The sequence below is a fragment of the Pseudomonas sp. FSL W7-0098 genome (assembly GCF_005930585.1).
Lineage (GTDB): Bacteria > Pseudomonadota > Gammaproteobacteria > Pseudomonadales > Pseudomonadaceae > Aquipseudomonas > Aquipseudomonas bubulae.
Map to the genome: position 1 here is coordinate 574,626 of NZ_RXHW01000001.1, position 57,671 is coordinate 632,296.

A 57,671-nucleotide genomic window follows, 5' to 3' on the forward strand; every position below is an offset into this window, starting at 1 on the left:
CCATTGTCATCGCCCAGGCCACCCCCCCGAAAACCTGTGCGGCCACTATCAGCGCCTTTACCACCGGCCTGGAGGTCGGATCGGCTTACTATGACGGCCTGCTTGACGGTAATGGGCATGCGGTAAACGGGGCAGACAATCTTGGCTATATCGCCAGTATCACGGTGATCGGTGCCAATGGTGTTGCCATCGCCGGTCTGACCGGGGTCACGACCAACACCACGCTAGGCAGCATCAGTGTGACCTTCAACACCAGCAATGGCGGCCTTGACCGCACCGCAACGATTGTCGGCTTCGAAGCCAACTTCTCCCTGCAATACACCGTTGATGGCACCCACAATCGCGTGGTAATTGAAAACAGCGGCACCGGCAACTCCACGTTCGATATCGGCGGTTTCCATCTGCCCAATGTGGTGGCCGTGCCTCAGGAAGTCGGCAGCCTGTTTAACTTTGAAGACGACGGCCCTGCCGCCGCGGGGCTGCCGGTAACGGCACTGGTGGATGAAGACAGTCTGATTGGCGGCATCGATGGCGGTGTCGGCGACGCGGGCCTGCTGGTTCCGGCATCGGCCTCAGGCACTGTGGCCACTGTATTCACATCCGGTACTGATGCGCCGGCAAGCTACTCCTTGTCCAACGACACTTCCGCCGTGCAAGTAGTTGACAGCGCCGCGACTGCGGTGGCGCTGGCCTCCAAGGGCGAGGCGGTTAAATATGACGTGATCGGCAACACCCTGTGGGGCTATGTCGGTGCCGCTGCTGAATACGTCGCCGCCACTGACCGCGCGGTGTTCAAGCTGGAGCTGACCAATACCTCTGACGGCAGCTATACCTTCACCCTTCTCGATCAACTCGACCACCCGGATACCGTGGGTGGCGACAACAGCGAAAACGAACTGCTGCTGCAGTTGGGTTCGGTGTTCAAGGTCACCGACAAGGATGGTGACTCGGTCACCGCTACGGCGCAGAAACTGGTAATCACCGTGGATGACGACACCCCGATCGCCACACTGAACCCACTCACGGGGACGGTGGACGAAGACGGTGTGCTCGAAGGTGCGGCTAACGCTGGTCCCGGTGATGGTATCGCAGGCGGCACAGGTGATGTGGCCGGGGAGATCGTGCTTGCCAGCGGCAATGTCAGTACCCTGTTTGCCTCCGGTGCGGACGAGCCACTGAGCTATTCGCTGACCACCAATGGCCTGTCAGCCCTGGGGCTGAAAAGCGCCGGAGTGACCGTCACCTATGCGGTCGCCTTTGATGCCATCAGCAGCACCTGGCTGCTCACTGCATCAGCCGGAGCAGGCAATACGGTGTTCACTTTCAGTCTGCACACAAGCACTGGCGCCTATGCCTTTACCCTGGTGGATCAACTCGATCATGCCGCCGGCCTGAACGAGAACGATCTGACCATCGCCCTTGGCACCGCCATCAACGCTACCGACTTTGATGGCGACACGGTAACGGCAGCCGCCAACGGCCTGGTGATCACGGTGAACGATGATACCCCTGTCGCCACAGTCAATCAGCTCACCGGCAGCGTGGACGAGGACGGTGTGGTGGAAGGCACGGCTAACGCCGGCCCCGGCGATGGTATCGCCGGTGGTACCGGGGATGTGGCCGGGGAAATCGTATTGGCCAGCGGCAACGTCAGCACCCTGTTCCAGTCCGGCGCGGACGAAGCGCTGAGCTACTCGCTGACCACCAATGGCATGGCGGCCCTGGGTCTGCAAAGCAGCGGCGTGGCTGTCAGCTATGCGGTCGCCTTTGACGCAGGCAGCAACACCTGGCAGCTCACGGCCTCGGCCGGAGCAGGCAATACGGTGTTCACGTTCAGCCTGCACGCCGCAACCGGCGCCTATGCCTTTACCCTGGTGGATCAACTCGATCATGCCGCCGGCCTGAACGAAAACGATCTGAGCATTGCCCTCGGCACTGCCGTCAATGCCACTGATTTTGACGGCGACAGCGTGACCGCAGCGGCCAATGGCCTGGTGATTACGGTGAACGACGATTCACCGATCGCTTCCATCAATCAGCTCACCGGTACGGTGGACGAAGACGGTGTGGTGGAAGGCACGGCTAACGCCGGCCCCGGCGATGGCATCGCCGGTGGTAGCGGGGATGTGGCCGGGGAAACCGTATTGGCCAGCGGCAATGTCAGTACCCTGTTCCAGTCGGGTGCAGACGAAGCCCTGAGCTATTCGCTGACCACCACCGGCATGGCAGCACTGGGCCTGATGAGCGGCGGCGTGGCCGTCACTTACGCGGTCGCCTTTGACCCAGGCAGCAACACCTGGCTGCTGACGGCCTCGGCCGGAGCTGGCAATACGGTGTTCACCTTCAGCCTACACGCTGCAACCGGCGCTTATGCCTTTACTCTGGTGGATCAACTCGACCATGCCGCCGGCCTGAACGAGAATGATCTGACCATCGCCCTCGGCACGACCCTCAACGCCACCGACTTTGACGGCGACAGCGTGACGGCAGCGGCCGATGGCCTGGTGATCACGGTGGATGACGACACGCCACTCGCATCGATCAATCTGCTCACCGCCACGGTGGACGAAGACGGTGTACTTGAAGGCGCGGCCGACTCTGGCCCCGGTGATGGTATCCCGGGCGGTACCGGGGACGTCGCCGGGGAAATCGTATTGGCCAGCGGCAATGTCAGCGCCCTGTTCCAGTCCGGCGCAGACGAGCCGCTGAGTTACTCCCTGACCACCAATGGCCTGTCAACCCTGGGCCTGAAAAGCGGCGGGGTCACGGTGACCTATGCCACTGCCTATGACGCGGGCAGTAACACCTGGTTGCTGACCGCTTCTGCCGGGGCCGGCAATTCGGTGTTCACCTTCAGCGTGCAAGCGGCGACAGGGGCCTATGCCTTTATGCTGCTCGATCAACTCGACCATGCCGCCGGCCTGAACGAGAACGATCTGAACATCGCTCTGGGCACTGCAATCAACGCCACGGACTATGACGGCGACAGCATCACGGCCGCCGCCAACGGCCTGCTGATTACCGTGGATGACGACTCGCCCGTGGTCACCGCCAAGTCCAATGTGGTCTATGCCAACGCCAGCAACCCGACTCCAGGCGGCACTGGCGTATTTGCCTATGACATCGGCGCGGATGAGCGCCTGGGAACGGTCTACAGCTCTGCAAACAGCGACCTGTCCGTGAGCATGGGAGACAGCACGGTGGGCACCACCGCCATCAGCAACAAAGTGGTGACATGGGCCTCGGAGTCAGACACCAGTGCGGTGTTCAACCTCTCCTTCACCTATGTTTCCAACAACCCGACGCTGGGCGCGCTGACCAACGCAACCGGCACCATGACCTTTGACAAGGTGGCAGACACCTACACCCTGAGCCTGACGGACGATATCGACAGCTTCAGCATCCTGAAAACCTCCGCAGCACAAGGCTTCACCGGCTACAACATTGGCGGCACAACGCCGATCAACCAGCAACCGCCGGTGTCGGTGGCCAAGCTGGCCGACGACTTCTTTGTGCAGTTCAGCGGTTTCGCCGAACAGGGTTCAGGCACCGGTGCCAATAACATCATGGCCGGTGGCAACAGCGCCTTCGTCCCCGGTGAGCTGTTCTCTGCCGCAACCTCCTGGGTCAGTGTTTCCGGGACCGCCGCCGGCGTGGCCGGTGACACCATCCAGCAAGGCGAGGTAATGGACCTGGACTTCTTCACCGCCAGCCCGTTCGGTGATACAGCCGCAGCGCCCACAGCCACCAGCAAAGGGATCTACGTCAAGTTCGACGGCATCGGCAGCGAGGACCTGGTACTGGTGCTCAAGCTTATCGATCCTGACGACAACAGCCAGATCACCCGGGCGATCATTGTCGACAGCGAAGACATCATCATAAAAAACGCCTCGACTTCCCCCAATAACTTCCATCCGATTGCCAACCCCGCAGCCTACGGGATCACCCTGGATCAGAACGACGGTGCGGTGATTATCGAGAGCAACGACTACAACTTCGGCAGCGAGAACTACCTGATCCAGGGCCTGCAGGTGCTGGATTCCACCGAGGGTGTCAGCGGTAGCGGCTACAACCTCAATGGCAATGTGGGCGTCAGCGGGGTCAGTACCGGCAGCACCTTGACCTTCAGCAACGAGTCCGGCGAGGGCAGTAAAAGCAACCCTGTAGAAGCCGGTGAAGCGGGAACCTGGGATGGCGATGTGATCAAGATCACTGACCTGGGTTTTGTCACCTCGACCACCCCGGATGCCCATCTGGCCTTCAACGTCGTGGTGACGGATGCGGATGCCGATTCAACCGCAGCCCAGACCCTGAATGTGACCATCGAAGGGGACAAAACCTTCACCGGTGGTGTGGGGGCCGACACCTTCAACTTCAGCGGCCTGGATACCGATAGCTCACTGACTGCGGCAACGACAGTGATCTCCTCCGGCTTCACTTCCGGGGTGGACACGCTGAACTTCCCGACCGCAGGCACAGGGGCGAACTATATGGAAGTGGCGGCCCCCGCGGCCAACGTGGCAGCCTTTATTACCGCCGCCGATACGGCGCTCAATGGCACCACCAACTACTACTTTGGCGTCGTTGGAGGCGACGGCTATCTGGCATACGACGGTGATGGCACGGGGATCACCGGTATTATCAAGTTGGTGGGTGTGACGGATATAGCCCCGACTGACATTGTGTAAATGTCGCAGCAGGTAAAAAGGCCTGGCTCCCACAAGGAGCCAGGCCTTTTTTGTCGGGCCTTTATTTGCTGTCAAACAACCCGTGCTTGATTGCGTACATCAGCAAGTCCGTACGGTTGATCAGGTCAAGCTTCTGGTAAATGTTGCTCAGATGGTTATGCACGGTGTGCTCGCTGATGCCCAGGCTTCCGGCGATGCTCATGTACTTGGCCGAGGGCTCACCCACGATGGCGCGAATCAGCTCTCTTTCGCGCAAGGTCAGACGCGATTGTTTCTCCAGTTCCAGATTGTGTTTCAAGGCCGTATGCCCGCTCGCAGCATAGTCACACAGGCCGCCGGTCCAGGCCCTGTTGAGCCCGGTGTCTCGATGGTGGACCTTGATGATGGCAAGGATGATCGACTCGGTCGGGTCTTCCGCCAGTACGATGCCACGAGCACCCGCTTCCATTGCCTGGGTTGCGGGTATGACCTCGTACAGCCCTTTGAGCACCAGCACTTTAATCCCGGTACTGCGGGTGAGTTGGGTGATGACCGCCAGCGGGTTCAGCGCGTCCGGAAAGAAGCTAAAAAATATGACATGGGGTCGTAACTGATCGGCAAGGTCAAGCGCATGGGTATAGGTGGTGGCCTGGCCACTCACTTCCATTTGAGGCTTCCTGGCATTGATCAAGTCGTGAAGACCTCTGAGAACAAGCGGGCGACAGTCGATCAGCATCACACGTATGGGTTTTCTGAGGGGGGGCATTACCTTCCTGACTCCCTTGAACCATCAATCACCTCTACCCGCTGCCCGTTCGAGTAGAAGCAAAAACAATCAGGAGTACTTATCAATAGCTTGCGCCTGTTGATGTTCTTCCTCGGGCTGTCTGGTAAGTCTAGGATAGACCTGCGTGCTGCCCCGCCTGCCAGAACGGCAATCGGGCAATGAGTTTTTTTATCAGACACCTCGTGTTTATTCCCGCATGCGGCCAGCAGACCACGCAAATCAAGGCCTTAGGCGTGCTGCCGGGGGGACGTGGCATGTATGACAGGCATCATGCGTGTCAAAAAAACAGACAGATGGTGTAACGCCAGGTTAACAGATAAGCACAAGGTCAATTAAATGGCGTTATCGCGGATCCGCAATGTCCGCCGCCGGACTGCCAGGATTCAGCCACAGATTCACGCTTGCGACACTTTCACCAGGTGGCTTGCCCGCCCAGCGATTGAGCGTAATGACATTGGTGACGAAGTCGTACTGGGTCTTGAGCAAATCCCGATGAGCCCGGTATTCGTTACGCACACTGGTCAGCACATCGACGGCATTCACCATCCCGTAACCGAACGCTTTTTCTGCAGCGGCTCTGGACAGCTGTGCCGAAGCCAGGGCATGGCGACTGGCACTGATCTTCTCTGCGCTGGTATCGGCCGTCAGGTAGGCGCTGGTGATTTCCTTGACCACCCGCCGCTGTACCGACTCCAGCTGTTGCTCGGCCGCGATCTGATCCTGATACAGCCCGCGCACCCGTGCCGAGGTCGAGCCGCCGCTGTATATCGGTACCTGCAGGCCGATCCCGGCCACATAACTGTCGGTGCGCGGCACCAGGGCATTGTTATAGCCTTCGTTGGACTGCTGCGCGCTGAGGGTCAGGCTCAGAGTCGGATAGTGCCCGCCCTTGCCGCTACGCAAGGCCGCGCCAGCCACCTCTACCCCGCTTTCATTGGCCTTGAGTGCCGGGTTTTGCGCAACCCCTTCGCGCACCCAGCTTTCCAGGCTCTGCGTCGAAACCCGTAACTGCACATCGTCGCGCACGCGACTGAGCTTCTCCTTGACCGGCCGTCCGACGATCTCGGCCAGCGCCGCGCGACTGACGCTGACCTGGTTACGGGCATCCAGGACCTGCGCCGCCAGGCCGTCGACACGGGCCTTGAGGTCCAGCTGATCGGTAATCAAGGCCAGCTGTTTGGCGTACAGCGCGTTGACCCGGTCCAGGCTTTTTTGCGTGGTACGCAGCTCGGCCTGAATCAGTTCGAATTCATCTTCGGCGGCCAATACCGTGAAGTACCGCCGGGCCAGCTCCACCGTGGCCTCGGACTGAGCCTCCAGGGCTTCGGAATCGGACTGTTTGGCCATGCTTTTGAACTTCTGGTAATTCTCCCAGGTGGACTTGTTGTACAGATACTGACGCAATACCAGACTGTAGACTTCACTGTCGAAACTCTGCTGCACCAGTTCGTTTTCCTGGTGAATCCGGTTGACCCCGGCGTTGAGCGATACCTGCGGCAACAGGGTGCCCATGGCTTCACGCTGGTACTCCTGCCCTGCTTGCGCCCGCGCACGGGAGGCCAATATTCGCGGATCCTGCAAACGGGCCTCGCGATACAACTGCATCAGGTCAGTGGTGAATGTCGATGCGCTGACCCCTTGCGCCGCCGGCACTGCGCCTTGCGCAAGGGCAACCCCCGCGGCAAGCCCGAACAAACCACCCAGCACGCGTGCAGTCACTTGCATGATCACTCCTCAATCATCGATTGTGAGAGGGCATTGCGCGCCGGTTGCATCAGGTAGTGCAGCAGAGTGCGCTGCCCGGTGATGATCAACACGTCCGCCGGCATGCCCGGCAGCAACTTGCGTTCCCCCAGGGTGTGCTCACCGGCTTTGGTGACCTTGACCCGGGCGAGGTAATAACCGGCCCCGGTTTTTTCATTGATCAGCCGGTCTGCCGAAACACTGCTGACCTCGCCTTCGATCACCGGTGTGGTGGCGCTGTTGAACGCGCCAAAACGAATATCGGCACGCCTGCCGATGGCAACACGATCAATGTCCACCGGCGCCACCTGGGCCTCTATAACCAGCCCCGACACTGACGGCACGATGTCCAGCAACGGGGTCGCCGGGCGCACCACGCCGCCAATCGTATGCACGGTCATGCCGATCACCATGCCCGCTTCAGGGGCGCGAATCACGCTATGGCCCAGGCGGTCTTCCAGGGCGCTGGCGCGCTCCTGCAGGTCGTAAATTTTGCTCTGGACCTCTGCCAGTTGCTTGACCACTTCGGCATTGAAGTCCTTGTCGATCTGCAGGATCTGCAGCCGGGTTTCATTGATCTGCAAGCGGCTGGTGGTGATTGCGGAACGGTGCTCGACCACTTCCGACCTGAGCAGTTGGCGCTTGCGTTCCTGCTCGAGCAGACGCTGTTTGTCGACAAAGCCCTGGGCCAGCAGGTCAGTCAATTCGACAATTTCACCACTGTAGGACCTGTCCAGATGCCCCTTGGCGCCAATAATCGCCTGGGTGCCATTGATCTGTTCATTCAACTGGTCAATGCGCTCTTGCAGCACGGCAATCTGCCCCAGGCGCGAGCCTCGCTGGGCGTTGAATACCCGGATTTCGCCCTGGCGCGCTTCGCCGCCCCGCTGGATGTCGGCTGTGGCCAGCGGTGCAAAAGCAATCTCGGGCAGATTGTCGCGCTCTGCCACAAGCCGGGCTTCCATGGCTTTGGCGGCAATCAGTTGCCCACGGGTCATCTGGTATTCGAAGCGCAGCGGCGTATCGTCGAGAATGATCAGCGGGTCATCCTGTTTGACGGTATCACCGTCATGTACCAGCACCTCTTTGACGATGCCGCCTTCAAGGTGCTGTACCGTTTTGCGATACGCCTGCACGGTCACCACACCCGGTGCATAGGCCGCGCCATCAAGCGGCGCGAACGCAGCCCAGGTGCCGAACACGCCGAAAGTCAGCACCACAATGACAAAACCCAGGCGTCGGATTTTTCGATCGCTAGTGGTCAGTTCGGCAAAGTTGTCAGTTGATGGAATTGGGATCATGGGGTTCATCGGAACCGTCCTTGCCGTTAGCCACCGCAGCCATGGCGGTTTCAGCCTGCATGGTCTGTTTTGGCGCCTGCTGTGCGTTGAGCTCCGTCAGCACGAGCTCACGCGGCCCGAACAGACTGAGGCCGCCGTTGCTCATCACCATGAGCCGGTCAAGCTGGGACACAATATTGGTGCGATGGGTAATCACAAACAGGGTGGCACCTGACAGCCTGATCCTGTGAAGGGCAGCTATCAGGGCTCGGTCACCGACTTCGTCGAGATTGGAATTGGGCTCATCGAGGATGATCAGCCGCGGGCTGCCGTATAGGGCGCGAGCCAGCCCTATGCGCTGGCGCTGCCCGCCGGAAAGTACCACGCCGTCACCACCAATCACGGTGTCGTAACCATCGGGCAACAACAGGATCATGTCGTGAACACCGGCCGTGGTGGCCGCAAGAATGACTTTCTCGGAATCGACCCGGGTAAAACGGGCAATGTTGTCGCTGACGCTGCCTTCGAACAGCTCGATGTCCTGGGGCAAGTAGCCGATATGGGGCCCCAGTTCATGTTTATCCCAGGCGCTGATATCCGCGCCATCCAGGCGCACCACACCTTGCAGCGGTGCCCAGATGCCCAGCAGCGCCCTGGCGAGGGTAGACTTGCCCGCCGCACTGGGGCCGATAATGCCGACCACGCAACCGGCCGGCACACTGAAACTGATGTTCTTGATGATGGCAATATTCGAGCCGGGAGCCGCAACGGTCAGGTTCTCAACCTGCACGTCGCCCTTGGGCGCCGGTAATGACATGCGCTCGGGCTGAGCCTGTTGGCTGGCCAGGATCGCGTTAAGCCGGGCGTACTGCGAGCGCGCCGCAATAAAGCCTTTCCAGCTGCCGATAATCAGATCAATGGGTGCCAGTGCCCGGCCCAGCAGCACCGACCCGGCAAACACCAGCCCTGCCCCCACCTGATGATCAACGGCCAGATAGGCCCCCAGTCCGAGAATCAGCGATTGCACCAGAATCCGGAACGACCTGGACAGGGTGCTGATCATGGCCCCTTTATCGCTGGCCCGGGATTGCAGCAACAGCACATTTTTTTGCCGGGTCCACCAACGGTCCATCAAGGTTTCAAGCATGCCCATGGATTCGATGACTTCGGCATTGCGCAGGTTTTTCGTGGTGTAGAGCGAAGCGCCAATATGCTCCTTGTTGGCCTGGGCCAGCGTCGGCCCGGTCAATCTTTCATTAACAAACGCAAGCAACAGCAACAACAGCGCACTGCCCGTCGCCACCCAGCCAAACCAGGGGTGAAACATAAACATCACGGCGATATAGATGGGTAGCCAGGGGGCATCAAAAAAGGCAAACAAGCCGTTACCGGAGAGAAACTGACGCAAGCCGGTCAAGTCATTCAGCGGTTGGGCCGAGGCGTCCATCCCGCCGCTTTCCAGGGCCCGCTTGAAACTGGCCTTGTAGACCTGGCGGCTGAGCAGCATGTCCAGGCGGTTGCTGACCCGGACCATGATCCGTGATCGGGTCCACTCAAGGCAGCCGAGGGTGATCACCAGACCGGTCATGATCAGCGTCAACATGCTGAGGGTGGTCAGGCTACCGCTGGTGATCACGCGCCCATAGACCTGCAACATATAGAACGTGGGAACCAGCATTAACGCATTGATAAAGAAGCTGAAAAAACCAACGGAGAGAAAGCTTTCCCGGCAGGCTTTCAACGCAGTGTGCAGGCTGTTTTCAGATGGGCTACGCATTGAAAATTCCAGCTTTGAAAGCCTTCATTAGTAAAGCGTAGATCATGCCCGGGCGGTGTGCTTAGCGTGGAGCGGCACGAAAACTTCACTGACAGACAAAGACTGACAGACCAACGCACAGGCAATCCCCCACGGGGCAAAAACTCACTGCCGGGCCACTGGGGCAAACATTCAGTTACGAACGGTCGTCTTGAATTTATTCATATCCGGAGTAGGCTGGATTTATACCTGTATCGGAGGCAGTCATGCATCTAGTCGCCCAAAATCCTGAGCCCGACATCACCAGCGGCGATGCAGGTCGTGTTGCCCTGACCTTTTTCTTCAGCCTGATGGAGCACTGGGGTTGCACCAAGGATCAACAGTGCACCCTGCTCGGCGCCATTGGTAATACCACCTACTTCAAATACAAAAAACTGCCAAACGTGCGCTTGCCCCACGACACTCTGGAACGCATTTCGTACTTGATGGGCGTACACAAAGCTCTGCGCATCCTGTTCAGCAACAAGCCTGAGCGGGCCTACGAATGGGTACACAAACCCAACACCGCAGCGCCCTTTAATGGCCAGAGCGCCCTGGGCTACATGCTCGCCGGTCAGGTGGTCGATCTGGCAGACGTGCGTCGTTATCTGGATGGAGTACGCGGCTGATGCCAGATGCAGTGCTGCCTGAATGGACCAAGGCTTACCGCATCATCAATAGCGCCTTCCCGCCCATCTCGGTATTTGAAGACACCCTGGATCCAGCAGATCTTGAAATCGCCTTCGCCCTCGAAAGCCTGACCAATGACCGCCTGCGTGACCAGGCAGGCGTGCTGCAACGGGTAACGCCAGAAGACCGTCTGTGCGGCGAAGGCTCGACGCCGATAATGGCCGCCTTTACCCATATTGGCCGGGCCAGTCGTTTTACCGATGGCACTTATGGTGTGTACTACTGTGCCAACAGCCTCGAGGCCGCCATTGCTGAGACCTGCTTTCATCAGGAACAATTCTGGCGGGCCACCCGGGAAGCCAGTATTGAAATCACCCTGCGCACCTATATCAATCGCGTGGTAAAGCCGATGATCGATATACGTGGCGTTGCCCGACTGCACGATCCTTCACCTGCCCGATATGGCCTGCCCCAGGCCTTCGCCCGGCCATTGCGGGCAGATGGCGCCTGGGGCCTGCTGTACAACAGCGTGCGCCTGACCGGCCTCGAATGCGTGGCTGCGTTTCGCCCTCCAGCACTTTCACTACCGGTTCAGGGCCAGCATTTGAGATATGTATGGGATGACAAGGCGCAGGCGATTACCTGGGTCCTGCAGCTCAGCGAAGTGCCAAGATAAGGCCAGGGATTCCGGCGAACGGGTCACCTGATCGATTTCTTCAGCCCAGCCTTTGAAGTCCCTGAACTTCAGGCTGTGAACCGCAGGGAAAACCGTGCTTTGCACAAGCCCATGCTCGGCGTGACCAGCGCGTGGCAGGTTTTGCCAGCAACCTTCAGAGGGTGTATTGCTTGAACAGTTCCTCTTTGATGATCAACAGCGCATCTTCGTAGTAGCGCTCGCCGCGAGCCTCACTGAGCAATACCGAGCGCACACTGCCCTCGCCTTCGGCGGGCGTGTGTTCGCAGGTCAGGTAGAACTCGGCGGTTTCAGGTTTGAATTCCAGGTAGTAGAACAATTCGCGACCTTCGCGGTGCCAGTAGCCGATTTCTCTGCGCATAGGGGTTCCTTGGTTAGCCAGATGAAAAGCCCCTCACCCTAACGCGCTGCGGCAGGGAGAGGGGACTTGATTGGGAGACGCTAAAGTTTGTTTGCTGGTTGCGGCCTGTTCCCTCTCCCTCCTGCAGAGGGCTGCAAACCCGCAATCCTTTCCAGCGCCACTTTCAAAGCCTGGACACTGGCAGCCGCCGTCAGGCTGATGCGCACCGCATGGCCAGCGCTGGACTTCACCGCAAATACATCCGCCGGCACCACCTCAACGCCAACGGCGCGACACGCCTCGGCGCCGTCTTCCACAGTCACCCAGATATGCGGTGATGGCGTGTCTGTCTGATACATCGCAGCCCCCAAAAACTTTTTTGCCAGACGCCAGCGCCGGCTCACTTCCAGGGTTTGCCACTCCAGCCGCGCTTGTGCTGTGCCATCACTGATCCATTGGCAGGCGATGGCCTGGCACAGCGGCGATACCCCCCAGTGCGCCGACTGCGCATAGGGATCAATACGCGCCAGCAGCTGTGGGTTAGCCACAATCCAGCCCAGGCGCACTCCCGCCGCAACGGTCTTGGACAAACTGGTGACCAGCACTGCGAGCTCGGGCAAAAAGCGGTACAACGGCGGGCTATCGGTCAGCGCACCATAGACATCGTCTTCAATCACCTGCACACCATGGCGTCGGGCAATATCGGCAATCGCCAGCCTGCGCTCAACGCTCATCACCGCCGAAGTCGGGTTTTGCAGGGTCGGGGTCAGTATGGCAACCCGCGCACCCGTGGCGCGGATCATCCGGTCAAAGTCCTGCGCCAGGATCCCTTCCCGATCCATCGCGACGCCATGCATGGGCAAACGCAACTGTGCGCAGGCAGCCTTGATTCCCGGCGCAGTAAAGGCTTCAACCAGTACCGCATCGCCTGCCTGGCATAACGACAGCAGCACCGTAAACAGCCCTTGCTGGGCGCCGGTGCAGAGCATGATGTTGTCCACGCTCAAGTCCAGCCCGCGGCCCTTGAGCCAGGCCGCGCCCTGTGCCCGTGCCTGCAACAGATCCGCAGCGCTCAAATAACCCTGCAAGCGGATCGCCTGGTTACTGTCGAGCAACCAGGACAAGGCCAACCCATCCTCTTCGCCAAGATGGTCAATGGCGGGCAGGTTGGTTCGCAGGTCGATACGGGGTGTCTGCTCATCGGCGTGTTGCAGCCTGAACAGCGTCGCCTCCTGGCTGCTGGCCAGCACATAGGTACCACGCCCTACCTCACCCGAAACCAGATGCCGCCTGGCCGCCTCGCGATAAGCCTGCATCGTGGTACTGGGGTTCCAGCCCAGCGCCCAGGCCAGACGCCGCTGGGGTGGCAAACGTGCACCGGGTTGCAGTTCGCCGCAGGCGATGGCCCGGGTGATTGCATCGACCAGCGCAAGATAGCGCGGCTGGTCTGTGTCATTGAGGGTTGGCATCCACATTTATTGTTGGCCATGCAATATAAGGGTCGGCCCATACAATGCGACGTGCCTAGAATCGAGTCAAATCCCTCGATGACGGTGTGCCATGTTTGATTTGAATGCCCTTCGCCTTGCAGCCCATACCGTGCACCAGACCCTGGCGCCCACACCGCAACTGGCCTGGCCTTTGCTGACCGAACGCATGGGTTGCACGGTATGGGTCAAGCATGAAAACCACACGCCCACCGGTGCCTTCAAAGTGCGCGGCGGCCTGTTATATGTGCAGGGGTTGCTGGCCCGCGAACCGGGCACCAAAGGCCTGGTCACAGCCACACGCGGCAATCACGGCCAGAGCCTCGCACTGGCAGCGCGCAGCGTAGGCCTTCCAATCCGGATCGTGGTGCCGGAAGGCAACTCGGTGGAAAAGAATGCCGCCATGCGTGCCCTCGGCGCTACCGTGATTGAATGCGGCAAGGATTTTGACGAGGCCCGCACCCATGCGGCGGTGCTGGCACACACTTATAAATTGCACCTGGTCCCCGCCTTCCATCCCGACCTGATTCGCGGCGTGGCCACTTATGCGCTGGAGTTGCTAGAAGCAGTGGAAGAACTGGACACAGTGTATGTCCCCATCGGCATGGGCTCGGGCATTTGCGGGCTGATCCAGGCCCGCGACTTGCTGGGCCTGAAGACCGAGATTGTCGGTGTGGTGTCTGCGCACGCCGATGCTTATGCGCAAAGTGTCGAGCAGGGCCGTGTGGTCTGCACCGAGTCGGCCCACACGTTTGCTGACGGGCTGGCTTGTCGCCAACCGCTGCCCGAGGCGCTGGAAATTATTGCCAAGGGCGCGGCGCGGGTGATTCGGGTGTCCGACCAGCAGATCGCCCATGCGATTCGGGTCTACCATGAAACCACCCATAACACCGCTGAAGGCGCAGGCGCCGCCGCGCTGGCCGGCCTGATCAGCGAGCGCTCAAGGCAAAAAGGGCGCCGGGTTGCACTGATCCTGAGCGGCGCCAACATTGACCGCCTGCTGTATGCCGCCATTCTGGCCAACAGCGCTGACGCATGACCTAAAGGAGTGTGTATGCAGTACCTGATTCGCCGCGCCACACCGGGCGATGCCCAGGCCATCAGCAAGGTGGTGATTGCCGCCTTGCGCGAATCCAATGCCCGGGACTATTCCCCCGAGGTGATCACCCGGATCGGGCAGAACTTCTGCCCGGCCTCGATTCTGAAGTTGATGCAGCAGCGCCAGATGTACGTGGCCGTACACGAACACCATGTAGTGGGAACTGCCAGCCTGGATCACGCGGTGGTGCGCAGTGTGTTCGTCAATCCGGGCCATCAGGACCGAGGCATAGGCCAGCAATTGATGGCACGCATCAAGGAGGCGGCCATTGTTGCGCAGATTCAAGAGCTGCGGGTACCCTCCTCGCTTACGGCCGAGTCCTTCTACGCGCAACTGGGCTTTGCGAAAGTACGCGACGAGTTCCATGGGGACGAGCGCACCGTGATCATGGCCCTGCGTCTGGACGACTAAATCCCGGGGCAGCTATGCTGAGCCTGATGACTTCTTCTGCGTCGCTGCGCTCACCCTGCCCACCCGGCGCCTGCATCTGCGAGCGGGAGCAACTGTTGGCGACACCTGGCACCGACCTGCGCATCCTCAACCTCACGCGTCAGGCCGAGAAAGTGCTGATCGAGCGGCTGGAAAACCTGAAAAGCTTCGACGATCTTGAACATATGCAGCGCCGCATGCACGAGCAACTGGGCATTGAAGTACTGATCGACCCCGGCGTCACAGAAGTGCGTACCATGCGAGGCATTGCGATACACCTCGCCGAGCAACCGGGCCTGTGCCGAAAAACCCGACAGGCAATCCCGGCCGCCATCCGCCGGGCGCTGGAGAAACGACCTGAAATTGCCTGGAAACTGCTGGATGGTCACGGCTTGTTTAGCGACCCCTAAATCGGCTCTGAACAAGGGCTTTAACCCCGGAAAAGGTCATATTTTGCGGCATATGAACAAATTCGCTTGCCATAACCCGAATCTCTGCCCTATAAGCGCGTCTTTTAAATTAACTGAGTCATACCAATGAGTGCCGGATTCACCGAGGACGACATGCGCAGAGCGCTCGGCCTTGATCTGCCTGCTGCCCCGGTTCAACCTGAAGTTGAACCGGCTCCTGCCAAAACCATCCCTGCTCCGAAAAAAGCTGCGGCACCTGCCAAAGCGCCATCACCTGTGCCGAAAAAGCGCAGCGGGCCTGTCCTGCGCGTCACCATGCGGGTGACCAAGGTATTTGACGGCGATGAAAGCCTGTTTGTCCATGACTCCAAGGATTTGAGCCGATTCAACGCCGAGCAAGAGGCGAAAAAAGCCCTGGCCAAGGCTGGCTTTAAATACTTTGAACTCGAGTCTATTGTTTCGGTGGACTGAGTCTGCCGCAGACCACCCGTTTTGCCGCCACACCAAGGAGCCCGAACATGCAATCGCAACCCCTGAACGCCAGCGACTTTGACGTGATCGAAAACACGCTGCTCAAATACGGCGACGATCACTCCGTGCTCAACCCTTCGGAGCTCGACGGTTATTTCACCGCACTGGTTTCAAGCCCGACTCAGGTCGATATCGCCGACTGGTTCCCGGCAATCTGGGGCGGTCAGAACCCGGCCTGGGAAAAGCCTGAGGAAGCCAAACAGTTCATCGAACTGAGCGTTCGCCATATCAATACCCTGGCCCGGCAACTGGCTGAGGACAGCAGCGCATTTGTTCCGCGTTTCGAGCAGACCGAACATCTGGGCCAGGATGTAACCCTGGCGGAAGAATGGTGTTTTGGTTACACACGTGCGGTGGCCATCAGCAACTGGCCAGCACTTCCGGCGCCGCAAGCACGCTTGCTCCAGGCCATCGCCGACTGCGCCGAGCAGGACAACTTCGAACTGCCCGACGACCTCGACGTTGCCGCCCACCAGCAAAGCGTTGCCGCCATTGCCCCTGCGGCCCGGGCGCTGCATGACTTCTGGTTGAGCCAGCGCTGAGCTCGGCGAAGCTGATTTTGATTTTGTAGCAGCTGCCGAAGGCTGCGTCCGGCGGCGAAGCCGTCGTAAAATCAGCCACCGCGATTATCCAGATAAACCTTGCACTGCGCATTTACGATCGCTTCGCAATCGGACGCAGCCTTCGGCAGCTGCTACGAATTGTGCTGCGGCACACTATAGAAACCATCCCCATGACCACCCTCAGCCATTTCGATTCCCCGGTCAGCGAACCGATCAACAGCCAGATCCTGCAGCTCGTGGTCGATCACCTGAGCGATATCAGTGCGATGGAAATCGCCCCGAGCAATCTGCTGTACAGCATTTATCAGTACGCCATCGGCTTTGAAGTGCATCTGTACCTGCAGGCACTCGACGGCACCAAAGGCATTGCGGTCGAGCTGATTGTCGCCACCGATGCCCAGGACCCGGAAAAAGTAACGGGCTTCGCCTTGTACCTGCCTTTCAAGGACGACCCCCAGGCCTGCGGCATTGCCTATATGGCCGAGCTGGCCAGCCACCGCCATCTGGGGGTGAGCCGTTCGATGCTCGAGGAAGTCGTGCGCCGCTACCCTCACACCGAGCTGACTTGCAGTGTGACCAAGGTTGCGGAATTCGAGGCAATGGGGCTGCAAGTCATCGGTACCCGCGGCCCGCAAGTGCTGATGAACACCCGTGACCATAGCAGCGACGGCCTGATGGCCGTGCTCGACGTCGCCGCGATCTACCAGTCCACCGAAGTGCGCCAGATCCATACCTACCTGCTGCAACGCAACGGCAAAAAGGCCATGCTCGACGCCGAGAAGAAACGTGATCGCCAGATCGATCAACTGACCGCCCGGGCCAAAGCCTTTGTGGCCCTGGCAAAAGACTAAAGGGGCGAAATAACGCATCATGGTTGCACTCCGTTAAGAGGGAACCCGTATGCGCGCTCACTTCACCCTGCCCCGTCTCGGCGCCTTGACACTGAGTCTGGTGTTCAGCGCTGGCGCCGTGGCCAGCGAAGAATCGCAACTGATCGACTCGATCAATGCTTACCGCAGCCAGATTCAATTGTGCGCAGGGCAGGCCTCGCAAGAGTTGCCGCCACTGTCGGCCGACACCCGCCTGGTGCTGCCGGCCAGCAGTTTTGGCGATTTGCAGCAAGCCCTGGCACAGGCGGCATACCCGATGGTCAACGTACAGGCGATCAACCTGTCAGGCCCCCGTGACGCCCAGGCCGCCATGAAAGCCGTGCAGGAAAGCTTTTGCCGCGTGGTGCTGGACCCGCAATTTGTCGATATCGGCGTCAGCCACGACCAGCGTGACTGGCGCATCGTTCTGGCCCGTCCGCTGCTGGCGGCACGCCTGGGAGACTGGCAGGCCGAAGGCCAGAAAGTCCTCGAGATGCTCAACAGCGCCCGTAACCAACCCCGCCAATGCGGCACCCAGGCCTTCGGTCCTGCCGCGCCCCTGACCTGGAACACCACCCTGGCTAGCGCTGCCGAGAGTCATTCACGGGACATGGCCAACAATAACTACTTCGATCACAAGGGCCGCGATGGCAGCACCCCGGGGGATCGCGCTGAACTGGCGGGCTATATCGCGCAGCAGATCGGTGAAAATATCGCCGCCGGGCAGGACACCACGCGCAAGCTGGTCGACGGCTGGCTGGCCAGCCCTGGTCATTGCGCCAACGTGATGAATCCCGGGTTTCGCGAGCTGGGCGCAGCCTACGCGGTAGACCCAAAAAGTGATGCAGGAATTTACTGGACGGCCCTGTTCGGGACGCAGTGAGGTATTGCGAAGGGGTTGAGCGAGGCGGTAACGCGAGATAAAGCAGCCCCACCCGAGCAGCGTCGGGTGGGGCCGTTTTTTTACAGCGCCATGTCAGCCGCTGGGTTGCTTGGAGCAGGCTTTGCCGGCTCCGTAGCAGGCGTTGCAGTGTGAGTTGCCGCCGGGATTGCCGGTGGTGGAGTCAATTGCAGGACTTCAGCCGTGTAGGCCCACTCTTGGGCAACGCGATCAGGATCGCCGTTCAGCTTGGTGCCATAGCTCGGCACGATCTGGTGCAGCTTCGCTTGCCACTCCGGTGTTGCAACCTTGTCCTTGAACACGGTTTCAAGCACGGTCAGCATGATCGGTGCAGCCGTGGAGGCACCCGGGGATGCGCCCAGCAGACCGGCGATGCTGCCATCTTTGGCGCTGACAATCTCGGTACCGAGTTTCAGCACGCCGCCCTTCTCTTCGTCACGCTTGATGATCTGCACGCGCTGACCGGCCTGCCACAGGCGCCAGTCTTCGGACTTGGCGTTCGGGAAGTACTCTTTCAACGCATTGAAGCGGTCTTCGTCCGACAGCATCAGCTGGCCGGCCAGGTATTCAACCAGTGGGTACTGTTCGATACCCACTTTGGTCATTGGCCAGATGTTGTGCGGGGTGGTGCTGGTCAGCAGGTCGAAGTACGAACCTTCTTTCAGGAACTTGGTCGAGAAAGTCGCGAACGGGCCAAACAGGATAACGCGCTTGCCATCCAGCACGCGGGTGTCCAGGTGCGGAACCGACATCGGTGGCGCACCAACCGAAGCCTTGCCGTAGGCCTTGGCCAGATGCTGCTCGGCAACAGTCGGGTTATCGGTTACCAGGAACGAGCCGCCAACCGGGAAGCCTGCGTATTCCTTGGCTTCAGGAATGCCGGACTTCTGCAGCAGGTGCAGGGCACCGCCGCCAGCGCCGATAAAGACGAACTTGGCGTCAGTTTCGGTTTTGCTGCCATCTTTCAGGTTTTTGTACACCACGCGCCACGAACCATCTTCATTGCGCTTGATGTCTTCAACTTCGCTCGACAGTTTCAGCGAGAAGTTAGGCTTGGTTTGCAGGTAAGCCGCGAACTGGCGTGTGATTTCGCCGAAATTCACGTCAGTACCGATCGGAGACCAGGTGGCCGCGACTTTCTGGTTGGGATCGCGCCCTTCCATCATCAACGGAACCCACTTCTTGATCTGCACTGGATCTTCGGAGTACTGCATGCCCGCGAACAGAGGGCTGGCCTGCAGGGCTTCATAGCGCTTTTTCAAGAACTTGATGTTGTCATCGCCCCACACAAAACTCATGTGCGGCGTGGAGTTGATAAACGAGCGCGGATCTTTCAGTACGCCGTTCTTGACCTGCCACGACCAGAACTGACGCGATACCTGGAAAGCTTCATTGATTTCAATGGCCTTCGGGATTTCAACGTTGCCGTTCTTGTCTTCCGGCGTGTAGTTCAGCTCAGCCAGGGCGGAGTGACCGGTACCTGCGTTGTTCCAGCCGTTGGAGCTTTCCAGGGCAACGCCATCGAGACGTTCAATCATCTCCATGGACATGCCGGGTTCCAGCTCGTTGAGCCATACACCCAGTGTAGCGCTCATGATGCCGCCGCCGATCAGCAGTACATCCACGTGTTTAGGTTCTGCCGCATGCACGGAGGTAATCCCCATGGTCAGCGCCAGGCCCAGTAGCCCCTTGTTCATTTTTTTTAACATGTTGTAGTACCTAAGATAAAACGCCATCTGCCCGGCACTCGGTGCCTGAATTTGCCTGACCCACTACAGACGGTCACCTGCAATCGAGCCAGCTTCAAGCCCCGAACGGGCAGACATATAAGGCCTGTGCACGTTACAGACCTCACTTCATGTACCTTGGGCGCTGATCTCTTGTTGGTCTTGGCTTCAGCTACTTGGGTAACATTTTGGGTACAGCGGATGTGACTCCCTTGATGTCCGGCCTGCTCGCGGCTCCTTCCGGGGAACCTGCGTGGGCATGACGCTCCAGGGCGGCCAGCCGACTTACCGCGACATTCTACCTCAGGTGGCACTCTGGGCGAAGCAGCAGTAGCCAAGCCCCGCGCTCAGGTATAATCGTGTCTTTGCCCCGCCTATCAACAGGATTCACCCATGTCTTTAAGCAAACGCACCCAGGCACAGATCGAACGTCGCCTGATCACCTCCCTGACCGAGGCCTGTGAAACGGCCAAATCACAGATCCCGGGGTTTGCCTGGTTGACCCATGTTGTTGACTACGAGGCCTTCCCGGCCAGCCTGAAGGTGGTCTGGGTGTTCGATACGCAAGCCAGCAAAGACTTCGCCCTGGCCGATGGCGAGGCGCGCTATATGGGTGAGCTGACGGCCCAGGCGCTGGCGGATGCCGGTGTAAAGGTGCGTAACGGCTCGGCCCATGTATTCTTCGATTCAGAAGAAGAGTGCCAGCGCAGTTGTGGCGGCAACTGGCCCAAGCGCCTGGCGCAAAAACAGACCGGACGCAGTTGAACTGTGGCAAAAGACATTGAAAACCCGTGCATTGCAGTTTGCCAGTTAAGTGGTGAGCTCTGCGTGAGCTGCGGTCGAACCCGGGAAGATATCCGCAAGTGGCGGGGCATGAAGCGCCCGGAAAAAATGGCCGCCGTGCAGCGCGCCAGCGCTCGGCTCAAGAGCCTGCGCAAGAAGAACGGCTAAGCCCGCTACGCCAGATACTTGCCGAACCAGCCCAGGGTCCTGTTCCAGGCCAGAGTAGCCGCGGCTTCATCGTAGCGAGGCGTCGAGTCGTTATGAAAGCCGTGATTCACTCCCGGGTAGATATGCGCTTCATGGACTTTACCGTTGCTGTTCAACGCCTGCTCAAAAGCTGGCCAGCCGTCATTGATCCGTGTATCCAGCCCGGCGTAGTGCAGCATCAACGGTGCCTGGATACGGGCGACCTCGTCTGCACCGGGCTGGCGCCCGTAAAACGACACTGCAGCTCCCAGCTCCGGGTAGGCCACTGCCGCCGCATTGGCCACCCCGCCGCCATAGCAGAACCCGGTAATCCCAACTTTGCCGGTACTGGCATCATGCTGCATCAACCACTCCACCGCCGCGAAGAAGTCATTCATCAGCCTGGCAGGGTCGACTTTTTGCTGCAACGCCAGGCCTTGCTCATCATTGCCGGGATATCCGCCCACTGACGTCAGGCCATCGGGTGCCAGAGCGATATATCCCGCCTTGCCCAGGCGCCGGGCAACATCTTCTATGTAAGGATTCAGCCCGCGGTTCTCATGCACCACCACCACGGCCGGCAGCTTGCCCGCTGCCTTGGCTGGCCGCACCAGATAACCGCGCACCTGGCCGTTGCCCCTGGGCGATGGATACATGATGTACTCGGCAATGATATCCGGGTCGGTAAAGGAGACCTGCTCGGCGAGTGCGTAGTCTGGGCTCAACGCCGTCAGCACCGATAACGCAGTGGTGCCCAGGGCGAATACAGCAGCACGGTCAAGAAACTCGCGACGGTTGATCTTGCCGTGGGCGTAGTAGTCATAAAGCTCAAGCAATTCAGGGGCAAAGTCTTTCGCTGTCAGACGCGTCATCTTGGCGTTTCCTTGGGCCGGTAGCGCTTAACCATAGAGCAATTTGTAGCTAAATGCGTCTCAGACCTTTTACCTTGTGCTGTGGGATACCATACCGGCCATGCCTGAAACCTGTCAGGCCAGAACCATTAACTGAAGGGGTATCAAACGGTGAGAATTGCACTTGTGCTGTTGTTGAGCGCGTTTTCCATGCTGGCCCAGGCCGCGAATATCGGTGAGCGCCTGACGCCATGGACCCTGAACGACCAGCATGACCAACCCTACACCCTGGACGAAAAAACCCAGGTGCTGCTGGTAGCGCGCAACATGGACGGCTCCAAGCTGGTCAAGGCTGCGCTGGAAAACCAGGCCAAGGGCTACCTGGAAGCACGCAATGTGGTGTTTCTCGCCGATGTGCAGCGCATGCCCTCGCTGATCGGCAAATTTATCGCCATCCCGGCCATGCGTGACTACAGCTACCGTGTTGTGCTTGACCGCGACGGGGCTGTTGCCGCCCAGTACCCCGGTGCCGAAGACAAGGTACTGTGGCTGCAACTGGAGAGTGGCAAACTAATGTCGCAGCAAGAGTTTTCCAGCGCCGACGAATTGCGTGCGGCACTGGAAAAACTGCCGGTGCAATAATCGCGTGTAAGGGATCTGGCTAGCACTTATCGCATCGGCGGCAAACCATAAGCCGCCAGATCAAAGTCGGCCAGCTGGCGGATGATCAGGTCGGCATGCGTGTACTTGCTGTCGGCCATGGCTACATCAGGTACGGCAATCGCAGTCATGTTGGCGGCTTTGGCAGCCGTTACCCCGAAAGGCGAATCTTCGAATACCAGGCAGTGCTCGGGCGCAACACCCAGGCGCCGTGCCGCCGTCAGGAAGATATCCGGTGCAGGCTTGGCTGCCCCCACTTCAGGGTCGTCAGCGGTGACAATGGTGTCGAACAGCTCAAACCACTCACCATGCAAGGTGGTTTTGTGGGCAAAGGAATGTTGCGATGAACTGGTGCCCACGGCAATTGGCACCTTGTGGGCCTTGAGATGGCGCACCAGCGCCTCGGCACCCGGCATGCCCGTGGCTTTGGGGAAGCGTTCTTTTAGCAACGGCTCGCGGACAACCAGAAATTCCTGCGCGGTGATCGGCAATTCCAGCGCCTTGACCAGAAATTCTGCCAGGTCCAGGGCGCCACGGCCGATGATGTGCTGCTTGATGCTCCAGTCAAAGGTGCGACCGTAGCGTTCGGCGATGATCTGCGTGACTTCGGTGTAAATACCCTCAGTATCCAGCAATAACCCGTCCATATCGAAAATCACGGCCTTGATCGGGCCGACAGCAGCACGCGGTGTAGTCATCACAACAAATCCGTTGGCAGGAAGGATTCAGCACCATAACACCGGGAGAAGCACAATGTGCTGCAGTCATCGCCAATCATCAAGTCTCAGCTGGTGATCAGCATCCGTGATCACGGCATCACCATATACGATTGGCACACTGCGCTGCAGGGGTTGAAAGTGGGCTTATTGCCCCACTCATAAATCCAATACTAGGAGGCACGCATGCCCCAGTCCCTGCCAACCCTGTGCGGTTCGATCATGGGCTCGCCCTTTTCTCTCTCTGCGAAAATCCACAATGCGGCCTACGCGGCCCTGGGCCTGGACTACACCTTCGTCTGCTTCGGCATCGAGGACCCGGTGGCGGGCGTCGCGGCCATCCGCACATTGGGTGTGCGCGGCATGAACGTGTCCATGCCCTACAAAACCGTCGTGATGGAGCATTTGGACGCGATCGATGAATCCGCGCTGGTCATTGGCGCGGTCAACACCATCAATAACATCGACGGCGTTCTCACCGGCTACAACACCGACTACCTGGGTGCAGTACGCGCCCTGCAGGAAGTCTGCGAGCTCAATAACCAGCGTGTTGCCGTAATCGGCGCCGGTGGCGCAGCGCGGGCCGTGGTCTTTGGCTGCCTGCAAGCGGCAGCCCGGGTCACGGTGTTCAACCGCAGCAGTGAGCGTGGCCAGGCGCTGGCCGCAGATCTGGGTGCACGCTGGGGCGGCAGTGTCGAGGCCTTCGCAGCCCGGGATTTCGACATCGTGATCAATGCCACCAGCGTGGGCTTCAGGCAGCCCGACAGCAATCCGCTGGACGGGCTGCTGGCCAGCCATCTGATCGTCATGGATGTAGCCTTTATGCCCGTGCGTACCGCCTTGCTTCTGCAAGCCGCCGCGCTGGGCTGCCGCACCGTGTCCGGCACACGCATGCTGGTGCAGCAGGCCTGCCGGCAAATCGAGTTGTACACCGGCATGGAGGCCCCCATCGACATCATGGAGCAGGCCATGCTCGATGAAATCCAGAGGTTGAAATTGTAAGAAATCCTGCTGCCTATCGATAACAAGATGCCGTAAAGGCGCCTACCAGAAGGTACCAACATGACTCACGATCATGCTTCATCTGATATTGAATTGGTCCCCGAAAGCCCGGAACACAAAAAAGACCTGCACCGCGCCGCCTGGGCCTGCTCCCTGGGCAGCGCGCTGGAATACTACGACTTTGCCCTCTACACCCTGGCAGCGGCGCTGATTTTCGGGCCGCTGTTCTTTCCTGAACAAACCCGCACCATGAGCCTGATTGCCAGCTTCGGCACCTACTTCCTGGGCTTCGCGATAAGGCCATTGGGTGGTGTGCTGTTCGGCATGATCGGCGACCGCGTGGGACGCAAGTTCGTGCTCACTTCCACGGTGTTGCTGATGGGTATTTCCAGCACCCTGATCGGTGCCCTGCCCACGTTTGATCAAGTCGGCTACCTGGCCCCGGTGCTGCTGGTGGTGCTGCGTTTGCTCCAGGGCCTCGGTGCAGGTGCCGAACAGGCCGGCGCGGCAGTGATGATGACCGAGTATGCACCCCCGGGCCGACGCGGTTTTTACGCTGCCCTGCCCTTCCTTGGCATTCAACTGGGCACCATCCTTGCCGCGCTGGTGTACTTCATGGTTATCAGCAGCAGTGACAACGTGCTCGAAAGCGGGTTGTGGCGCATACCGTTCTTCAGCAGCGTGGTGATCGTCGCCCTGGGCCTTTACATGCGCCTGTCGCTCAAGGAGTCGCCGACCTTTATCCGCCTCAAGGCCCTCAAGCGCGTCTGCGACAACCCGCTAAAAAGTGCGATGAAACACTCAAAACCGACGCTGCTGCTGGGCATTGGCCTACGCCTGGGAGAAAACGGCGGGTCTTCGATTTATCAGGCCCTGGCGGTGAGTTACATCGTTGGTGTGGTCGGCCTGCAAGGGCCGGTGGGCGTGCTCACCTTGATCTGCGCCGCCAGCCTGGGTGCTCTGACCGTGCCGATTGCCGGTAAACTCAGCGACCGTTTTGGCCGTGTAGTGGTGTACCGGGCCTTTGCGCTGCTGCAACTGGCACTGGCGTTCCCGGTATGGTGGATACTGAGCCAGGGCAATGTGATCGCGAGCATTATTGCTATCTCTATCGCGCTGGGCATCGGCACCTGGGGCATGTTCGGCACCCAGGCGGCGCTGATGCCTGAACTGTTCGGCTCGCGCCACCGCTATATGGGCGTATCCATTGCCCGGGAAGCCTCGGCGGTGATTGCTGGCGGTATTGCGCCCTTGATTGGCGCCGGGCTGATCGCTCTGGTCGTGGCCAGTCACGATGGCGATGCCAGCGCCGGTATCGGCGCCTGGTTGCCGATTGCCTGCTACCTGTCGCTGCTGACGCTGATCACCCTGTACACCACCTTCAAGACCCCGGAAACCCTCAACCGAGATCTGGACGAGCCCCGTGATGCCTGGGAAATGCTGCCTGCTCACAACGCTCCGCAGATGACGCCACAGCCGGTGGTGCAACCGACGCCACGCTGATGCTGCGTGCTGCAACCTGACTCATGCAAAGAGCCTGCTGACTGCAGGCTTTTTTGCGCCAGCACGATGCTGCTCTACTCGTAATCATAATCGGTCACCAGAAATACCACCGCGACTGACGCAACGCTAAGAAAGGTCTGACTGTATTGATTCGGGATAAAAGTAGAATCTCAGGCAAGGAGTGAATCGCCCTCACAGTGACAGGAGTCAGGCGTCAGATGGCGGCCCGACGTCACTTGCCAATCGCAGGAGACAATATGAAATCATCCATTACCCTTTACGACGCGCTGACATCCATCAGTATGCCTTCAGGTAAAACTAAAGCCGTTGTCGAAGCCTGGGAGAATGAAGTGAAAGATCTCGCCTCCAAATCAGACCTGGGGCAAACCGAACGGCACCTGAAAGCCTCCATTTCAGAATTGGGCGCTGAACTGCGCGTTCTGATAAGGGAGCAAGGTGTAGAGCTCAGGTCATCCGTCAAGGAACAAGGCCTCGAACTGCGCTCGTCAATTACTGCGCTGGAGGCCCAGGGCAAGATTGTTCACTGGCAGTTCGGCATCATCTTCATTTGCATCAGCGTGCCATCGATCAAATTGGGATATGACTTTCTCAACAGGGCTTTACTGGGGGAGTAAAGCCCTGGCAAACCTTGGTGATGACTTCAACTGAACAGCCCTCCATCATTATGGGCTGTTCAGTATCCGGCTTGGGCTTGAAGCAGCTTGCGCATGAAAACCCGGGCAAAGCCGTATTGCGTGGCCCTGTGGGATTCCTGATAACCGAGCTCTTTATAGAGTTCGATGCATACCAGGAATCAGCGTGGATGGCTGATTGCCAAGGATGGAGTTGCCGGCACCCTGGCTGGCAACTCCATGGCATCACCCGTCGATAAACACTTTCAGAGGCGGTTCGTGCATCAGGAAGTTCTGGTGCGAGATATTCCAGGCATAGGCACCCGCCAGGCTAAACACCAGCAGGTCACCAATCGCCAGTTGCGCAACAGGTTGCTGCCTGGCCAGCACATCCTTGGGCGTGCACAACTGGCCTACCAGGGTGACGTCCTGACCGCTTATCTGCGGGGGGTTTGTGCCCCGCATAACCGTGAACGGATGGTTATGGTCTTGCGCTGCAGGCGTGCGGAAATGATGAGTGCCGCCTCGACCAATGGCAAAAAACTCGCCGTGGCTGCTTTTGATATCCAGCACCTGCATGACGTAATAGCCGCAGGCTGCGCTGATAAAGCGACCAATTTCGAAGCGGATTCGGGTCGCGCCCATGCCGAACTCATCAACCAGCCCCTTGAGCCCCTGACAAAACCTTGGCCAGTCGAACGACTGCGCCGGGTTCTGGTAGTTGATGCCCATGCCGCCGCCGACATTCAGCACGGGCAGTTGCAGGTCGTGGTCGACACACAACTGGCGGAAAGTCAGGAAGTAGCTGCGTATCAACTCAAGGTGCGCATCGACATCCAGCTGGTGTGACAGCATATGAAAGTGCAGCCCCTTGAGCTCCAGAGACGGCTCTTCGCGCAACAATTGCAGTGCACTTGCCAGCCCCTGCTCGTCCAGCCCGAACGGCGTGGGCTTGCCGCCCATGACCAGCCTGCTCTGCGGTGCCTGCGTCAGCTTGAGGTTCAAGCGCAACATCAGCGCAGCCCTCACGCCACGCTGGCGAGCGATGCGCGCCAGACTGCGAAGCTCGGTCACGCTCTCTACATGAAACGCCGAGACGCTGTACTGCATGGCGATATCCAGTTCACGATCAAGCTTGCCCGGGCCGCCAAAGATCAGTGGCTCGTCGGGGCACTGCTCATGCAGCCAGGCCAGCTCCCCGCCCGAGGCCGCTTCGAAACCGTCTACCCACGGTGCAAGGGTTTTCAACACCCGCGCCTCCGGGTTGGCCTTGGCGGCATAGAACAATTCGCAGTTAACGGGCAGCACGGCGCGCATTGCCTTTATATGCTGTTCAAGGGCAGGCAAGTCGTAGACATAGGCACACAATGGCCCCTCGTGTTCAGCCTTGAGCTGATCGATACAGCGGGTGACAGCGACAGGAAGAGTCATGCGCACTTACTCTTTGCAATAAACGCCAACGGGCTGGGCAGCTGGGTGTAACCCGCTTCGCGATCGGCGCGCATCATCAGACGGGTCATAAAGTTTTCCTTGCCGGGGAATGGCGCACCGGCGCACAACTCGCGCAGCTGCTGCGGATGACCGAGAAGCGCGCACTGTTCGTGCAACAGCTCGCCGGTGCGCGTCCACAACTGTTGTTCCAGAGCATCGCTACCATTGGCCAGATGAAAAATCGCCTCGCCCAGATTATTCACCAGCGCACAGTAAGCCACCCGCTGCCAGGCCTTTTGCGCGCTGTAGTACACCGAGTTGCGGGTACGCTCGTCGAGCGCGCTCAAGCGTTCTGCCGGCCAGATTTCAGGAACCAGCTTGGTGCCCTCCAGATCGCGGATCCACACCCGGTTCGGCAAGCCGTCCTGAGCAAAGCCGACAACCGTGTTTTGTAAATGCGGCTCCAGCGCCACCCCCTGACGGAACAGGCAGTGCAGCACGCCGCCGAGCATTTTCGCGGCATAGGCATCCAGCCAGTTGAGCGTGGCCTGCTCAATGCCCAGGCCGGTGATGTCGGCATAACGTCGAACCTGGTGACGACAGACACTGCGACCTTGCAAGTCCCAGGTAAACAGCGCCATTGCCACCTGCGGCTGATACGCCCCGCGATCGGCCATGGACAGGTTTTCCCGGTAAACGATACCGAAGCATTCGGTGACTTCGCGGGCCTGCTCCAGCGTACCCAAAGCACCGAGATCAAGGCTGGAGGCTGCGGGCTCGGGCATCAGCAAAAAGCCCGGCTGCCGGATTGCCAGCTCGCTCATGACCGGCCGGAGCAGATGAGTCAGGGCCACGGCACTGTCCAGCTCATACCAGGCATTCTTGCGTACGCAATTGGTCAGCCGCACATGCATCGAGAACTTCATGAAATAAGCCAGTTGCGGGTGGTAGAGCGTACGCACCGACGAGGTCGGGAACATGGCCTGACCCAGAGGGCCGAGGTATTCGATCAGACCCTGCTGTTGCGCCCGCTGCACCAGCGGATCGGCCAGTATGCGGGCGACTTCCCAGGGGTGACACGGATAGGCGTCGTCGCGCCCCGACAGTTGCTGCAGGGTACTGCGCGGGTCCTCACCCTGATGGCGAAACAGCGCCGGGTCGATCTTGAACCAGTGCAACTGAAAACACGCCCCAACCTCAGGCGAGCAGGCCAGCAAATCGTTATGGGATATACCCTCGCGGCTTTTCGGTGTCGGGTGCAGGGCATGCCCCCAGAGCTGATGCTGCTCGGATGCCAGCAGGCTGTCGGCAGCTTCGTTGGCCGGACGGGAATGACGCAGGAAGGCCCGGGTGATCTGCAGGCTGTTGGCGAACTGTTGCAGCATCTCGCCGACACGCCCGGCACCACTCAGTGGTGTACACAGAAGGCTGGCCAGTTCCCGGGCTTCCAGTGGCCGCCAGCCCTGCTGGTTGCCCTTGAAATAAGGCGCGCCGATGTAATGACAGCGGCCCAACAGGCTGGCGCTGTCGATGCGCACCACCAAACGGCCGCCCGGCAGGTTGATGCTGATGCAACGAGCGCCGGCCTGACGCAGGCTCATCGGCACATCCTGTGCCTGGTAGTTCAGATCGGCATCGTTGCGCGGCAATGCATATTCGCGCAAATAGCAATTGAGCAGGCACTCGATGGCATGGCGCTGGGCTTCACCATCAAGGGCATGGTCATTCAGGGACAAGGTATTGGGAACGAACGTCATGCCGGAATCTCCCGGGAAGTGATCATTAGAGGGCGCGCCATGACCATGGCGGCCATGGCAGCCAGGCAGGCAACCAGAAAGGGGGATGCAATGCCGCAGGTCTGAGTGACCAGAGCAGCCGTAACACCGGCAGCGGTACCGGCCCATTTGCCGCTGGAGTCAAACCAGCCGAACAGGCGCCCTGCACTGCCTTGCCGGCTGCGCTGACTAAGGCAGCGGTGCAGCCCGACAAAGCTGAGCAGCATGCCCGCGCCACTGAGCAGACGCAGGGCGAACAACGGCTCTGCCTGCACGCTCCAGAATTGCAGCGCATTGCTGATCGCCAGCAGCGCCAGCCCCGGCAACAGGACGTTGCCCTGATACTTGTGGACCCAGGGCAAGGCCAGCAGATAAACCAAATGCGGCAGGCTGTAGAGCACACCGATCAAGGTGTCGTTACCTATCCCCAATTGTTCACCGTATGGCATGAAGTAGGGAAAGGTGACCACCATGGCGAAGCTGAACAGAAACTGCACCGCCAGCAGGCGCGCCATGTCGGCTGGCAGTTGGCCTGGCGGCGGTTTTCGTTTGCTGTCCAGGGCATGCCCGGGCTTGTCGTTGGGCAGTGCCAACACCAGAACAAAAGCCAGCAGTGGCAACCACGCCAGCCAGCTGTAAAGGTTGATGCCCAAGCCCCGGGAGGTCAGCAGCCCCAGCAGGATCGGGCCGCTGATCATTGCCAGCCGTGCCGAATACTGAGTCCAGTTCAGGGCGCGGGACAGCCCGGAGCCCTTGAGCTGGGTCGACAGGTAGGCGTTGGAGGCCGCCATTGCTCCGCCGAAGGTGCCCTGGATAACCAATGCCAGCACGAACACGGTCAGATTGGGGCTCAAGCCTGCCAGCAGAAAACCCGCGAACAACCCGGCATGGGCGCGCAGCAACGACAGACGACAACCGTTGCGATCGGCCCAGCGCCCCCATACTGGCGCGGCCAGGGCGGTGCACAGGGTTGGCAGGACAAACAGCACGCCGATGGCCCATCCCGGCGTGCCGGGCGCGAGGTCGCCCAGGATGCGCGGTAGATAGAGCGGAATCCCCAGCGCCGTAAAGGCCGACAGGTAATGCCCCAACAAGACGCTGGCGATTAAACGGCGCTGCATGGCACCTCCTCCAGCAGGAAATTCGCCGCGCTGTAGCCATAGAACTTGTTGATATCACTGGCACCGGAATGCGCCTTGCTGAACAGGCTGCCGGCGCTGAGCAGGTACTTGACCGGCAACCTTGGGCTGTCGAGCAACCAGCGGCGTGCGTCGTCACAGTTGATGCCTTCGGCTTCGAGTTGCTGCAGACAACCGCTCAAGCCCCGGCGCAGTGTGTCGTACAGGCTGGCTTGAGGCGCCAGCCCCGCTGCCGCAATGGCCTGCAAAATAGCGACGATATTCAGTTGCAGGGTGATGGTGCAGAACATCTCGGCCAAAGGCTGACTGCTGTTGACACGAATGCGCTCATCCTGCAAGGCGGCTGGCAGCCCGGCCAGATCCGCACAAGCTGCAGCGAAACGTTGCGGCCAAAGGCGCGCGGCGTCGTTGTCCTTCATCAACAGGCGCATTGGCCGGCCGTGTTCGAATATCAGCACGGCGTTCTGCTGGTTGGCCTCAAGCGCGATGCCGTATCGCAGCCACAGCCGTAGATGAACCTGCAGTAACAGGTCAAGGTAGTCGTCGAGCCAGTGTTGCAGGGAGCCGGCATAAAAACCCTCTACCAGCTGTTCGAGGAACAGGCGCCCACCCGCAAGAGGGCTGGCCAGTGCAGCCACCGGCACCAGTGTGGTGTGCTCCAGCCCCGCCGGATAGCGGCGCACGATATAGGCCAGATGACGGCTTTGGGCGACATGACCGCCGTGTTGTTCATCTACGTGCAAATAGCGTGATCCCAACTCCGGATCTCGCCTGGCGAGCGCCTGCAAGGTGGTTTCAAACCAGTGGCCGTCGTACAGGGTGGTCGGTTTGATCAGACGCAGATTGCGCGCGCCCAGGGTACTGACCAGCAACGGTAATTTGATATGCCAATGAGGCTGATCAATGCACACCACCGTACGCACGGACAGCGTCGGCTCAACCTGCATGGCCGTGCGTGGCGCCTTGAGTGCGCCCTCAGGCAAGCCATACTGTTCAAGCACAGCCCAGGTCAACGGATGCACCGGCAGCAGTGAGTGGCTGTTGTGCAAAGTGCCTGGCAAGCCTACTTCCTCGAAACCCGGCCAGTGCGGCGGCTGCACACTGGTGAGGGTCATGGCCTGCTTGGGGATCGCCAGCCAGTTGAGTTCGAAACGCGGTGCAAACTCCGGCGCATAGCGTTCAAGGGCTGCGTCATCGAAGCCGCTTTTGGCCCGTGCAGTCGGGTAGTACGGGTGGTCCAGATAGCTGGCCAGCTGATCAATCTTCAACAGGCGCTGCGACCAGTGCTGGAGCCCGATCACATCGCCGAGCGCGGCGGCATTGCGTTGACCGGCCTGCTTGCACAGGGTCCGGTGTTGCGTGGCGCAATCGGCCTCTTTCAGATACGCCTCGAACAACCCCAGGCTTTCAGCGTCGAGACCCTGGCTCAGGTGGCCAAGCCAGAGCGAGTAGCCACGCTGGACCTCAGGCGGGCGCTGTCGCGATACCCGGATCCAGGCATCGCCGGTAACACTCCAATCCTGCAACGGATACGCCTTGACCACTGGCAGCCACAACTCGTCAGCCGCCAGATCGGTGATCCGCAGCCAGATGCCGCTGGATTGATGCGCAAGCAGCTGATGCAACGCCTCGGGCAGCGGACAGATCCGGCCCTGACTGACAACTCCGCGGATATCTTCACGCAGGCAGCAATCGATGATGCGGCGGGTGATGTAGGCCTGATCGGCAGCTTCTGGTTGCAGGTTCATGCCACCACCCATTTCAGGTCGTTGAGGGTCGAATGCAATTGCGCATCCAGGCTCACGTCATCCGGGGCAATCAGGCGCAATACGCCGACGTAGTCCTTGTTGGAGTGGCTGATGGTCACCGTGTCGCCGGGATGTTGCAGCGCCCGGTAATCGCACCAGTGGTCTGCGGATTCGACATTGAAACTGGCACTGGCCTGATCCAGCCGCCCCGAACGCTCGGCCACCAGATAGTGCACGGTTGCCTGGGCCCGAGCCGGTTGTGCGTCGACCAGCGCCTGCCCCAGATGCAGGGCAACGATTCGGTCAAACCAGCCCTGTGGCAGCAGCCGGTCCAGCAAAAACTCGCGGCCGTCACCGATACTGCGATAGTTGATCTCGACCAGCACCGGGCCTTGTGCGGTGAGGATGAATTCGCTGTGACAAACGCCAAAATTGACCCCGAATGCCGCCACTTGCGACAGCGCTGCGGTACGCTGTGCGCTGCTTAGCGGGCCATTCCAGCGGGCAGCGAGTTCGACAAAATGGGGCGGCGCAGAAAGGCTTACGTCAAAGCCGCCAATGGCTTGCAGGCTACGACCGTCACCGAGGGTTTCAAGGGTGAACAGTGGCCCTTCCAGGTAAGCCTCCAGCAGCAGTGCACGGTCCGGTTGCTGCTCCCAGAACCGTTCACAGTAAGCACTCAGTTCAGCGGCGTTGTGACACAAGCGCACGTCCAGGCTGGCCACCCCTTCACGGGGCTTGGCCACCACTGGCCATGGCGCATCAGCAGGCAACGCGCAGCCCGAGGCAAGCACCTGGAACCACGGCCCGGGCAGACCCAGACGCTGCATGCGCTCACGCATGGCGGCCTTGTTCTTGGCGGCATGGCACAACCGCCAGTTCTTGCCGGGGCACTCGAACGCCTCCGCCACGACTGCTGTCGCGGTTTGCAGGTGATCGCTGTTGGAAAATACGGCAACCGGGCGTAAACCCTGGCCATTGAGGGTTTCGATGACCGCCAGCGGGTTGAATACATCACATTCGATCACCTGCAGCCGGTCCGGCGAAAGAGACGAGCCGGCAAGCAGGCGACGATGTTCCTGAGCATGATCGGTGATCAGCACAATTGGCAGCCCGCGCTGCTGCGCGGCTGGCATAAAGCCCTCGAGAATGGCTGGGTGTGCGACGTGAGCAAGGATGACGAATGGACGTTGCATGGCACTTTCCTGGGGGCAACAGTTGCCCGTCCCGCAGGATGGGCAACTGATTTACAAAAGCGCGTGTGCGCGGTTTAGAAGCGGTAATTGACGCCTAAGGTGAGCGAACGCTCTGGCGCGGGTTGACGACCCCAAGGGCTGGTGTCGATACCTCGGAAATAGTATTCGCGGTTGAACAGGTTACTGATGCCCGCCGAGGCGGTCAGGATGCTCTTGTCGGCCAGCGGGAACTCACGTTCGATAGCCGTGTTCCACACCCAGTAAGAAGGCAGTTCACCCACGCTGGCAGAGGCGTTTTCTTCGCGGGTATTGGCAGCGTCGGTGTAGGCCTTGCTGATGTACAGACCGTCGAGGTTGTAGGTCCAGTGCTCGGCAAAACGGTAGCGGGCATCCACCATAAACTGGTTTCGCGAGGAGTACGGCACTTCGTTGTCTTTGTAAGTGCCGTTGCGTTGTTTGGCATCGAGATAGGCATAACCGGCATGCAGGTCCAGATCACGCATGGCCTGCGGGGTCCAGAAAATATCAGTCTCGAAACCCTGATGACGTGTGCTGCCAAGGTTGTCGAAACGGTCGGTGGTGGCGTTGTAGACAATCTGGTCATCAAAGTCGATGCGGTACAGGTTGAAGTCGACACGCATGCCCTCCCACGGGGTGTAACGCACGCCAGTCTCGTAGTTCCAGGCCAGCTCGGCACCGACCGCGCCTTCCTTGACGATCTGCGTAACCTGAGGCGGACGCAGGGACTTCTGCGCGTTGGCATAGACATACCAGGCGTCGTTGGCCTGGTAACCCACGGTCAGGCCCGGCAGCCATTCTTCAGACTTGTTCTCGCGCTCGAACCCGGTGATGCCATCGCTGTAGTTCATGCGCGCGTTTTCATAGCGCGCGCCGGGGGTAATGGTCAGGCGATGATCAAGCAGGCTGATGGCGTTGCTGATGTAGAAGGCACGAGCACTGTCATCGAATTTCCAGTCGCGAAACGGTGCTGTCACCCCCGTAGCCAGACTCTGCCGGTTGACCTTGTAACTGATGTCTTCGCTGACATAGCGGGCACCGAGTAGCCAGGTCTGGCCGACGGTGTCGCCATCGATGGTGGCGCTGATGCGCGGCTCCGAACCCCAAACCTTGAAGTCACGCGGGCCGTCCTGCTTGGTCACGGCCGTACCGTCCGGAGTGAACGGCAGGCCTACGACGAAATTGCGGTAGCTGTTGTGGGCAAAGTTGGTCCAGCTGAACTCCACCGAGTCGAACGGCCCCATGGCGCCAAGACGCTGGGTGTAAGTGCCCCACACACGATCCGTGTCACCCTCGAAGCGGTCCAGCGGGCGCGTTGACTGGCGCGGGTCGTCCTTGTAGTCCTTGACGCTGAGGGCACCGGCCAGGTCCATGTCGGCCTTGTAATGCTGAACGCCGAAACTCAGATCCCGGTCATCATCGATGTTCCACTGGCCGCGCAGGCGATAGTTCTGCACATCGGTATCGGAGTGCTCGCGCCCGTATTCGCCGCTCAGGGTATTGATGTCCAGTTGCAGCCCGAAGTTGTCAGTCAGGTAGCCGCCGGTGCCCAGATAGGTATCCCACAACTGGCGCCCGCCAGCATTGAACGTGGTTTTCTCCTGCAGGGTGGTTTCCCATTCGCGGGGAATCGGCTTGCTGATGAAGTTGATCACCCCGCCGACGTTGTTTGGTCCGTATTGCACCGCTGCGCCCCCGCGCACGATATCAACCCGGTCGACCGTGGCCATGGTCATTGGGAACAGCGACAGGCCGGTCTGGCCGTAGGGTGCCAACGCGAGCGGGATGCCATCCGACAAGGCCTGGATGCGTCCGCTGCGACTCTCGTACAGGCCGCGTACCGAAATCTGGGGCAGCGCACCGGTGCCGGTCTCGTCGAAAATCTTGATACCCGGAACCCGTTGCAGCGCATCATCCAGGCCACGGGTGCTGGCTTTTTTCAGGTCGCTCGAATCGATGACGCTGCGACTCCCGGCATAGGTACGCACTTCCTGATCGCTGGCGGCACCCAGTACATCGCCCTCAATCGTCATGGGCGCCAGCTCAACGCTATGGCCGGGGGGTTGTTGATCGGCGGCCATGGCAGCCTGGCAAATACCCAGTGTCATGAGGCTCAGTGAAAAGTGTAGGGATATTGTTTTCATTGGACTACGTCGACTCATTATTGCTGTTGGAGAGAATGCAGGCGGGCTTTGAGTGCGTTATGCAGCAAGCCACGGTCTTCACCGGCCAGAAAACTGCGCACGCCGCGGGCGCGCCATAGCGCGTTCTGTTCGACGGTGCGGGGGTTGGCGCAAAAAGCGACGCCGGCGCCAAGACAGGCGTCGGCCATGCCTTGCAGGGTTTGCCAGACCCGAGGATTGAGAGGATCAGGCCCCAGGCCGAGATCGAGGGCCAGGTCCAGGGCGCCTTCCATGATCATGCCGACCCCGTCCAGTTGCAGGATGTCGCCCAGCGCGTCAACACCGGCGCGGCTTTCGATCATCGGAATGATGGGGGTCTGGCGGTTGGCCAGATCGATGTATTCGGGCAGTGGCAGGCGACCGAAGCCGGTGATGCGCCCACCGGTCATGCCGCGCTTGCCCAGGGGCGGAAAAAAGGCCGCCTCAATGGCGCGCTGGACCTGGGCGACGCTTTCAGTGCGTGACAGCACGATGGCTTCGATACCGGCGTCCAGCGCCCTGCCGATCAATTTCTCGTCCACTTGCGCCATGCGCAGCCAGGGCGAAATACCTGCGGCCTCACATGCCCGAACGCAATGCATGATGTCTTCTTCGGAGCGCAGCAAGTGCTCCAGATCAAGAATTACAAAGTCGTAGCCGGCAAACGCGAGCATCTCGCAAAGCATGGGTGAAGGCAGGGAGTTGAGCATGCCATAAACAACTTTCCCGTCTTGTAGCCGGGAAAAAACCGGAGAAGTTTTTATCACTGACACAGGTCCTTTTAGCGAGGCAGCACTGGCGCCAATAATAATCATTCTCAGATATAGGTAAACGATTTTTATTATCGAATAGCGATATTCGTGACGAACATCTTAAAAAAAACGTTTCAGGTTGTAGGAAAATGGCCATAAGCCATTGTTTTGCTGAGGTCCAGGTCCAGGAGGGAGAATCTGGACCTTGCCAAATTTCAGGCAAAAAAAAGCCGCTATCGCTAGCGGCTTTTTTACTATCTGGCTCCACGACCTGGACTCGAACCAGGGACCCAATGATTAACAGTCATTTGCTCTACCAACTGAGCTATCGCGGAATGGCGTCTATCTTACTGATATAAAAAGAGAAGTCAACACTTTTGCTGACTTCTCCCTGCATTATTCAGATGACCTGAACAATGGCGTCGGTTACCGCCTCAATGTTGCGCTGGTTCAAAGAAGCCACGCAGATTCGGCCGGTATCAAGGGCATAAATACCGAATTCGGTACGCAGACGCGTTACTTGTTCAACGGTCAGACCGGAGTACGAGAACATGCCACGCTGACGTGCAACAAAGCTGAAGTCATGCCCAGGAGCCTTTTTCGACAGCAGCTCAACCATTTGCAGACGCATGCCACGAATGCGCAGGCGCATTTCTGCCAGCTCGTCTTCCCACATCGCACGCAGCTCAGGGCTGTTAAGCACGGCTGCAGCAATGGTTGCACCGTGAGTCGGCGGGTTGGAGTAGTTGGTACGGATCACGCGCTTGACCTGGGACAGCACACGGGCGCTCTCTTCCTTCGATTCGGTGATGATCGACAGTGCACCGACACGCTCGCCGTACAGAGAAAACGACTTGGAGAACGAGCTGGAAACAAAGAAGCTCAGGCCCGAGCCGGCGAACAGGCGTACTGCTGCTGCGTCTTCGTCGATGCCGTCGCCAAAGCCCTGGTAGGCCATGTCCAGGAACGGGATCAGGCCTTTGGCCTTGACCACGTCCAGCACGTTCTGCCAGTCGGCCGGGGTCAGGTCGACACCGGTCGGGTTGTGGCAGCAAGCGTGCAGCACAACAATGGAGCCGGCGGGCAAGGCATTCAGATCTTCGAGCATGCCGGAACGGTTGACGTCATGGCTGGCGGCGTCGTAATAACGGTAGTTCTGCACCGGAAAACCGGCGGCTTCAAACAGTGCACGGTGGTTTTCCCAGCTTGGATCGCTGATCGCGACTACTGCGCCTGGCTGCAGTTGCTTAAGGAAGTCAGCACCGATTTTCAGCGCGCCCGTACCGCCAACGGCTTGAGTGGTGATCACCCGGCCAGCTGCCAGCAACGGCGACTCGGCACCGAACAACAGCTTTTGCACGGCCTGGTCGTAGGCGGCAATACCATCGATCGGCAAATAACCGCGCGACGCGTGCTGGGCAACCCGGATCGTTTCGGCTTCGACAACGGCACGCAAGAGCGGAATTCGTCCCTCTTCGTTGCAGTAAACACCAACCCCCAGGTTCACTTTGCTGGTACGGGTATCGGCGTTGAATGCTTCGTTGAGGCCCAGGATAGGATCGCGTGGTGCCATTTCGACAGCGGAGAACAGGCTCATTATTACGGCGGCTCTGAATGGGGAATGGAGGGGGTGACAACGCTCCAGCCGATTGCACTAGAGCGGTGCACAAACGGGGAGCAAGTATAAGCCCGATCAGGATTCGGGCAACAGCCTATTGCCGGTTTTACCCAAGTATTTGAGTTTATTTTCAGGCCACTGGTCTAATTGCAATCTTTGCCGAGATGCCCGTATCAGAGCTGTACCTTGAAACAGTCGGACATGACCTCCATATTTAGCCGTATCCTGTTTTTTCCTGCGGCCTGAGTCGCATGCACTTATAAAGGCTACTGCTTTTATAGAAGCAAACCCTGAGGTCCTTCATGCCCGATTTTCAGCTTGTTACCCGCTTCAAGCCCGCAGGCGATCAACCCGAAGCCATTCGCCAGATGATTGAAGGCATCGAAGCCGGCCTGTCGCACCAGACCCTGCTCGGGGTAACCGGTTCGGGCAAGACGTTCAGCATTGCCAACGTGATCGCCCATGTGAACCGCCCCACCCTGGTGCTGGCGCCCAATAAAACCCTGGCTGCCCAGCTGTACGGCGAGTTCAAGTCATTCTTCCCGAACAACGCGGTGGAGTACTTCGTCTCGTACTATGACTACTACCAGCCCGAAGCGTACGTGCCCTCCTCCGATACCTTTATCGAGAAGGATGCCTCGATCAACGACCATATCGAGCAGATGCGCCTGTCCGCAACCAAGGCCCTGCTGGAGCGCAAGGACGCGATCATCGTTACCACGGTGTCGTGCATTTATGGCCTGGGCAGCCCCGAGACCTATCTGAAGATGGTGTTGCACGTCGACCGTGGCGACAAGCTCGACCAGCGCGAGTTGCTGCGCCGCCTGGCCGATCTGCAATACACCCGCAACGATATGGACTTTGCCCGCGCCACCTTCCGCGTGCGCGGCGATGTGATCGACATCTATCCTGCCGAATCGGATCTGGAGGCGGTGCGCATCGAACTGTTCGATGATGAAGTCGAAAGCATCAGTGCCTTTGACCCGCTGACCGGCGAAGTCATCCGCAAGATGCCGCGCTTTACCTTCTACCCCAAGAGCCACTATGTGACACCGCGCGAAACCCTGCTCGACGCCGTGGAAGGGATCAAGGAAGAACTCAAGGAGCGGCTCGAATACCTGCGGGCCAACAACAAGCTGGTCGAGGCCCAGCGCCTGGAACAGCGCACCCGCTTCGATCTGGAAATGATCATGGAGCTGGGTTACTGCAACGGCATCGAAAACTACTCGCGCTACCTTTCGGGCCGCGAGTCCGGGGCCCCGCCACCGACCCTGTTCGACTACCTGCCGGCCGACGCGCTGCTGGTGATCGACGAGTCTCACGTCAGCGTGCCGCAAGTGGGCGCCATGTACAAAGGCGACCGTTCACGTAAAGAGACCCTGGTGGAATATGGCTTCCGCCTGCCCTCGGCACTGGACAACCGGCCGATGCGTTTTGACGAATGGGAACGCATCAGCCCGCAGACCATTTTTGTTTCCGCCACCCCTGGCAACTACGAAGCCGAACATTCGGGCCGCGTGGTCGAGCAGGTGGTGCGCCCCACCGGCCTGGTCGATCCGCAGATCGAAGTGCGTCCGGCCCTCACCCAGGTCGACGATTTGCTCTCCGAGATTGCCAAGCGCGTGGCGCTGGAAGAGCGTGTACTGGTCACCACCCTGACCAAACGCATGTCCGAAGACCTCACCGATTACCTGGCCGACCATGGCGTGCGGGTACGCTATCTGCACTCGGATATCGACACCGTGGAGCGCGTCGAAATCATCCGCGATCTGCGCCTGGGCGTATTTGACGTGCTGGTGGGGATCAACCTGCTGCGTGAAGGGCTGGACATGCCCGAGGTGTCGCTGGTGGCGATCCTGGACGCCGACAAGGAGGGCTTCCTGCGCTCCGAACGCTCGTTGATCCAGACCATTGGCCGGGCGGCGCGTAACCTCAATGGCCGGGCGATTCTGTACGCTGATCGCATCACCGGCTCGATGGAACGCGCCATTGGCGAGACCGAACGCCGGCGCGAGAAACAGATCGCTTTCAACCTCGCCAACGGCATTACGCCCAAAGGCGTGTTCAAGGATGTCGCGGATATCATGGAGGGTGCGGTGGTGCCGGGTTCGCGCAGCAAAAAGCGCAAAGGCATGGCCAAGGCCGCGGAAGAAAACGCCAAGTACGAGAACGAGCTGCGCTCGCCCAGCGAGATCAGCAAGCGCATTCGCCAACTGGAAGAAAAAATGTACGCCCTGGCCCGCGATCTCGAATTCGAGGCGGCGGCGCAAATGCGCGACGAAATCGGCAAACTGCGCGAGCGGTTATTGCAGGTTTAACGCCCCACATTGTCCCTGTGGGAGCGGGCTTGCTCGCGATTGGATCGATGCGGTGTATCAGGTAAACCGCGCCGTTTCTATCGCGAGCAAGCCCGCTCCCACAGGGCAATCTCTCAGACGGCTACCGCCGCTACCGCCTCGACCTCAAATAACATCTCATCCAGCGCCAGACGCGGCACCGGGATCAAGGTGCAGGCCGGGGCCGGCAGCTCCCCCCATACCCGCTTCACTTCGGCGCCCAGAATCTGCAAGCGCTCCAGGCTGTGATCCACGATCAATACGGTGATCTTGGCCACGTCCTTGATCTGCGCATCGGCCGCTGCCAGGGCGATCTGCAGGTTGGCAAAGGCTTGGCGCACCTGCTCGGCGAAGTCCGTCGACAGCTCACTGTCGGCGTTCTCGCCGCCCTGGCCGGCGGTGTACACCAGCCGCACATTCGCGGCCACACGGGCAACATGGGAGTAACCGTTGGGCGCAGGGTCATACAGCCCGGCGGGGTTGAGCAATAGCACTGCGGAGTCAGAATTCTTGTCCATAAAATACGCACCAGTGGCAGTGGGATAAGCAAGCGCGCTATTCAACCACTCTCGCCAAGCCGTACGCCAGCGCCCTCGCGACACAGGCCGCAAATATGCAAGGATGTTACGCCGCAGCGCACCAAAGCCGTTTTCCAAGGATGACCATGACTGCCATCACCACCCAAATGCCCCTTGTGCCGGGGCGCCTCGAACAAATATCGACCCGCATTGCCTTTTTCATCGCCGGTTTTGGCCTCGCCGCCTGGGCGCCACTGGTGCCCTACGCCAAAGCCCGTGCGGGACTGGACGAGGCCACTTTGGGCTTGTTATTGCTGTGCCTGGGCGCGGGCTCAATCCTGGCGATGCCCATTGCCGGCATCCTCGCCAGCCGTTATGGCTGCCGCCGGGTGCTGGTGGGCGGCACGCTGTTGATCTGCCTCGCGCTGCCACTGCTGGCGACGGTCAGTGCCATACCGCTACTGATCGCCACACTGTTCTTGTTTGGCGCTGGGCTCGGCGCCGTCGACTCCACCGTCAACTTGCAGGCCGTGATCGTCGAGCGTGCCAGCGGGCGCACCATGATGTCGGGTTTTCACGGGCTGTTCAGCGTCGGCGGGATTGCCGGCGCGGCCGGGGTCAGCGCCCTGCTGGCGCTGGGCCTGACGCCGCTGTGGGCGATTGTGGTGGTGATTGCATTGATCCTCGCAGCCCTGCTCAAGGCTGCTCCGCACCTGCTGCCTTATGGCAGCGAAAGCAACGGTCCGGCGTTTGCCGTGCCCCACGGCGTGGTGCTCTTTATCGGCTTGCTGTGCTTTACCGTGTTCCTGGCCGAAGGCGCAATGCTCGACTGGAGCGCCGTATTCCTGACCTCCGAGAAAGGCATTGGCGATGCCTATGCCGGGCTGGGTTATGCCGCGTTTGCCTTGACCATGACCGCGGGCCGACTGATGGGCGATACCATCGTCAAGCGTCTGGGTGCGCGGCTGGTGATTGTCCTGGGTGGGTTGTTTGCCGCCGCGGGCATGGCCCTGGCAACCCTGGCACCGAACTGGGAGTCAGCATTGCTCGGTTATGCGCTGGTGGGCGCAGGGTGTTCGAATATCGTGCCGGTGCTGTACACCGCCGTGGGCAAACAGACCGTAATGCCGGAGCATATCGCCGTGCCAGCCATTACCACCCTGGGGTATGCGGGGATTCTGGCAGGGCCTGCGGCCATCGGCTTTATCGCCCATGCCAGCAGCCTGGGCGCGGCCTTTTTGCTGATCACCGCCATGCTCATAGCCGTAGCCATCAGCGGGCGGATTTTGCGGGTTTAGAGCGAGCCCCTCACCCCAGCCCTCTCCCGGCGGTAGAGGGGGCCGATGGGTGGTGTTGCACAAATTTGCTTCTGCTTTTAGTCCCCTCTCCCTCCGGGTGAGGGGCATTTTGGCTTAAAAACCCACACTCGCCTGCACAAAGAACGTACGCGGCTCGCCCAGGTAAATCCCCGCGTTGTTGTCGCTGGAGCGGGTGTAGTACTCCTGGTTGAACAGGTTCTTGATCCCCGCTCCCACTTTCAGGTTTGACTCTTCAGGGCCGAAGTCGTAACCGACTCGGGTGCTCCAGGTCGCATACCCAGGAATATCGCCGTACTGGCCATCCGGGGTCGGATCAGTGATGTACACCCCGCCAGTGCCCGGCGCGTGCTGCTGGGACTGGGCAAACATGTCCAGGTTGTAGGTCCAGCGGTTGACCACGTAACGCGCCCCGAGGTTGACCACCTGGCGCGAATATAGCGGCAGATCACGCCCTTTGAAGTTGGGAATGTCACCCTCGGACGTCGCCTTGGTGTAGGTAAAGCCCGCATTGACCGACAGGCCGTCAAGGCGTGCGTCCAGTGCCGACATATCGTAGTGAACCGAGGTCTCGATACCCTGGTGCCTGGTCGCGCCCAGGTTGGTCCAGCCCACATCGTTGCTCACATATTGCAACTCGTCGGCAAAGTCGATGTAGAACAGCGTCACTTCACCGCCCCACACACCATTGTCGTAACGCGTACCCAGCTCATAGGTCTTGGCCTTTTCAGGACGCAAACCCGCTGCGGTCGCATCGCCGACACCGCCCTGGCCCAGCTGGAAGTACTGCAGGCTGCCGAACGAGGTCTCGTAGTTGGCAAACAGTTTCCACGCGTCCGACAGGTGATACATCACGCTCAGGGCCGGCAGTGCTTCGCTGCTGTCGATGCTGCGGTTTTTTTCCTGCACTGGTTTGCCGTTATTGCCCAGTACCGGGCGGTCGTGCCAGTTGGTGCTGATCCGCTCAAAGCGGATACCCGGGGTGACCGTCCAGTTACCCACATCGATCTTGTCATCGATATAGAACGCGTTGGCCTCGGTGCCACCTGTGCGATCCTGATACACATGACCGTCTGCCCCGGGCCCCGGCACAGGCACGTTATTGACCAGGTACACCTGGCTGGCCTCTTCATGCATCGCCTCTTTGAGGTAGCGATAGCCCAGCCCCACTTCCTGCGTGACCGGCCCCAGGGTGAACACATGGGACACCCGCGGCTCGATACCGAAGGTGTGGTAACTGCGCGGATACGAAGCCAGGGTTTGCAGATTGCGGGCTGCAATGTTGCTGCCACGGAAGCTGTCGGTGTAATAGGTCAGGACTTCAAACTGGGTCTGGTCGTCGATCTGACGCAGGTACTTGAAGGACACATCCTTGCGTCGCCCGGTAAAGTTGTCGTAGTCACGCAGCGACTGGTACGGGTCAGCGTCAAACTGCTTTTGGGTCAGGCCACCGGGCATGTCCGCGGTGGCGTCGTAGTAGTGGAAATTGAGGGTGAAATCATCCTGGTCGGTGGGTGCCCAGTGGGTCTTGAGCAAGACGTCATCGATATCGTTGTCGTTGTTGCGCGCGCGATAGCCATCACCCTTGACTCCGGAATACAGCAATGCAGCACCGATACCGTTGTCCGCCGTGCCGCCGAGAAATGCCGATTCAATATGTTTCCAGCCACCACGCTCGGAGGTCTCCAGGGTTGTGCCGACCTCGCCCTGGAAGGTCTCGGGGATGGCCCGGGTCACAAAGTTGATCACCCCGCCCACGTTTTGCGGCCCGTAGCGCACCGAGCCGGCACCGCGTACCACGTCGATGCTGTCCAGGTTGCCCGATGAAATCGGTGCCATCGACAATTGTGGCTGGCCGTAGGGCGCAAACGCTGCCGGAACACCGTCAATCAGGACGGTGGAGCGCGGCGACAGACGCGACGTCAAACCCCGCACCCCCACGTTCAGCGAGATATCACTGCCGCCCGTGCCGTTGGACTCCTGCACCTGAACACCCGGGATACGCTTGAGGGCATCACTGACGTTCATCGTGCCCTGCTCGACCATCGCTTCGCGACGCACCACTGTCCGCGCCCCCGGGTGGTTCTGCACCACCGCGTCATTGGCATCGCTCAGCCAGTTGCCGACCACCTTTACATCCACCGGCCCCAGTTCCAGCGGCCCGGACGCTGGCGCAGCAGCACTGACCGTGGGCGCCGCACGCAGGGTTACAGCATCACCGTCAAGCTCGTAGCTCAAGCCACTGTCCTGCAGCAGTCGGGCCAGCGCCTGTTCTGGCGACAGGTTGCCATTCACCGCCGGAGCCTGCTTGCCAGCCACCAGCTGCGGGCTGAAAAACACTTGCAATGCCGTTTGCTGCGCCAGTTGGCTCAGGGCCGAGCCCAGGGGCTGAGATTGAATATGGATCACAGCCGGAGCAGATTCGCCAGCAAAAGCACAGGGCATTGCCGCGCTCACCGCCAGGGCCAACGCCAGCGGTAGCAGGCGCGTCCGGGCGACAGAAGATGGAATGCTCAGGGGTGTTTCAAGCGAGGATAGTCGCCCACGAAGATTGTTGTTTTTCACGTCGAGTCTTGCCCTATGGATCGCACTTGAGTGCAACTGTTAATACAAACCAGTTGCAGTTGATCAAGAAGACGAAGAACTCGAAAAAAACCTGAATCCCCAGCGCAATTATTTTCTGGCAATGATCTCCTGGCTGCCATCTGCGCGGGTTTTGATAGCCACCGGGAGGATCTGCGGCAACGCCTTGAGCAGGGCATCGGTGTCATCGGTTTTGAATACGCTGGAAAGCCGCATTTGCGCCAGCGCTGGGGTGCTGACGTGCAGCGGCTTGTCGCGATAGCGCGAGACCTCGGCGGCCACCTCGCCCAGACTGGCATCTTCAAATACCAGTTGCCCCTTGCGCCAGGCCGTCAGCGCCCCGGTATTAACTGCCTGCGCGGCCGCTACATGGCCCCGGGCATCGACCACGGTACCCAACCCGGCAGTCAGGTTGACCTGTGCATCCGGATTGCCTCCCTGGACCCGCACATGCCCTGATTCCACCGCAACCCGCGTCTGCTCGGCTTCGCGCAGCACATCAAAACGGGTACCGGTCACCGTTACCCTGCCGGCCCCGGCCTGCACCACAAATGGCCGCTCCGGATCATGGGCCACACTGAACATGGCTTCGCCCTGCTCCAGTTCAACATTGCGCTGCTCACGCGCAAAGCTGACGCGCACACGGCTGCGACCATTGAGTTCAATGCTCGAGCCATCAGGCAAATCAAGGGTGCGGTGCTCTCCCAACACCGTGGCAAATTCGGCGTGATAACCCGCCGACGACTGCAGTTGCATCCATACACCCGCCCCCGCCGCCACGGCCACAATACCTGCGGCCAGCCCGCAAGCCAGTAACGAAAGGCGTGTCGGCTTCGCCACCGGCACTTCACACAGCGCCCGCATGCGGGCCCGGGGCAAGAGATCGGCGGCTGACCACAGGCTGGCCAGCCACTGATACTCCGCCTCATGGCTGGCATGCTGCGTACGCCAGGCTTCAAACTCGGCCTGCTCGCACGCACCCAGGGTTTGTGCTTGCACCCGGGTAAACCAGGTGGCCGCCGCATCACGCACGTTGGCGCTGCCACAGGTACAGTCTCGTGTATCCATCCTGCAATCCTTTACCGATGTCATCACGGCGCCTCCACCCGTTCACGCAGATGGCGCAGGGTGCGGATCATATACTTTTCCACCATGTTCCTGGACAGCCCCAGGCGTTCGGCAATCTCGGCCTGGGTCAGGCCTTCGATTTTCTGCCAGACGAAAACCTTGCGACAATTGAGCGGCAGTTCCTGCAAAGCCCTTTCGACCGACTCAGCCAACTGGATAGCGCGCATATACTGCTCCGGATCGCCGGTTTGCGACGAACTTGGGGGAACGGCAGCCAGCTCCTTGGCGTCGCGTAACTCCTGGCGGCGAAAACCGTCTACCGCAATATTGCGTGCAGTCTGATGCAAATAAGCGCGTGGCTGCTCAACCGCATCCGGGTTGGATTCAAGCACGCGGACAAAGGTGTCATGGGCCAGGTCTTGCGCCTGCTGCCGATTGCGCAGGCGCCGGGTCCAGGTGCCGATCAACTCTTCGTAGTGTTCAAAGAAGCCCGTTCTACGGGGCACTTTCTGAGTCATCGCACAGGACTGCACAGGTGGGGCGCGAATAGTAATGCTTCCTATTAGAGCCAGCAATCACCCGGATGACAGAAGGTCTTCGCACTACATTTCGGCCTTGGCCAGCAAACGCCTCTCAACCGCTGTAACACCGCTGAAACCGTAACGCCATGCAGTTGACAGGCCCACCAGCCCCATCAGCGCACAAAACCCCAGGCACACCCAGGGACTCCATGGCATCAGCGCGATCAGCAGCAACGGCGTGGTACTGGCCCAAAGCGCATAGGCGATATTATAGGTAAAGGAAATCCCCGAAACCCGGATCGGGGCCGGGAACAGTCCGACCATCACCGACGGCACCACCCCGACAATCCCGCAGGTCAAGCCGGCGAACGCATAGGCCAGGCCGGGCAAAACCCACTCCCCGACCAGGCTGGCATACAACACGCCAATGCCCAGCGGCAGCAGCAGACTGTACAGTGCGATGCTGCGCCATACGCCGATACGGTCAACGATTAACCCGGCCAGCACACAGCCTATATTCAAAAATACGATACCCAGGCTGCTCAACGCAAAGGTATGGCTGGCAGTCATGCCGAAGCGCTGCTGCATCACGGTCGGCGTGATAACCACAAACACCACAACGGCACTGGTGAGCACGCAGGTCAGCAGCGCTGCCGGCAGCAATGAAGCCCGGTGCTCGCGCAATACTGTGCGCAAGGGGAACTCGGCCCGGCCCTCTTTACGTTCACGCAGGGCCAGAAACACCGGCGTTTCACTGAGCCAACGGCGCAACCACACGCCAATCACGCCGAACACGCCACCGAGCAGGAACGGAAAGCGCCAGGCGTAATCGAGGATTTCTGCCGGGGTAAACAGCTGTGCCAGCAGTGTGGCGGTCAAGGCCCCGATCAAGTAACCAAAAGTCAGCCCGGCCTGCAAAAAACCAAGGGCAAAGCCGCGGCGACCGGCCGGCGCATGTTCGGCCACAAACACCCAGGCACTGGGCACTTCGCCACCGACCGCTGCGCCCTGCAGGATGCGCAGGGCCAGCAGGATCAGCGGGGCGAAGTAACCGATTTCGGCGTAAGTGGGCATGATGCCGATCAGCAGGCAGGGCAGCGCCATCATCAGGATGCTCAGGCTGAATACCCGTTTGCGCCCCAGGTGATCGGCAAAATGCGCCATCAGAATCCCGCCCAGCGGACGCGCCAGATAGCCGGTCACAAAAATCCCGAAGCTTTGCAGCAGACGCAGCCATTCGGGCATGTCCGGGGGAAAAAACAGCTGGCTGAGGGTCAGGGCAAAGAACACGAAAATGATAAAATCGTAGATCTCCAGCGCCCCGCCCAGGGCAGCAAGGCCCAGGGTTCTGTAGTCGGAACGGGAAAAACGCACCGTTGTGGCTTGGGTATCGGCAGACATAAATAGGCTCAATATGAACGGGGCACGCCTATATTGGCGTTTGCGGTCGAAGGCGCGAGCATAGCAAAACCTGTGGGCAATCACTCATTACCTGCGGGAGCTGGCTTGCCTGCGATGCCGTCACTGCGGTTTGCCGGGATAACTTGGTCGATGCGCCCGCTCCCACCAGAATCTGCAAGCAGCTAGCCCTGCCACCCCCCACCCAGCGCCGCAAACACATCCACCAGGGACAACGAGACCTGCGCAGTGCTGTCCACCAGCGCCGCTTCGTTGGCCAGCAACGCGTTTTGCACCGTGAGTACGTTGAGAAAGTCCACCGTACCCTGGGCATATTGCTGGTGCACGCTGTCCAGCGCCCGCTGGCTATGCATCACCGCCTGCTGCAGGCTGTCGCGCCGGCGCTGGCTGGCCTGATACGCCACCAGCGTATCGTCCACCTCATGCCAGGCGCGCAATACGGTTTGCTGGTAGGCAATGCCCGCCTCCTGCTGGCGCCCTTCCTGCAACTGCAAGGCCCCCTGCAAACGCCCGCCCTCGAACACCGGTACGCTCAAGCCCGGGCCGAATGCAAAATTGCGCGAGCCCCAACTGCCCAGATCCGACAGCTGCGTGGCTTGAAAACCGATACTGCCGGACAGGGTAATCCGCGGATAGAAGTCCGCCTCGGCCATGCCGATCGCTGCAGTGGCTGCATGCAATCGGGCCTCGGCACGACGAATATCGGGCCGCCGTTGCGCCAATTCGCTGGGCAGACCGATCGGCACATCGGCGCCATAGGCCGGCACCCCTGCCGCTGCGCTCAATTGCGCCTGCAAGGCTCTTGGCTCGCGGGCCAGCAGCAAGCCGAGAGCATTGATCAACTGTGCACTGCGTTGCTGCAAGGGGGCCTGACGTGCTTCGATCTCGGCCACTTGGGCGCCAGCTTCAGACACCTGCAAATCCGTAGCCACGCCCTCCCGCAGCTGCAACCGGGTCAGTTCCAGGCTGCGGCGGGCGATTTGCAGGTTTTGCTCCACCACGGCCAATGCCTGCTGAGTGCCGCGCAACTGAATATAGTGCTGCGCGGTCTGCACAATCACCAACAGTTGCACCGCGTTGCGGTCCTGCACCGCCACTTGTACCGAGGCATCAGCCGCTTCCACCGAACGCTTGACCCGGCCCCAGAGGTCAGCCTCCCAACTGAACCCAAGGCCACCATTCCACAGGTTGAAAGCCTGCTTGCCACTGTGCCCGGAAGGGTCACTCAAACCTTTCTGGCTGTTACGGCTCCGACTGTAAGCCGCCGTTGCACCGACCTCGGGCAAGGTGTCGGCGTTGATCTGACGGCGGATAGCCAGGCTTTGTTGCAAGCGGCTTGCAGCCAGTTGCACATCAAAGTTGCGCTGCTGCGCCTCGCGCACCAGCGCCGACAATTGCCTGTCGCCGAAACGGTCCCACCAGTGCAGGTCCACCGCTGTTTGCAGCGCATGGTTGTGCCCCGCCTCAGTGGGTACCGACGCCCAGTTCGCAGGCAACTTGGGCACGGGAGCCTTGAAGTCCGGGCCGACCACGCAACCACTCAGGCTCAGTACGCTGTAACAGGCCACAGCCAGGGCCACTGCAGTTTTGTTCATCGAGTGCTGACCTGCTGATCGTGAGCCATTGCCGTGTCGATGGAGGCATCCACCGACATCCCCAGGCGCAATTGGCTGGCCAGTAACTGCCCGTGATCCAGAGTGACTTTCACCGCAATACGTTGCGCCACTTTGGTGAAGTTGCCCGTGGCGTTATCCGGAGCAATCGCCGAGAACGTCACCCCCGTGGCCGGGGCGATGCTGTCCACGGTGCCTTGCAGGGTCTGCCCCGGAAAACTGTCGACCTTGATCGTCACACGCTGCCCTGCCTGCATGTTGGTGAGCTGGTGCTCGAGAAAGTTGGCCACCACATAGGCGTCGGCCAGCGGCACCACCGCCAGCACGGTGTCGCCGGGTTTGACGTAAGCGCCAAGGCGCACACTGCGACGCCCCACCACACCGTCAAACGGTGCCAGCAGTTGTGTATGCGACAAGTCCAGATCGGCCCGTGCCAGTAAGGCCTCGGCATACTGCACCGAGGCTTGCGCGGCCGTAGCCCGGGCGGCCAGCACCCGGGTTTGCTGGCGAGCAGCTTCCAGTGCAGCCTTGTGCTGTGCCAACTCGGCACGCGCGGTGAGCGAACGGTTTTTCGCCTGCTGGGAGTTCTGCAGCGTGCCTGCGCCCTGCCCGGCCAGATGCTGATAACGCTGCAACTCATGCTCGGCAAATTCGACTTGCGCCAGATCCGCATCGACCGTGGCCTTGGCCTGCTCGATCAACGAACGCTGGCGTTCCAGCATCGCCAGGGCATTGACCCGTTGTGCCTGTGCCGTCGCCACGCTGGCTTGCGCAGCCTGCACGGCAGCGCGGTAGTCCTGCGGATCGATCCGCGCCAGCAACTGACCGGCCTTGACCGGCTGGTTATCCTGCACCAGCACCTCGTCGATAAACCCCGCCACTTTTGGCGCAATCAAGGTGTAATCGGCGCTGACAAAGGCATCATTGGTGTTCTGCACGGTGCCCGTGGCAAAGACCAACCGCCACAACCCGTACAGCACGATCACTGCCAACGCGACTGCGCCGACCAGAACCCAGGGCTTGCGCCCGTTTGTTGTACTCATTTCACAACTCCAGCAGCTGTGCCCGGCGCGTAGATCCGCGTGGGGCCAAAAGGAATTAACACAATCAGAAAAAGCGCCAGGACGGCCATGTACAGATAAAGATCGGAACTGGTCAGCACCACGGCCTGCTGGTGAACCCGGCGCGCCAGGTCTGTGCCGGAATTGACCAGCGGCGAGTTGCCCAGCCGATCGAGCAACATGGTTGAGTGGTAGTGCTCGCGATTGAGCGTCAGCACCCCCAGCACACTGCTGGCTGCCACCGCCGAAAACCCTTTGACGGTATTGAACCAGGCCGATGCAAACGGGCCATCCGCCGGGTTCAGGCCGCCGGTGGCGAGCATCAGCAGAGGAATCACTGCCATGGGCTGGGCGATGATCTGTATCGCCTGCAAGCCGTAAAAATTTTCCCGGTTCCACACCGAGGTAACTTGCGAACCGATGCCGCAGGCCAGCGCCAGCAACCCCAGACCAATGGCCAGCACCCAGCGACAATCGACCCAGCGCAGATTGCACAACGCAACGACCAGTGGCAGCGCAATCAATTGCGGCAAGGCCACCAGCAACATCACCGGCGCGGTTTCGAGGGGGCGATAGCCCTGCACCTGAGCGAGGTAACTGGACGGAATCTTGATCACTGCCGGCAACACAAACAACACCCCGCCCAGCGTCAACAATGCATGGGCAAGATTGCGGATTTTCAGCAGTTGCAGCTTGAAAAACGGCAGCGGATGGGACCACTCATTGATAAAGAACAGCACCATCAGGGCCGTGCCGGCGACGATAAAAAAACGGATCATCGGCGACTCGAACCAGTTCAGGCGCTGACCCAGCTCCAGCGCCAGTACCAGCATGATCAACCCCGGCAAACCCAGGAGCAGGCCGCGCCAGTCAAACTGCTTGAAACGCTCCAGACGCAACGGGTCTTGCGGCAAGCCCCAGGCCACGCAGGCCATCGACAACAGGCCCAGGGGGATGATTTGCCAGAACGCCCATTGCCACCCGGCGTACTCCACCCACCAGGCCGATAACGGCGTGCCGAAGCTGGGCCCGAAAGTGGCCGTCAGCGCATAACTGCCCAGGCCATACAGGCGAATGCCCGGCGGCAGGAAGCGCAACGCCACTGACATCAACATCGGCGGCAAGGCCCCACCGGCAAAGCCTTGCAAGGTGCGCAGCAGCATCAGCGCATCAACATTCGGGGCCAGAGGGCAAAGAATGCCCAACAGTAAAAAGGCGCCGATGGCACACAGGGTAAAACGGCGCAGGGAAAAGGTGGCGGCACACCACGGCGCAAAGGCCATGGCACTGATGGACGTGGCCGAATACACCGCCAGCAGCCAGGTGCTTTCGTCATAACCGATACCCATCGCCCCGCGGATATCGGGCATGGCCACCTTAGTGACATTCTCGTTGAACCCCGACACCAGCACGGCCAGCAAAACGCCCAGCAGACCGGTAAAAATCCGCAGGCCAAACGCCGCACTGCTGGCCGGGGCCGGGGTGGGAGCCACAGCACCCGCAACCAGCGCCGTCACAGCGCAGCTCCAGGCGCCAGACTGCGCCCATGGTCAAACCGCCAATACATGGCTGACTCCGTCGTCTTGATAGATGACAGAAAGTTTAATCAGCCGGCATAGCTATAAAAATTGATAAATAACTAACTGTGGAGTGCGTCAGACGCAACCATTGTAATGTTGACTCCCTCCCCGTAGCAGCTGCCTCGTTCCTTCGGCAGCGGCTACAGAGGTTGCGGTCAAATCACCGCGTTGTCGCAAAAGGTCTTGAGGGTACGACGCAGCCAGCGGTGGGCATGGTCGTTATCCAGCCGCGGATACCAGGCCTGGACGATATCCACCGGCTGCAGGGTGATCGGCAGCTCGAACGGGCGCAGTTTGAGGCCCAGTGGCTCCAGGTTTTTGAGCAGCACCTGGGGCATCAGCGGCAGGATCAGATCCTCCCCTGCCAGGGCAAAAATCGCCGAGTAGAACGTCGGCGTGGTAAACGACACCCGACGCTCCAGCCCCAGTTCGGCCAGCAGCGCATCAATCGGCCCGCGGGCATGGCCCCTGCGGGACACACTGATGTGGTCAAAACTGGCAAAGCGCCGGGCCGTAACGGGCTCATCGAAAATCGGATGCCCTTCCCGTGCCAACCCCACAAACGGACAGGTAAACAGCCTCTGGACCTTGATATCCGGGCTGAAGCGGTTAGTGGCGCAGATAGTCAGGTCAATGCGACCTTCATTCAGTGCCTCGTCATCAGTAAAACCCTCAGGTACCACCCGCAACGTAGCCTTGGGCATCTCCAGGGCCATTTGCTGGCGCAGTGCTGCGCCATACACACCAAAAAACACGTCATTGGCGCGAATGCTGAACGTACGCTCCAGCTCACGCAAATCACTGTTCTGGCTCTGGGTGAACACCCCGTGCGCCAGCTCCACCACACCGCGCACCTGTTCACGCAACTCCAGGGCACGGGGCGTGGGCACCAGGCCACGCCCTGAACGCACCAGAATGGGGTCGTTCAAGACCTCGCGAATCCGGGTCAGGGTGCGGCTCATGGCCGGGGCACTCAGGTTCATGCGTCGGGCAGCACCCACCACAGAGCCCTCTTCGAGCAAGACATTCAAGGTAACCAGCAGATTCAAGTCAGGTATTTGCATGGAGCAAAGGGTATCGGCTAACGCTCCCTCTGCCTAGCCAACCAGCAATGCACCATTGTTGCGCAGCAGGTAAAACAGTTTCGCTCACTCTTAGCTAGCTAACTAAGAGTGGCATTGATACATTGCCGCTCGTCAGGTTTGCGCCTGACGCTCTCTTTGGTTGAGATTTTTGGCCATTACCGGATCCCCATGATGGTAATGGCCTTTTTTACGCCTGCCGCTTTTCCTGCCCCACAATAGAGCCATCCCCAGTGGTGGACCCGCCAGACCTGAACTACGCTGCCAGCCCAATCCACTACAGCAATTGGGGACTTTATGCGGCTGGGTAAAAAGATTTCGAATCTGGAACAGTTGGTCTGCAAAAATTACCGCTGGATCCACGCCACCCGCATCAGCCTGGCGTTCCTGATTACCTTTGTTGTCATCCGCTTCTTCAAGCTCGACGGCGCCTCCTATGCCCTGATCACCATGCTCATTGTCATGGGACCACAGCCCTACTGGGGCAACGTATTCTCCCGGGCCCTGCAGCGTACCGGCGGCACAGTACTGGGCGCGCTGTCCGGGCTGGTGGCGCTGTATCTGGAGATGCACTCTTTTAGCCTGATGCTGCTCTGGTGCGCGGTGATGATGTTTATTGCCGGCTACCTGACCCTGGGCAAACACCCCTATATGGCCCTGCTGATCGGAGCAACCCTGGCGGTGGTCAGCTGCGCCCCGCCCAATGACATGGAGTCGGCACTCACCCGCAGCGGCTATGTGCTGGCAGGTTCTTTGTTGGCCATGCTCTACACCAGCATTTACCCACAGCGGGCCTATACCGACCTGCGGATCAAGTTCAGCGAGAGCCTGGGCAAGATCAATACCCTGTACTCGCAATACTTCTCCCCGCGAATCCCCGAACGCCCCAATCTGGATGATCAACTGAAGAACGAACTGGACGCGGTCATCAAGTTGCGCAACTACATCACCCCTGCCAGCAACGAAAGCAACCTCAAGCCACAAGTGTTCGAGTCCCTGCAAACCCTGCACCGCAACCTGCTGGCCACCATGAGCCTGATGATTGACGCTTATTGGTCATCACGGGAAAGCCACCTGCTGATCGAAAGCGAGCCCGCCTTGAACGGTCTGCACCAGTTGATCCCGCAAGCGCTCGAATCGCTGCAGAACAAGCTGTGTATGGGCATTTCCAACAACCAGATCAGCGGCGAACTGCGCCAGAAAGCCCACGATCTCAAGGAGCTTGTGCTCAAAAGCCTGGACGGCAAGATCACCGAGACACCCTTTTATGCCTATGTCTGGCTAAGCCTGGAGATGCTCAGGCAATTGACCGAACTCAATGACCAGTTGCATGCCGCGCTGTACCACTGCGGCCATCGGCATTTGTTTAAAAACGACAAGTTGCCCGACGAAAAATAACGTAACACCCACAGCAAAAAAGTTACATCCGACTCATTTAGATGACTTATCGCACTAAAGATGAAGAATCTTCGTACATAAACATGGAATTTTCAGCGATTAACGACGCTTAAACCACAAACTCAAAACATATAACAAATTGTTTTATAAGAAGTTTTCAACAAAACCTTGTATTTCATTTTGTGTCAACAACCTCTGACCCGCACGCCTGCAACACCTGGCCTGCCTGAAATTATGGTCTAGGCTCTGCTCGCATCCGTATTAATGGATTTGAACGGTTGAGCTTATGAAACGACAACAGGCATTAAAAAAACCCACTCACACGTCAACCCGCCTTCACACGTACCCATCGTGTGGAGTGTTTTGCATGCGCGCACGCCTGAGCGGCACTCCAGAACGTTAATTCTTACCGCACTGTAGATAGGAGGGCTTATGCAGCTCACCCCCAGAGAAGTCGAAAAGCTGATGGTTTACACCCTGTCGGACGTCGCATTCCGGCGCAAGGCTCGCGGCTTGAAATTGAACTATCCAGAGGCTGTTTCAATTATCACCGTGACCGCCCTGGAAGGCGCACGCGATGGCAAGTCGGTTGAGGATGTGATGACCGAGGCCAGCAAAGTACTCACCAAGGATGACGTGATGGAAGGCGTCAGCGACCTTATTCCCAACGTTCAGGTTGAAGCGATTTTCACCGACGGCAGTCGTCTGGTCACGGTCCACGACCCGATCAAGTAACCGTCTGCTTTAAACCCGGTAAACGCAAAACTTTCACGTTTTGAGGAATCAGTCATGAGCACCAAAGAGACAGCAGGCCCGCACCAGGATACTCACCCGAACCACAGCATCCCCCACGCCAAGAACCCCGGTGGCGTCAGCAAGGGCAATGAAGCCGATGTGCCTCTGGGCGGCACGATTTACGCCAGCACGCCCATCACCTTTAACGAAGACCGCCCCGTCACCAAGGTAAAGGTGCGCAACACCGGTGACCGTCCGATCCAGATCGGCTCGCACTTTCACTTCTTTGAAGTCAACCGTGCCCTGGAATTCGACCGCGCCGCCGCCTTTGGCAAGCGCCTGAACATCACGGCCACCACAGCCATCCGCTTCGAGCCGGGCGACGAAATCGAAGTGCCGTTGATCCCCTACGGTGGCAAGCAAACGCTTTACGGCTTCAACAACCTGGTCGATGGCTGGGTACCGGACAAGCTCACCAGCAACCATGAGCGCCCGGAAAAACTGCAGGCCATCCAGCGCGCAGTCGATCGCGGCTTCAAGTTCTCCGAGCCGGCCAAGCCGTCCAAGCCCGTCAACGACAAGTAACCACGCATTCTCATACTTTGCACTCGCGCCGTTGAACCATTGACGCTCGCGCGGCATTAGAAAAGGAGCCACCGATGCCAACCATTTCACGCAAAGAATACGCAGGCCTGTTCGGCCCAACCACGGGCGACAAAATCCGCCTGGGTGACACCAACCTGTTTGTCGAGATTGAAAAGGACCTGCGCGGTTACGGTGAAGAATCCGTTTACGGCGGCGGCAAATCCCTGCGCGACGGCATGGGCGCCGACAATACACTGACCCGCGACAACGGCGTACTGGACCTGGTTATCACCAACGTCACCATCATCGACGCGATCCAGGGCGTAATCAAAGCCGACGTGGGTATCCGTGACGGCAAGATCGTCGGGATCGGCAAAAGCGGCAACCCGGGCATCATGAGCGGCGTGACCCCCGGCCTGGTCGTGGGTGTGAGCACCGACGCCATCTCCGGCGAGCACCTGATCCTGACTGCAGCCGGGATCGACACCCACATTCACTTGATCTCGCCGCAGCAGGCTTACCACGGGCTGTCCAACGGCATCACCACCTTCTTCGGCGGCGGTATCGGCCCTACCGATGGCACCAACGGCACCACCGTAACTGCCGGCCCCTGGAACATCCGCCAGATGCTGCGTTCGCTCGAAGGGCTGCCGATCAACGTCGGCATGCTGGGCAAGGGCAACTCTTTTGGCCGCGAGCCGCTGGCCGAACAGATCATCGCCGGTGTCGCCGGGCTCAAGGTTCACGAAGACTGGGGCGCAACCTCAAACGCACTGCGCCATGCGCTGCGTACCGCCGACGAGATGGACGTGCAGGTGTCGGTGCACACTGACAGCTTGAACGAATGTGGCTACGTCGAAGACACCATTGATGCTTTCGAAGGTCGCACCATTCACACCTTCCACACGGAAGGCGCCGGTGGTGGTCACGCCCCCGACATCATCAAGGTGGCCAGCCAGAGCAACGTACTGCCAAGCTCGACCAACCCGACCCTGCCTTACGGCGTCAACAGCCAGGCCGAGCTGTTCGACATGATCATGGTCTGCCACAACCTCAACCCGAACGTGCCGGCTGACGTGTCGTTTGCTGAAAGCCGCGTACGCCCGGAAACCATTGCCGCCGAAAACGTGCTGCAGGACATGGGCGTGATCTCCATGTTTTCCAGTGACTCCCAGGCCATGGGCCGGGTCGGTGAAAACTGGCTGCGGGTGATGCAAACCGCCCATGCGATGAAAGTGTCACGTGGCAAACTGCCGGAAGACAGCGCCGATAACGACAACTTCCGGGTGCTGCGTTACGTGGCCAAGATCACCATCAACCCGGCACTGGCCCAGGGTATCAGCCATGTGCTGGGCTCGGTGGAAGTCGGCAAGATGGCCGACCTGGTGCTGTGGGATCCGCGTTTCTTCGGGGCCAAACCGAAAATGGTGATCAAGGGCGGCATGATCAACTGGGCCGCCATGGGTGACCCGAACGCCTCTCTGCCAACCCCGCAGCCGGTGTTCTACCGTCCGATGTTCGGTGCCTTCGGCAAGTCCCTGCAAGACACCTGCGTGACCTTCGTGTCGCAAGCGGCGCTGGAAGACGGCGTGAAAGAAAAGGCCGGGCTGGAGCGTCAGGTCATGGCGGTGCGCGGTTGCCGCACCGTGTCCAAAAAGGACCTGGTGCGCAATGACCAGACCCCGCATATCGATGTTGATCCGGAAACTTTCGCGGTAAAAGTCGACGGCGT

General features: G+C 59.8%; 47 protein-coding genes, 1 tRNA gene and 1 pseudogene (2 of these 49 cut by a window edge). 22 read left to right on the forward strand and 27 right to left on the reverse strand.

The window, feature by feature from the left end; genetic code table 11:
- Nucleotides 1-4,688: the 3' portion of a beta strand repeat-containing protein gene (locus FHL07_RS02490; RefSeq protein WP_178084363.1), read on the forward strand. 955 nt of this gene lie to the left of the window's left edge; the window shows 4,688 of its 5,643 coding nt (coding positions 956-5,643); the start codon falls outside the window, past its left edge; its stop codon occupies nt 4,686-4,688.
- A gap of 61 nt (nt 4,689-4,749) precedes the next feature.
- On the opposite strand, the gene FHL07_RS02495 is transcribed toward FHL07_RS02490, so the two are convergent.
- From FHL07_RS02495 to FHL07_RS02510, 4 genes are all read right to left on the reverse strand, one after another.
- Nucleotides 4,750-5,433 (reverse strand): response regulator transcription factor, encoded by a 684-nt coding sequence (locus FHL07_RS02495; RefSeq protein ID WP_095000436.1) that lies wholly within the window; start codon nt 5,431-5,433, stop codon nt 4,750-4,752.
- Between the two features lie 363 nt (nt 5,434-5,796).
- Nucleotides 5,797-7,179, reverse strand: a complete 1,383-nt coding sequence (locus FHL07_RS02500) for a TolC family outer membrane protein (protein WP_138738054.1) — start codon at nt 7,177-7,179, stop codon at nt 5,797-5,799.
- Nucleotides 7,180-7,181: 2 nt separating this feature from the next.
- Complete coding sequence (locus FHL07_RS02505; RefSeq protein WP_130871566.1) at nt 7,182-8,507, reverse strand: HlyD family type I secretion periplasmic adaptor subunit; 1,326 nt, start codon at nt 8,505-8,507, stop codon at nt 7,182-7,184.
- On the reverse strand, nt 8,476-10,254 hold the full coding sequence (locus FHL07_RS02510; protein WP_095024756.1) for a type I secretion system permease/ATPase: 1,779 nt from the start codon (nt 10,252-10,254) through the stop codon (nt 8,476-8,478). Before FHL07_RS02510 ends, FHL07_RS02505 begins: the two co-directional genes overlap by 32 nt.
- Nucleotides 10,255-10,499: 245 nt before the next feature.
- On the opposite strand from FHL07_RS02510, the gene FHL07_RS02515 reads away from it, so the two are divergent.
- Together FHL07_RS02515 and FHL07_RS02520 are read left to right on the forward strand one after the other, a co-directional pair.
- Entirely contained in the window at nt 10,500-10,901 is a 402-nt protein-coding gene (locus FHL07_RS02515; protein WP_095000440.1) for an MbcA/ParS/Xre antitoxin family protein, read from the forward strand.
- On the forward strand, nt 10,901-11,578 hold the full coding sequence (locus FHL07_RS02520) for an RES family NAD+ phosphorylase (protein WP_138738055.1): 678 nt from the start codon (nt 10,901-10,903) through the stop codon (nt 11,576-11,578). Before FHL07_RS02515 ends, FHL07_RS02520 begins: the two co-directional genes overlap by 1 nt.
- A gap of 154 nt (nt 11,579-11,732) precedes the next feature.
- On the opposite strand, the gene FHL07_RS02525 is transcribed toward FHL07_RS02520, so the two are convergent.
- Together FHL07_RS02525 and FHL07_RS02530 are read right to left on the reverse strand one after the other, a co-directional pair.
- Entirely contained in the window at nt 11,733-11,957 is a 225-nt protein-coding gene (locus tag FHL07_RS02525) for a hypothetical protein (protein ID WP_095000442.1), read from the reverse strand.
- An 80-nt stretch (nt 11,958-12,037) separates the two neighbouring features.
- Nucleotides 12,038-13,411, reverse strand: coding sequence for an aminotransferase-like domain-containing protein (locus FHL07_RS02530; protein ID WP_095020051.1), 1,374 nt, complete (start codon nt 13,409-13,411; stop codon nt 12,038-12,040).
- 85 nt (nt 13,412-13,496) lie between these two features.
- Between FHL07_RS02530 and FHL07_RS02535 the strand changes: the two genes are divergently transcribed.
- The 7 genes from FHL07_RS02535 to FHL07_RS02565 all read left to right on the forward strand — a co-directional run bounded on the left by FHL07_RS02535 (nt 13,497) and on the right by FHL07_RS02565 (nt 18,207).
- Nucleotides 13,497-14,462: a threonine dehydratase gene (locus tag FHL07_RS02535; RefSeq protein ID WP_095000444.1), complete on the forward strand. Its 966-nt coding sequence runs from the start codon at nt 13,497-13,499 to the stop codon at nt 14,460-14,462.
- Between the two features lie 15 nt (nt 14,463-14,477).
- On the forward strand, nt 14,478-14,933 hold the full coding sequence (locus tag FHL07_RS02540; RefSeq protein ID WP_138738056.1) for a GNAT family N-acetyltransferase: 456 nt from the start codon (nt 14,478-14,480) through the stop codon (nt 14,931-14,933).
- 26 nt (nt 14,934-14,959) lie between these two features.
- Nucleotides 14,960-15,361 carry a hypothetical protein gene (locus FHL07_RS02545; RefSeq protein ID WP_095000642.1) on the forward strand — a complete coding sequence of 134 codons (402 nt, stop codon included), beginning with the start codon at nt 14,960-14,962 and terminating at the stop codon, nt 15,359-15,361.
- Nucleotides 15,362-15,487: 126 nt separating this feature from the next.
- Nucleotides 15,488-15,832: a hypothetical protein gene (locus tag FHL07_RS02550; protein WP_095000446.1), complete on the forward strand. Its 345-nt coding sequence runs from the start codon at nt 15,488-15,490 to the stop codon at nt 15,830-15,832.
- A 47-nt stretch (nt 15,833-15,879) separates the two neighbouring features.
- Nucleotides 15,880-16,434 carry a UPF0149 family protein gene (locus FHL07_RS02555; RefSeq protein WP_138738057.1) on the forward strand — a complete coding sequence of 185 codons (555 nt, stop codon included), beginning with the start codon at nt 15,880-15,882 and terminating at the stop codon, nt 16,432-16,434.
- 191 nt (nt 16,435-16,625) lie between these two features.
- Nucleotides 16,626-17,306: a GNAT family N-acetyltransferase gene (locus tag FHL07_RS02560; RefSeq protein ID WP_138738058.1), complete on the forward strand. Its 681-nt coding sequence runs from the start codon at nt 16,626-16,628 to the stop codon at nt 17,304-17,306.
- 49 nt (nt 17,307-17,355) lie between these two features.
- Complete coding sequence (locus FHL07_RS02565) at nt 17,356-18,207, forward strand: CAP domain-containing protein (protein WP_095000449.1); 852 nt, start codon at nt 17,356-17,358, stop codon at nt 18,205-18,207.
- Nucleotides 18,208-18,287: 80 nt separating this feature from the next.
- Here FHL07_RS02565 and mqo read toward each other — a convergent pair whose 3' ends face one another.
- Nucleotides 18,288-19,934, reverse strand: coding sequence for a malate dehydrogenase (quinone) (mqo, locus tag FHL07_RS02570; RefSeq protein WP_095000450.1), 1,647 nt, complete (start codon nt 19,932-19,934; stop codon nt 18,288-18,290).
- Between the two features lie 411 nt (nt 19,935-20,345).
- Between mqo and FHL07_RS02575 the strand changes: the two genes are divergently transcribed.
- Together FHL07_RS02575 and FHL07_RS02580 are read left to right on the forward strand one after the other, a co-directional pair.
- Nucleotides 20,346-20,717 (forward strand): hypothetical protein, encoded by a 372-nt coding sequence (locus FHL07_RS02575; RefSeq protein ID WP_095000451.1) that lies wholly within the window; start codon nt 20,346-20,348, stop codon nt 20,715-20,717.
- Nucleotides 20,718-20,720: 3 nt separating this feature from the next.
- Nucleotides 20,721-20,903 carry a DUF1289 domain-containing protein gene (locus FHL07_RS02580; RefSeq protein WP_095018063.1) on the forward strand — a complete coding sequence of 61 codons (183 nt, stop codon included), beginning with the start codon at nt 20,721-20,723 and terminating at the stop codon, nt 20,901-20,903.
- A gap of 5 nt (nt 20,904-20,908) precedes the next feature.
- Here FHL07_RS02580 and yghX read toward each other — a convergent pair whose 3' ends face one another.
- Complete coding sequence (gene yghX, locus FHL07_RS02585; RefSeq protein ID WP_095039077.1) at nt 20,909-21,793, reverse strand: YghX family hydrolase; 885 nt, start codon at nt 21,791-21,793, stop codon at nt 20,909-20,911.
- 150 nt (nt 21,794-21,943) lie between these two features.
- On the opposite strand from yghX, the gene FHL07_RS02590 reads away from it, so the two are divergent.
- On the forward strand, nt 21,944-22,414 hold the full coding sequence (locus tag FHL07_RS02590; RefSeq protein ID WP_095039076.1) for an FAD/FMN-containing dehydrogenase: 471 nt from the start codon (nt 21,944-21,946) through the stop codon (nt 22,412-22,414).
- Nucleotides 22,415-22,440: 26 nt separating this feature from the next.
- On the opposite strand, the gene FHL07_RS02595 is transcribed toward FHL07_RS02590, so the two are convergent.
- A complete protein-coding gene (locus FHL07_RS02595; protein WP_138738059.1) occupies nt 22,441-23,130 on the reverse strand; it encodes an HAD-IA family hydrolase in 690 nt (229 codons plus the stop codon).
- Nucleotides 23,131-23,334: 204 nt separating this feature from the next.
- Between FHL07_RS02595 and aroE the strand changes: the two genes are divergently transcribed.
- The 3 genes from aroE to FHL07_RS02610 all read left to right on the forward strand — a co-directional run bounded on the left by aroE (nt 23,335) and on the right by FHL07_RS02610 (nt 26,288).
- Complete coding sequence (aroE, locus tag FHL07_RS02600; protein WP_138738060.1) at nt 23,335-24,150, forward strand: shikimate dehydrogenase; 816 nt, start codon at nt 23,335-23,337, stop codon at nt 24,148-24,150.
- A 60-nt stretch (nt 24,151-24,210) separates the two neighbouring features.
- Nucleotides 24,211-25,653, forward strand: a complete 1,443-nt coding sequence (locus FHL07_RS02605; protein WP_095000457.1) for an MFS transporter — start codon at nt 24,211-24,213, stop codon at nt 25,651-25,653.
- Nucleotides 25,654-25,910: 257 nt separating this feature from the next.
- Nucleotides 25,911-26,288, forward strand: a complete 378-nt coding sequence (locus FHL07_RS02610) for a DUF1640 domain-containing protein (protein ID WP_095000458.1) — start codon at nt 25,911-25,913, stop codon at nt 26,286-26,288.
- Nucleotides 26,289-26,531: 243 nt separating this feature from the next.
- On the opposite strand, the gene FHL07_RS02620 is transcribed toward FHL07_RS02610, so the two are convergent.
- The 9 genes from FHL07_RS02620 to FHL07_RS02660 form a co-directional block, all read right to left on the reverse strand.
- Nucleotides 26,532-27,716, reverse strand: a complete 1,185-nt coding sequence (locus FHL07_RS02620; RefSeq protein ID WP_138738061.1) for a type III PLP-dependent enzyme — start codon at nt 27,714-27,716, stop codon at nt 26,532-26,534.
- On the reverse strand, nt 27,713-29,473 hold the full coding sequence (locus FHL07_RS02625; RefSeq protein WP_138738062.1) for an IucA/IucC family protein: 1,761 nt from the start codon (nt 29,471-29,473) through the stop codon (nt 27,713-27,715). Before FHL07_RS02625 ends, FHL07_RS02620 begins: the two co-directional genes overlap by 4 nt.
- Nucleotides 29,470-30,612: an MFS transporter gene (locus FHL07_RS02630; RefSeq protein ID WP_133144515.1), complete on the reverse strand. Its 1,143-nt coding sequence runs from the start codon at nt 30,610-30,612 to the stop codon at nt 29,470-29,472. The genes FHL07_RS02625 and FHL07_RS02630 overlap by 4 nt, the downstream gene beginning before the upstream one ends.
- Nucleotides 30,597-32,378 (reverse strand): IucA/IucC family protein, encoded by a 1,782-nt coding sequence (locus FHL07_RS02635; RefSeq protein ID WP_138738063.1) that lies wholly within the window; start codon nt 32,376-32,378, stop codon nt 30,597-30,599. Before FHL07_RS02635 ends, FHL07_RS02630 begins: the two co-directional genes overlap by 16 nt.
- Nucleotides 32,375-33,574 (reverse strand): ATP-grasp domain-containing protein, encoded by a 1,200-nt coding sequence (locus FHL07_RS02640; protein WP_138738064.1) that lies wholly within the window; start codon nt 33,572-33,574, stop codon nt 32,375-32,377. The genes FHL07_RS02635 and FHL07_RS02640 overlap by 4 nt, the downstream gene beginning before the upstream one ends.
- Before the next feature lie 74 nt (nt 33,575-33,648).
- A complete protein-coding gene (locus tag FHL07_RS02645) occupies nt 33,649-35,736 on the reverse strand; it encodes a TonB-dependent receptor family protein (protein ID WP_095024765.1) in 2,088 nt (695 codons plus the stop codon).
- A 17-nt stretch (nt 35,737-35,753) separates the two neighbouring features.
- Nucleotides 35,754-36,464 (reverse strand): HpcH/HpaI aldolase family protein, encoded by a 711-nt coding sequence (locus FHL07_RS02650; RefSeq protein ID WP_095000464.1) that lies wholly within the window; start codon nt 36,462-36,464, stop codon nt 35,754-35,756.
- Nucleotides 36,465-36,765: 301 nt separating this feature from the next.
- Nucleotides 36,766-36,841: transfer RNA gene (locus FHL07_RS02655), tRNA-Asn, on the reverse strand.
- A gap of 65 nt (nt 36,842-36,906) precedes the next feature.
- Nucleotides 36,907-38,103, reverse strand: a complete 1,197-nt coding sequence (locus tag FHL07_RS02660) for an amino acid aminotransferase (RefSeq protein WP_095023547.1) — start codon at nt 38,101-38,103, stop codon at nt 36,907-36,909.
- 323 nt (nt 38,104-38,426) lie between these two features.
- Between FHL07_RS02660 and uvrB the strand changes: the two genes are divergently transcribed.
- Nucleotides 38,427-40,442, forward strand: a complete 2,016-nt coding sequence (gene uvrB / locus FHL07_RS02665; RefSeq protein WP_095000466.1) for an excinuclease ABC subunit UvrB — start codon at nt 38,427-38,429, stop codon at nt 40,440-40,442.
- A 113-nt stretch (nt 40,443-40,555) separates the two neighbouring features.
- Here the strand turns inward: uvrB and FHL07_RS02670 are convergent, their stop codons facing one another.
- The gene (locus FHL07_RS02670) at nt 40,556-40,978 is read right to left on the reverse strand and encodes a RidA family protein (RefSeq protein WP_095000467.1); all 423 of its coding nucleotides are present in this window, start codon (nt 40,976-40,978) and stop codon (nt 40,556-40,558) included.
- 146 nt (nt 40,979-41,124) lie between these two features.
- Between FHL07_RS02670 and FHL07_RS02675 the strand changes: the two genes are divergently transcribed.
- Complete coding sequence (locus FHL07_RS02675) at nt 41,125-42,276, forward strand: MFS transporter (protein ID WP_138738065.1); 1,152 nt, start codon at nt 41,125-41,127, stop codon at nt 42,274-42,276.
- Nucleotides 42,277-42,390: 114 nt separating this feature from the next.
- On the opposite strand, the gene FHL07_RS02680 is transcribed toward FHL07_RS02675, so the two are convergent.
- From FHL07_RS02680 to FHL07_RS02715, 8 genes are all read right to left on the reverse strand, one after another.
- The gene (locus FHL07_RS02680; RefSeq protein WP_238705496.1) at nt 42,391-44,739 is read right to left on the reverse strand and encodes a TonB-dependent siderophore receptor; all 2,349 of its coding nucleotides are present in this window, start codon (nt 44,737-44,739) and stop codon (nt 42,391-42,393) included.
- Nucleotides 44,740-44,967: 228 nt separating this feature from the next.
- On the reverse strand, nt 44,968-45,945 hold the full coding sequence (locus tag FHL07_RS02685) for a FecR family protein (protein ID WP_095018074.1): 978 nt from the start codon (nt 45,943-45,945) through the stop codon (nt 44,968-44,970).
- Nucleotides 45,946-45,968: 23 nt separating this feature from the next.
- Nucleotides 45,969-46,463: a sigma-70 family RNA polymerase sigma factor gene (locus tag FHL07_RS02690; protein WP_095000470.1), complete on the reverse strand. Its 495-nt coding sequence runs from the start codon at nt 46,461-46,463 to the stop codon at nt 45,969-45,971.
- Nucleotides 46,464-46,547: 84 nt separating this feature from the next.
- The gene (locus tag FHL07_RS02695; RefSeq protein WP_095018075.1) at nt 46,548-47,867 is read right to left on the reverse strand and encodes an MFS transporter; all 1,320 of its coding nucleotides are present in this window, start codon (nt 47,865-47,867) and stop codon (nt 46,548-46,550) included.
- A 182-nt stretch (nt 47,868-48,049) separates the two neighbouring features.
- Nucleotides 48,050-49,480, reverse strand: a complete 1,431-nt coding sequence (locus FHL07_RS02700; protein WP_095000472.1) for an efflux transporter outer membrane subunit — start codon at nt 49,478-49,480, stop codon at nt 48,050-48,052.
- Nucleotides 49,477-50,541: an HlyD family secretion protein gene (locus FHL07_RS02705; protein ID WP_095000473.1), complete on the reverse strand. Its 1,065-nt coding sequence runs from the start codon at nt 50,539-50,541 to the stop codon at nt 49,477-49,479. Before FHL07_RS02705 ends, FHL07_RS02700 begins: the two co-directional genes overlap by 4 nt.
- A complete protein-coding gene (locus tag FHL07_RS02710) occupies nt 50,538-52,076 on the reverse strand; it encodes an MFS transporter (RefSeq protein ID WP_138738066.1) in 1,539 nt (512 codons plus the stop codon). The genes FHL07_RS02705 and FHL07_RS02710 overlap by 4 nt, the downstream gene beginning before the upstream one ends.
- Nucleotides 52,077-52,294: 218 nt before the next feature.
- Nucleotides 52,295-53,203, reverse strand: coding sequence for a LysR family transcriptional regulator (locus FHL07_RS02715; RefSeq protein WP_138738067.1), 909 nt, complete (start codon nt 53,201-53,203; stop codon nt 52,295-52,297).
- Nucleotides 53,204-53,518: 315 nt separating this feature from the next.
- On the opposite strand from FHL07_RS02715, the gene FHL07_RS02720 reads away from it, so the two are divergent.
- From FHL07_RS02720 to FHL07_RS02735, 4 genes and pseudogenes are all read left to right on the forward strand, one after another.
- Complete coding sequence (locus tag FHL07_RS02720) at nt 53,519-54,619, forward strand: FUSC family protein (protein ID WP_095000476.1); 1,101 nt, start codon at nt 53,519-53,521, stop codon at nt 54,617-54,619.
- Nucleotides 54,620-55,051: 432 nt separating this feature from the next.
- Nucleotides 55,052-55,354, forward strand: coding sequence for an urease subunit gamma (locus FHL07_RS02725; RefSeq protein ID WP_016781195.1), 303 nt, complete (start codon nt 55,052-55,054; stop codon nt 55,352-55,354).
- 54 nt (nt 55,355-55,408) lie between these two features.
- A pseudogene (locus tag FHL07_RS02730) lies at nt 55,409-55,810 on the forward strand (urease subunit beta); the annotation flags it as partial.
- A 203-nt stretch (nt 55,811-56,013) separates the two neighbouring features.
- Nucleotides 56,014-57,671, forward strand: the 5' portion of a protein-coding gene (locus tag FHL07_RS02735) for an urease subunit alpha (protein ID WP_095000477.1). Its footprint extends 61 nt past the window's final position; 1,658 of the gene's 1,719 nt are visible here — the first part of the coding sequence; its start codon is at nt 56,014-56,016; the stop codon falls past the right edge of the window.

Coding starts and splice junctions, on each gene's coding strand:
- FHL07_RS02495 (WP_095000436.1), bottom strand. CDS start 5,433: ATGCCCCCCCTCAGAAAACCCATACGTGTGATGCTGATCGACTGTCGC.
- FHL07_RS02500 (WP_138738054.1), bottom strand. CDS start 7,179: ATGCAAGTGACTGCACGCGTGCTGGGTGGTTTGTTCGGGCTTGCCGCG.
- FHL07_RS02505 (WP_130871566.1), bottom strand. CDS start 8,507: ATGAACCCCATGATCCCAATTCCATCAACTGACAACTTTGCCGAACTG.
- FHL07_RS02510 (WP_095024756.1), bottom strand. CDS start 10,254: ATGCGTAGCCCATCTGAAAACAGCCTGCACACTGCGTTGAAAGCCTGC.
- FHL07_RS02515 (WP_095000440.1), top strand. CDS start 10,500: ATGCATCTAGTCGCCCAAAATCCTGAGCCCGACATCACCAGCGGCGAT.
- FHL07_RS02520 (WP_138738055.1), top strand. CDS start 10,901: ATGCCAGATGCAGTGCTGCCTGAATGGACCAAGGCTTACCGCATCATC.
- FHL07_RS02525 (WP_095000442.1), bottom strand. CDS start 11,957: ATGCGCAGAGAAATCGGCTACTGGCACCGCGAAGGTCGCGAATTGTTC.
- FHL07_RS02530 (WP_095020051.1), bottom strand. CDS start 13,411: ATGTGGATGCCAACCCTCAATGACACAGACCAGCCGCGCTATCTTGCG.
- FHL07_RS02535 (WP_095000444.1), top strand. CDS start 13,497: ATGTTTGATTTGAATGCCCTTCGCCTTGCAGCCCATACCGTGCACCAG.
- FHL07_RS02540 (WP_138738056.1), top strand. CDS start 14,478: ATGCAGTACCTGATTCGCCGCGCCACACCGGGCGATGCCCAGGCCATC.
- FHL07_RS02545 (WP_095000642.1), top strand. CDS start 14,960: ATGACTTCTTCTGCGTCGCTGCGCTCACCCTGCCCACCCGGCGCCTGC.
- FHL07_RS02550 (WP_095000446.1), top strand. CDS start 15,488: ATGAGTGCCGGATTCACCGAGGACGACATGCGCAGAGCGCTCGGCCTT.
- FHL07_RS02555 (WP_138738057.1), top strand. CDS start 15,880: ATGCAATCGCAACCCCTGAACGCCAGCGACTTTGACGTGATCGAAAAC.
- FHL07_RS02560 (WP_138738058.1), top strand. CDS start 16,626: ATGACCACCCTCAGCCATTTCGATTCCCCGGTCAGCGAACCGATCAAC.
- FHL07_RS02565 (WP_095000449.1), top strand. CDS start 17,356: ATGCGCGCTCACTTCACCCTGCCCCGTCTCGGCGCCTTGACACTGAGT.
- mqo (WP_095000450.1), bottom strand. CDS start 19,934: ATGTTAAAAAAAATGAACAAGGGGCTACTGGGCCTGGCGCTGACCATG.
- FHL07_RS02575 (WP_095000451.1), top strand. CDS start 20,346: ATGTCTTTAAGCAAACGCACCCAGGCACAGATCGAACGTCGCCTGATC.
- yghX (WP_095039077.1), bottom strand. CDS start 21,793: ATGACGCGTCTGACAGCGAAAGACTTTGCCCCTGAATTGCTTGAGCTT.
- FHL07_RS02595 (WP_138738059.1), bottom strand. CDS start 23,130: ATGACTACACCGCGTGCTGCTGTCGGCCCGATCAAGGCCGTGATTTTC.
- aroE (WP_138738060.1), top strand. CDS start 23,335: ATGCCCCAGTCCCTGCCAACCCTGTGCGGTTCGATCATGGGCTCGCCC.
- FHL07_RS02605 (WP_095000457.1), top strand. CDS start 24,211: ATGACTCACGATCATGCTTCATCTGATATTGAATTGGTCCCCGAAAGC.
- FHL07_RS02610 (WP_095000458.1), top strand. CDS start 25,911: ATGAAATCATCCATTACCCTTTACGACGCGCTGACATCCATCAGTATG.
- FHL07_RS02620 (WP_138738061.1), bottom strand. CDS start 27,716: ATGACTCTTCCTGTCGCTGTCACCCGCTGTATCGATCAGCTCAAGGCT.
- FHL07_RS02625 (WP_138738062.1), bottom strand. CDS start 29,473: ATGACGTTCGTTCCCAATACCTTGTCCCTGAATGACCATGCCCTTGAT.
- FHL07_RS02630 (WP_133144515.1), bottom strand. CDS start 30,612: ATGCAGCGCCGTTTAATCGCCAGCGTCTTGTTGGGGCATTACCTGTCG.
- FHL07_RS02635 (WP_138738063.1), bottom strand. CDS start 32,378: ATGAACCTGCAACCAGAAGCTGCCGATCAGGCCTACATCACCCGCCGC.
- FHL07_RS02640 (WP_138738064.1), bottom strand. CDS start 33,574: ATGCAACGTCCATTCGTCATCCTTGCTCACGTCGCACACCCAGCCATT.
- FHL07_RS02645 (WP_095024765.1), bottom strand. CDS start 35,736: ATGAAAACAATATCCCTACACTTTTCACTGAGCCTCATGACACTGGGT.
- FHL07_RS02650 (WP_095000464.1), bottom strand. CDS start 36,464: ATGCTCAACTCCCTGCCTTCACCCATGCTTTGCGAGATGCTCGCGTTT.
- FHL07_RS02660 (WP_095023547.1), bottom strand. CDS start 38,103: ATGAGCCTGTTCTCCGCTGTCGAAATGGCACCACGCGATCCTATCCTG.
- uvrB (WP_095000466.1), top strand. CDS start 38,427: ATGCCCGATTTTCAGCTTGTTACCCGCTTCAAGCCCGCAGGCGATCAA.
- FHL07_RS02670 (WP_095000467.1), bottom strand. CDS start 40,978: ATGGACAAGAATTCTGACTCCGCAGTGCTATTGCTCAACCCCGCCGGG.
- FHL07_RS02675 (WP_138738065.1), top strand. CDS start 41,125: ATGACTGCCATCACCACCCAAATGCCCCTTGTGCCGGGGCGCCTCGAA.
- FHL07_RS02680 (WP_238705496.1), bottom strand. CDS start 44,739: ATGCCCTGTGCTTTTGCTGGCGAATCTGCTCCGGCTGTGATCCATATT.
- FHL07_RS02685 (WP_095018074.1), bottom strand. CDS start 45,945: ATGGATACACGAGACTGTACCTGTGGCAGCGCCAACGTGCGTGATGCG.
- FHL07_RS02690 (WP_095000470.1), bottom strand. CDS start 46,463: ATGACTCAGAAAGTGCCCCGTAGAACGGGCTTCTTTGAACACTACGAA.
- FHL07_RS02695 (WP_095018075.1), bottom strand. CDS start 47,867: ATGTCTGCCGATACCCAAGCCACAACGGTGCGTTTTTCCCGTTCCGAC.
- FHL07_RS02700 (WP_095000472.1), bottom strand. CDS start 49,480: ATGAACAAAACTGCAGTGGCCCTGGCTGTGGCCTGTTACAGCGTACTG.
- FHL07_RS02705 (WP_095000473.1), bottom strand. CDS start 50,541: ATGAGTACAACAAACGGGCGCAAGCCCTGGGTTCTGGTCGGCGCAGTC.
- FHL07_RS02715 (WP_138738067.1), bottom strand. CDS start 53,203: ATGCAAATACCTGACTTGAATCTGCTGGTTACCTTGAATGTCTTGCTC.
- FHL07_RS02720 (WP_095000476.1), top strand. CDS start 53,519: ATGCGGCTGGGTAAAAAGATTTCGAATCTGGAACAGTTGGTCTGCAAA.
- FHL07_RS02725 (WP_016781195.1), top strand. CDS start 55,052: ATGCAGCTCACCCCCAGAGAAGTCGAAAAGCTGATGGTTTACACCCTG.